At 73.5% G+C, this 56102-nt stretch carries 50 protein-coding genes (1 of these 50 running past the window's edge); 24 read left to right on the top strand and 26 right to left on the bottom strand.

Features of this window, described 5'->3' with window-relative positions; all coding sequences use genetic code 11:
* Window positions 1-860, top strand: the 3' portion of a protein-coding gene (locus ACZ52J_RS37995; RefSeq protein WP_465625467.1) for an alpha/beta fold hydrolase. It extends 16 nt beyond the left edge of the window; the window shows 860 of its 876 coding nt (coding positions 17-876); the start codon falls outside the window, past its left edge; its stop codon occupies window positions 858-860.
* 34 nt (window positions 861-894) lie between these two features.
* Here the strand turns inward: ACZ52J_RS37995 and ACZ52J_RS37990 are convergent, their stop codons facing one another.
* Both ACZ52J_RS37990 and ACZ52J_RS37985 read right to left on the bottom strand, forming a co-directional pair.
* A complete protein-coding gene (locus ACZ52J_RS37990; protein WP_465625465.1) occupies window positions 895-1641 on the bottom strand; it encodes an SAM-dependent methyltransferase in 747 nt (248 codons plus the stop codon).
* An 88-nt stretch (window positions 1642-1729) separates the two neighbouring features.
* Window positions 1730-2878 (bottom strand): glycosyltransferase, encoded by a 1149-nt coding sequence (locus tag ACZ52J_RS37985; protein WP_360504954.1) that lies wholly within the window; start codon window positions 2876-2878, stop codon window positions 1730-1732.
* A 57-nt stretch (window positions 2879-2935) separates the two neighbouring features.
* Here ACZ52J_RS37985 and ACZ52J_RS37980 point away from each other — a divergent pair, with 57 nt between their 5' ends.
* Window positions 2936-3706: a glutamate racemase gene (locus ACZ52J_RS37980; RefSeq protein WP_465625463.1), complete on the top strand. Its 771-nt coding sequence runs from the start codon at window positions 2936-2938 to the stop codon at window positions 3704-3706.
* A 1578-nt stretch (window positions 3707-5284) separates the two neighbouring features.
* On the opposite strand, the gene ACZ52J_RS37975 is transcribed toward ACZ52J_RS37980, so the two are convergent.
* Window positions 5285-6322, bottom strand: coding sequence for a polysaccharide deacetylase family protein (locus ACZ52J_RS37975; protein WP_465625461.1), 1038 nt, complete (start codon window positions 6320-6322; stop codon window positions 5285-5287).
* Window positions 6323-6830: 508 nt separating this feature from the next.
* Here ACZ52J_RS37975 and ACZ52J_RS37970 point away from each other — a divergent pair.
* The 3 genes from ACZ52J_RS37970 (at window position 6831) to ACZ52J_RS37960 (ending at window position 8468) form a co-directional block, all read left to right on the top strand.
* Window positions 6831-7046, top strand: a complete 216-nt coding sequence (locus ACZ52J_RS37970; protein ID WP_360504948.1) for a hypothetical protein — start codon at window positions 6831-6833, stop codon at window positions 7044-7046.
* Between the two features lie 294 nt (window positions 7047-7340).
* Window positions 7341-7859: a sugar transferase gene (locus ACZ52J_RS37965; protein ID WP_465625458.1), complete on the top strand. Its 519-nt coding sequence runs from the start codon at window positions 7341-7343 to the stop codon at window positions 7857-7859.
* A 120-nt stretch (window positions 7860-7979) separates the two neighbouring features.
* Window positions 7980-8468, top strand: coding sequence for an NUDIX hydrolase (locus ACZ52J_RS37960; RefSeq protein ID WP_465625456.1), 489 nt, complete (start codon window positions 7980-7982; stop codon window positions 8466-8468).
* A 23-nt stretch (window positions 8469-8491) separates the two neighbouring features.
* Here ACZ52J_RS37960 and ACZ52J_RS37955 read toward each other — a convergent pair whose 3' ends face one another.
* A complete protein-coding gene (locus ACZ52J_RS37955) occupies window positions 8492-9031 on the bottom strand; it encodes a PTS-dependent dihydroxyacetone kinase phosphotransferase subunit DhaM (protein ID WP_360504943.1) in 540 nt (179 codons plus the stop codon).
* A 376-nt stretch (window positions 9032-9407) separates the two neighbouring features.
* Here ACZ52J_RS37955 and ACZ52J_RS37950 point away from each other — a divergent pair, with 376 nt between their 5' ends.
* The 4 genes from ACZ52J_RS37950 (at window position 9408) to ACZ52J_RS37935 (ending at window position 12626) form a co-directional block, all read left to right on the top strand.
* Window positions 9408-9620 (top strand): DUF397 domain-containing protein, encoded by a 213-nt coding sequence (locus tag ACZ52J_RS37950; protein ID WP_097239819.1) that lies wholly within the window; start codon window positions 9408-9410, stop codon window positions 9618-9620.
* A 762-nt stretch (window positions 9621-10382) separates the two neighbouring features.
* Window positions 10383-10877, top strand: a complete 495-nt coding sequence (locus ACZ52J_RS37945; RefSeq protein ID WP_360504941.1) for a hypothetical protein — start codon at window positions 10383-10385, stop codon at window positions 10875-10877.
* A 113-nt stretch (window positions 10878-10990) separates the two neighbouring features.
* A complete protein-coding gene (locus ACZ52J_RS37940) occupies window positions 10991-11074 on the top strand; it encodes a putative leader peptide (protein ID WP_355211871.1) in 84 nt (27 codons plus the stop codon).
* A 439-nt stretch (window positions 11075-11513) separates the two neighbouring features.
* Entirely contained in the window at window positions 11514-12626 is a 1113-nt protein-coding gene (locus tag ACZ52J_RS37935) for an acyl-CoA dehydrogenase family protein (protein ID WP_465625453.1), read from the top strand.
* An 81-nt stretch (window positions 12627-12707) separates the two neighbouring features.
* Here the strand turns inward: ACZ52J_RS37935 and ACZ52J_RS37930 are convergent, their stop codons facing one another.
* The gene (locus ACZ52J_RS37930) at window positions 12708-13946 is read right to left on the bottom strand and encodes an aminoglycoside phosphotransferase family protein (protein ID WP_360504937.1); all 1239 of its coding nucleotides are present in this window, start codon (window positions 13944-13946) and stop codon (window positions 12708-12710) included.
* 532 nt (window positions 13947-14478) lie between these two features.
* Between ACZ52J_RS37930 and ACZ52J_RS37925 the strand changes: the two genes are divergently transcribed.
* Entirely contained in the window at window positions 14479-15960 is a 1482-nt protein-coding gene (locus tag ACZ52J_RS37925) for a DNA-binding protein NsdB (protein WP_360504935.1), read from the top strand.
* A 73-nt stretch (window positions 15961-16033) separates the two neighbouring features.
* Here ACZ52J_RS37925 and ACZ52J_RS37920 read toward each other — a convergent pair whose 3' ends face one another.
* The gene (locus ACZ52J_RS37920; RefSeq protein ID WP_465625450.1) at window positions 16034-16639 is read right to left on the bottom strand and encodes a hypothetical protein; all 606 of its coding nucleotides are present in this window, start codon (window positions 16637-16639) and stop codon (window positions 16034-16036) included.
* Window positions 16640-16926: 287 nt separating this feature from the next.
* On the opposite strand from ACZ52J_RS37920, the gene ACZ52J_RS37915 reads away from it, so the two are divergent.
* Window positions 16927-18438, top strand: coding sequence for a HEAT repeat domain-containing protein (locus ACZ52J_RS37915; RefSeq protein WP_465625448.1), 1512 nt, complete (start codon window positions 16927-16929; stop codon window positions 18436-18438).
* A 148-nt stretch (window positions 18439-18586) separates the two neighbouring features.
* Here the strand turns inward: ACZ52J_RS37915 and ACZ52J_RS37910 are convergent, their stop codons facing one another.
* Both ACZ52J_RS37910 and ACZ52J_RS37905 read right to left on the bottom strand, forming a co-directional pair.
* Window positions 18587-19429: an undecaprenyl-diphosphate phosphatase gene (locus tag ACZ52J_RS37910; protein WP_360504992.1), complete on the bottom strand. Its 843-nt coding sequence runs from the start codon at window positions 19427-19429 to the stop codon at window positions 18587-18589.
* A 236-nt stretch (window positions 19430-19665) separates the two neighbouring features.
* A complete protein-coding gene (locus ACZ52J_RS37905; RefSeq protein ID WP_465625446.1) occupies window positions 19666-20361 on the bottom strand; it encodes a class I SAM-dependent methyltransferase in 696 nt (231 codons plus the stop codon).
* 144 nt (window positions 20362-20505) lie between these two features.
* On the opposite strand from ACZ52J_RS37905, the gene ACZ52J_RS37900 reads away from it, so the two are divergent.
* Complete coding sequence (locus ACZ52J_RS37900) at window positions 20506-21105, top strand: DUF4396 domain-containing protein (RefSeq protein WP_465625444.1); 600 nt, start codon at window positions 20506-20508, stop codon at window positions 21103-21105.
* A 112-nt stretch (window positions 21106-21217) separates the two neighbouring features.
* On the opposite strand, the gene ACZ52J_RS37895 is transcribed toward ACZ52J_RS37900, so the two are convergent.
* Window positions 21218-21751: a PadR family transcriptional regulator gene (locus ACZ52J_RS37895; protein ID WP_465625442.1), complete on the bottom strand. Its 534-nt coding sequence runs from the start codon at window positions 21749-21751 to the stop codon at window positions 21218-21220.
* Between the two features lie 169 nt (window positions 21752-21920).
* Here ACZ52J_RS37895 and ACZ52J_RS37890 point away from each other — a divergent pair, with 169 nt between their 5' ends.
* Both ACZ52J_RS37890 and ACZ52J_RS37885 read left to right on the top strand, forming a co-directional pair.
* Entirely contained in the window at window positions 21921-22691 is a 771-nt protein-coding gene (locus ACZ52J_RS37890; protein ID WP_465625440.1) for an alpha/beta fold hydrolase, read from the top strand.
* A 90-nt stretch (window positions 22692-22781) separates the two neighbouring features.
* Window positions 22782-23705 (top strand): aminoglycoside phosphotransferase family protein, encoded by a 924-nt coding sequence (locus tag ACZ52J_RS37885; protein ID WP_465625438.1) that lies wholly within the window; start codon window positions 22782-22784, stop codon window positions 23703-23705.
* A gap of 9 nt (window positions 23706-23714) precedes the next feature.
* Here the strand turns inward: ACZ52J_RS37885 and ACZ52J_RS37880 are convergent, their stop codons facing one another.
* The 6 genes from ACZ52J_RS37880 to ACZ52J_RS37855 all read right to left on the bottom strand — a co-directional run bounded on the left by ACZ52J_RS37880 (window position 23715) and on the right by ACZ52J_RS37855 (window position 28783).
* Complete coding sequence (locus ACZ52J_RS37880) at window positions 23715-24593, bottom strand: 5-oxoprolinase subunit C family protein (RefSeq protein ID WP_465625436.1); 879 nt, start codon at window positions 24591-24593, stop codon at window positions 23715-23717.
* A 109-nt stretch (window positions 24594-24702) separates the two neighbouring features.
* On the bottom strand, window positions 24703-25230 hold the full coding sequence (locus ACZ52J_RS37875; RefSeq protein WP_465625434.1) for a hypothetical protein: 528 nt from the start codon (window positions 25228-25230) through the stop codon (window positions 24703-24705).
* A 54-nt stretch (window positions 25231-25284) separates the two neighbouring features.
* Window positions 25285-25932 (bottom strand): 5-oxoprolinase subunit PxpB, encoded by a 648-nt coding sequence (pxpB, locus tag ACZ52J_RS37870; RefSeq protein WP_465625487.1) that lies wholly within the window; start codon window positions 25930-25932, stop codon window positions 25285-25287.
* Window positions 25933-26000: 68 nt separating this feature from the next.
* Window positions 26001-26777 (bottom strand): LamB/YcsF family protein, encoded by a 777-nt coding sequence (locus tag ACZ52J_RS37865; RefSeq protein WP_360504918.1) that lies wholly within the window; start codon window positions 26775-26777, stop codon window positions 26001-26003.
* A 153-nt stretch (window positions 26778-26930) separates the two neighbouring features.
* Window positions 26931-27455 carry a hypothetical protein gene (locus ACZ52J_RS37860; RefSeq protein WP_465625432.1) on the bottom strand — a complete coding sequence of 175 codons (525 nt, stop codon included), beginning with the start codon at window positions 27453-27455 and terminating at the stop codon, window positions 26931-26933.
* Window positions 27456-27730: 275 nt separating this feature from the next.
* Window positions 27731-28783 carry an IPT/TIG domain-containing protein gene (locus tag ACZ52J_RS37855; protein WP_465625430.1) on the bottom strand — a complete coding sequence of 351 codons (1053 nt, stop codon included), beginning with the start codon at window positions 28781-28783 and terminating at the stop codon, window positions 27731-27733.
* 194 nt (window positions 28784-28977) lie between these two features.
* Here ACZ52J_RS37855 and ACZ52J_RS37850 point away from each other — a divergent pair, with 194 nt between their 5' ends.
* The 4 genes from ACZ52J_RS37850 to ACZ52J_RS37835 all read left to right on the top strand — a co-directional run bounded on the left by ACZ52J_RS37850 (window position 28978) and on the right by ACZ52J_RS37835 (window position 36915).
* Entirely contained in the window at window positions 28978-30522 is a 1545-nt protein-coding gene (locus tag ACZ52J_RS37850) for a hypothetical protein (protein WP_360504988.1), read from the top strand.
* 59 nt (window positions 30523-30581) lie between these two features.
* Window positions 30582-31457: a hypothetical protein gene (locus ACZ52J_RS37845; protein ID WP_360504912.1), complete on the top strand. Its 876-nt coding sequence runs from the start codon at window positions 30582-30584 to the stop codon at window positions 31455-31457.
* Between the two features lie 41 nt (window positions 31458-31498).
* On the top strand, window positions 31499-36061 hold the full coding sequence (locus tag ACZ52J_RS37840; RefSeq protein ID WP_465625427.1) for a hypothetical protein: 4563 nt from the start codon (window positions 31499-31501) through the stop codon (window positions 36059-36061).
* Between the two features lie 89 nt (window positions 36062-36150).
* Window positions 36151-36915, top strand: coding sequence for a metallophosphoesterase (locus ACZ52J_RS37835; RefSeq protein ID WP_465625425.1), 765 nt, complete (start codon window positions 36151-36153; stop codon window positions 36913-36915).
* On the opposite strand, the gene ACZ52J_RS37830 is transcribed toward ACZ52J_RS37835, so the two are convergent.
* The 3 genes from ACZ52J_RS37830 to ACZ52J_RS37820 form a co-directional block, all read right to left on the bottom strand.
* On the bottom strand, window positions 36912-37049 hold the full coding sequence (locus ACZ52J_RS37830) for a hypothetical protein (protein WP_465625423.1): 138 nt from the start codon (window positions 37047-37049) through the stop codon (window positions 36912-36914). The genes ACZ52J_RS37835 and ACZ52J_RS37830 overlap by 4 nt on opposite strands.
* Window positions 37046-37513: a hypothetical protein gene (locus ACZ52J_RS37825; RefSeq protein ID WP_465625421.1), complete on the bottom strand. Its 468-nt coding sequence runs from the start codon at window positions 37511-37513 to the stop codon at window positions 37046-37048. Before ACZ52J_RS37825 ends, ACZ52J_RS37830 begins: the two co-directional genes overlap by 4 nt.
* A 186-nt stretch (window positions 37514-37699) precedes the next feature.
* Window positions 37700-38395 carry a FadR/GntR family transcriptional regulator gene (locus tag ACZ52J_RS37820; protein ID WP_465625419.1) on the bottom strand — a complete coding sequence of 232 codons (696 nt, stop codon included), beginning with the start codon at window positions 38393-38395 and terminating at the stop codon, window positions 37700-37702.
* A 150-nt stretch (window positions 38396-38545) separates the two neighbouring features.
* On the opposite strand from ACZ52J_RS37820, the gene ACZ52J_RS37815 reads away from it, so the two are divergent.
* The gene (locus ACZ52J_RS37815) at window positions 38546-39100 is read left to right on the top strand and encodes a gluconokinase (protein ID WP_465625417.1); all 555 of its coding nucleotides are present in this window, start codon (window positions 38546-38548) and stop codon (window positions 39098-39100) included.
* A gap of 73 nt (window positions 39101-39173) precedes the next feature.
* Entirely contained in the window at window positions 39174-40568 is a 1395-nt protein-coding gene (locus tag ACZ52J_RS37810; RefSeq protein WP_465625415.1) for a GntT/GntP/DsdX family permease, read from the top strand.
* A gap of 393 nt (window positions 40569-40961) precedes the next feature.
* Here the strand turns inward: ACZ52J_RS37810 and ACZ52J_RS37805 are convergent, their stop codons facing one another.
* Window positions 40962-41591, bottom strand: coding sequence for a TetR/AcrR family transcriptional regulator (locus tag ACZ52J_RS37805; protein ID WP_465625413.1), 630 nt, complete (start codon window positions 41589-41591; stop codon window positions 40962-40964).
* A gap of 123 nt (window positions 41592-41714) precedes the next feature.
* On the opposite strand from ACZ52J_RS37805, the gene ACZ52J_RS37800 reads away from it, so the two are divergent.
* Window positions 41715-42935 (top strand): metal-dependent hydrolase family protein, encoded by a 1221-nt coding sequence (locus tag ACZ52J_RS37800; protein WP_360504894.1) that lies wholly within the window; start codon window positions 41715-41717, stop codon window positions 42933-42935.
* Window positions 42936-43069: 134 nt separating this feature from the next.
* Here the strand turns inward: ACZ52J_RS37800 and ACZ52J_RS37795 are convergent, their stop codons facing one another.
* The 5 genes from ACZ52J_RS37795 to mmuM form a co-directional block, all read right to left on the bottom strand.
* Complete coding sequence (locus tag ACZ52J_RS37795; RefSeq protein WP_360504892.1) at window positions 43070-44665, bottom strand: glycerol-3-phosphate dehydrogenase/oxidase; 1596 nt, start codon at window positions 44663-44665, stop codon at window positions 43070-43072.
* Window positions 44666-44839: 174 nt separating this feature from the next.
* Window positions 44840-46360 carry a glycerol kinase GlpK gene (glpK, locus tag ACZ52J_RS37790; protein ID WP_360504890.1) on the bottom strand — a complete coding sequence of 507 codons (1521 nt, stop codon included), beginning with the start codon at window positions 46358-46360 and terminating at the stop codon, window positions 44840-44842.
* A 110-nt stretch (window positions 46361-46470) separates the two neighbouring features.
* On the bottom strand, window positions 46471-47208 hold the full coding sequence (locus ACZ52J_RS37785) for an MIP/aquaporin family protein (protein ID WP_465625409.1): 738 nt from the start codon (window positions 47206-47208) through the stop codon (window positions 46471-46473).
* A gap of 284 nt (window positions 47209-47492) precedes the next feature.
* Entirely contained in the window at window positions 47493-48257 is a 765-nt protein-coding gene (locus ACZ52J_RS37780; protein ID WP_360504886.1) for an IclR family transcriptional regulator, read from the bottom strand.
* Window positions 48258-48448: 191 nt separating this feature from the next.
* Window positions 48449-49393: a homocysteine S-methyltransferase gene (mmuM, locus tag ACZ52J_RS37775; protein WP_465625407.1), complete on the bottom strand. Its 945-nt coding sequence runs from the start codon at window positions 49391-49393 to the stop codon at window positions 48449-48451.
* A gap of 196 nt (window positions 49394-49589) precedes the next feature.
* Between mmuM and ACZ52J_RS37770 the strand changes: the two genes are divergently transcribed.
* The 3 genes from ACZ52J_RS37770 to ACZ52J_RS37760 all read left to right on the top strand — a co-directional run bounded on the left by ACZ52J_RS37770 (window position 49590) and on the right by ACZ52J_RS37760 (window position 53297).
* A complete protein-coding gene (locus tag ACZ52J_RS37770; RefSeq protein ID WP_360504882.1) occupies window positions 49590-50492 on the top strand; it encodes an NUDIX hydrolase in 903 nt (300 codons plus the stop codon).
* A 90-nt stretch (window positions 50493-50582) separates the two neighbouring features.
* Window positions 50583-51131, top strand: coding sequence for an NUDIX domain-containing protein (locus tag ACZ52J_RS37765; protein WP_465625404.1), 549 nt, complete (start codon window positions 50583-50585; stop codon window positions 51129-51131).
* 45 nt (window positions 51132-51176) lie between these two features.
* The gene (locus ACZ52J_RS37760) at window positions 51177-53297 is read left to right on the top strand and encodes an acetoacetate--CoA ligase (protein ID WP_465625402.1); all 2121 of its coding nucleotides are present in this window, start codon (window positions 51177-51179) and stop codon (window positions 53295-53297) included.
* 90 nt (window positions 53298-53387) lie between these two features.
* Here the strand turns inward: ACZ52J_RS37760 and ptsP are convergent, their stop codons facing one another.
* Entirely contained in the window at window positions 53388-55058 is a 1671-nt protein-coding gene (gene ptsP, locus ACZ52J_RS37755) for a phosphoenolpyruvate--protein phosphotransferase (protein ID WP_465625400.1), read from the bottom strand.
* A 102-nt stretch (window positions 55059-55160) separates the two neighbouring features.
* The gene (locus ACZ52J_RS37750) at window positions 55161-55610 is read right to left on the bottom strand and encodes a PTS sugar transporter subunit IIA (RefSeq protein WP_360504874.1); all 450 of its coding nucleotides are present in this window, start codon (window positions 55608-55610) and stop codon (window positions 55161-55163) included.
* Between the last annotated feature and the right edge of the window lie 492 nt (window positions 55611-56102).

Genomic DNA, 56102 nt, shown 5'->3' with positions numbered 1-56102 from the left:
TCCCACACATCCACCACCGCCACGTCGACGTCGACGGGCTGCGCATCTTCTACCGCGAAACCGGCCCGGCCGACGCCCCCGTCCTCCTGCTGCTGCACGGTTTCCCGTCCGCCTCTCACCAGTACGCCCGGCTGCTCGACGCGCTCGGTACCCGCTACCGCCTGATAGCCCCCGACTACCCGGGCTTCGGCCACAGCGACAGCCCCGCACCCGACACCTTCACGTACCGCTTCGACACCCTGGCCGACGTGATCGAGGGCTTCTGCCTCGCCCTCGGCCTGGACCGCTTCGCGCTGTACGTATTCGACTTCGGCGCCCCCGTCGGCCTGCGCCTGGCCACCCGCCACCCGGAGTGGGTTACCGGTCTGGTGGTCCAGAACGGCAACGCCTACGAGGAGGGACTCTCCGACCAGGCGCGGGAGTTCATCGCCAACCGGCGAGGCGTCCCGGGCGCCGGGGAGGCCGCCCGCTCGATCCTCACCCTGGAGGTCACCCGCAGCCAGTACGAGGGCGGTACCGGCGACCCGAGCCTGGTCGCCCCCGACGGCTGGACCCTCGACCAGCACTTCCTCGACCTGCCCGGCCGCAAGGACATCCAGGTCGAGCTGGCCCTCGACTACTTCTCCAACGTCGAACTCTACCCCGCCTGGCAGGCCTGGCTGCGGGCCAACCAGCCGCCCACGCTGATCCTTTGGGGACGCAACGACCCCTTCTTCACCGAGCCCGGCGCCCGCGCCTACCTGCGCGACCTGCCCGCGGCCGAGCTGCACGTGTTCGACACCGGGCACTTCGCACTGGAGGAGAAGCTTCCCGAAATCGCCCCGCTGATCGACGACTTCCTCGCGCGCACACAGAAGTAGCCGACGGTCCAGGGTCGTTCAGCCGTGGCAGTGTTCAGTCGCGGCGCAGCAGGTACGTGACGAAGCCGAGCGTCCCCCGGTAGCCGTGCAGCCACTCCGCCCGGTGTCGGTCGGCGGCTTCCCGGGCGGCCGCCGCGTCCGGATGGTCCGGGTGGTCCAGCGCCCACTCGGCCAGCGAGCCCGTCCAGGCGAACTCGTAGTCGTCCCACTCCCGCTCCGTACTGACGTACCCGGACACCGGCGTCCAGCCGTCCGTGAGGACCCGGTCGGTGGTCGTCGCCAGATCCGCGAACTCGTCCCGGGTCGCACCCAGCCCGTCCAGGGCGGCCCGGGACGGATCGCGCTGCCAGAATCCCTCGCCGACCAGCAACCGGCCACCCGGGGCCAGGAGTTCGCGGGCCGCCGCGAGCGTCGGAAGCAGTCCGCCGAAGGCGTGCGTGGAACCGACGCACAGCACCAGGTCGAAGGGCTCCTTCGAGGTGAACTCCCGTGCGTCCAGGTGGTGCAGGCCGATCCGGCGCACGACGCCGAGAGCGGTCGCGGTCTCCCGTGCGCGGGTCAGGGCCCGGGCGTCCAGGTCCACCCCCACGGCCTGCCAGCCCGGGCGCGCGGCCAGCGCCCGGACCAGCCAGGCGCCCTCGCCACAACCGAGGTCCAGCGCCCGGCCGTCCTCCTTCCCGGCCGTCGCGCGGTCCAGCAGACGGGCCACCGACTCGTCCGCCAGCGGGGCAGCGATCGGGTGGTGGGCATGGGCGAGGCGGGAGATCTGCTGACGGTCCATCCGAGCAGTATGGAGCCGATCGGCACACGACGCCGGGGATTCCCCCGGTCCGCGGGGGAGGACGCCTGCTCGCGGGCGTGTACAGGGGTCACGCCCGCGAGTAGGTCCGGCCCTTCCACGCCGCGCCCCGGCCGCGCCAGTGCTGCACCGCCGAGTCGACCGTCATCAGCAGGTACAGCCCCGCCGTGAACGGCAGCAGCACCACGGCCGGGGCCGGCTGCCCGTAGTACCGGACCATCGGCAGGTACGTCCCCGCCATCAGCGCCCACGCCGCCCCACCCGCCACCGCCACCACCGGCGCCCCGGCCACCAGCCCGGCCACCGTCGCCACCGGCGGCACCAGGTACACCAGCGCCAGCCCCAGCACCGTCCCGAGCAGCAGCAGCGGCGAGTGCCTCAGCTGGGCGTACGCGCTGCGCGACACCATCCGCCACAGCTGTTCCAGCCGCGGGTACGGGCGGACGCTGTCCACCTCCCCGGCGAGACCCAGCCAGGTCCGGCCGCCGGTGGACTTCACCGCCCGGGCCAGCGACACGTCGTCGATCACCGCGCCCCGGATCGCCGCCACCCCGCCGGCCCGCTCCAGCGCCTCGCGCCGCACCAGCGAGCAGCCGCCCGCCGCGGCCGCCGTCCGGGCACCCGGACGGTTGCTCCGGCGGAACGGGTACAGCTGGGCGAAGAAGTACACGAAGGCCGGCACGATCAGGCGCTCCCAGCCGGTCTCCACCCGCAGCCGGGCCATCTGCGACACCAGGTCCAGGCCATTGCTCTCGGCCGCCGCCACCAGCTCGGCGAGCGAGTCCGGGCCGTGTGCGATGTCCGCGTCCGTCAGCAGCAGGTACTCCACGTCCGGACCGGCCAGCTCCACCCCGTGCCGCAGCGCCCACAGCTTGCCCGTCCAGCCGGGCGGCAACGGGGGAGGCGTGGTGACGGTCAGCTCCAGCCCGTCGATCGTCCGCAGCTCCGCCGCCAGCGGGCCCGTGCCGTCCGAGCTGTGGTCGTCCACCAGGATCACCCGCGCCCGCCCCGGGTACTTCTGCGCCAACAGCGTCGGCAGACTCACCGGCAGTACCGCCGCCTCGTCCCGGGCCGGCACCACGATCGCCGCCTGCGGCCAGCGGACCGGCGGGCGACGCGGCGGCAGCCGCACGTCGGTGCGCCAGAACAAGCCGTGGCAGCACGCCAGCCAGAGCCAGACCAGCAGGGAGAACGCGGCGATCCACAGCAGGACGGTCACCCCGGCAGTCTGCCGCAGAACAGGGCCGAGCGGGCGGATCGACTAAAGTCTTGACCCGTGAAGATCGCACTGATGGACTCCGGAATCGGCCTGCTGGCCGCCGCCGCCACCCTCCGGAAGCTGCGCCCGGACGCGGACCTGGTGTTGTCCTCCAACCCGGCCTCGATGCCCTGGGGGCCGCGTACGCCCGAAGAGGTCACCGAACTGGCCCTCGGCTGCTGCCGGGCCGCCGCCGCGCTCGAACCCGACGCGCTGGTGATCGCCTGCAACACGGCCTCCGTCCACGCGCTCGCCACCCTGCGCGCCGAACTGGAGCCCGGACTGCCGGTGATCGGCACCGTCCCGGCCATCAAGCCCGCTGCCGCACTGGGCGGCCGGGTCGCCATCTGGGCCACCCCGGCCACCACCGGGAGCGCCTACCAGCGCGGACTGATCCGCGACTTCGGCGGGACGGCGGACGTCACGGAGGTCGCCTGCCCGGGCCTCGCGGACGCCGTCGAGCACGGCGACGACGACGCCATCACGGCCGCCATCGCCGACGCCGCCGCCCGCACGCCGGTCGGCACCGACGTCCTCGTGCTCGGCTGCACCCACTACGAACTCGTCGACGACCGCATCCGCGCCGCCGTCGCCCCGACCGCGTCCCCGGCGCTCACCTTGCTCGGCTCCGCCGACGCCGTCGCCGCCCAGGCCCTCCGCCGCGTCAGCGACCCCACCCGCACGGGGACGGGCACCCTCACCGTGCTTCACGCCGGCCTCCCCGCCGTACTCCCGCCGGCCGCCGCCCTCTACCCGCAGGGCAACACGCTGGCCACCCTCATCGGCTGATCCATCCCGGCAACGGCGGCCACACATCAGTCCCACGTGGCGGCGATTTCGGGACCCAACAGCCGGATTCACACACAAAGCGCCAGACACGGCGCGGCGCCCTGAATACCCGCAAATGGGCTTCGCTGCCGATTTCCGTTGCGCGATGAAGAAAATCCGGGCCGCCCCATTTCCCGCAGGAAATGCCGACAGATCCGCTGCCCGGCACTTCTATCCGCGTAGATGTGCCGCCCCCACCGCCCGACCCGGCAGCCACAGGTAGTCGGCCCGGCCGACTTCTGGTGGGAGCTGCCTGCTGGTGGCCGGTCCGGCAGGCCGGGCCGCAGTGCGCTGCGCAGGACGTCGGCCGATCCGAACTCCTGTGTCCGGCGACGTCGCCCAGACTGGATCTACTCGCGTAGAAGGCTGGGCCCTGCCTGCCTGCCTGCCTGCCTGCCTGCCTGTCTGTCTGCCTGTCGCGCGCGGGAAGTCGATCAGGCCGACGCCCTGTGCAGGCCGGCGCCCGCGGCCAGCCCGGCGGGTGACCTGCGATGCGCCGCATGGAAGGCGGCCCAGTCGACCCCTCGCGCGAGCTGCCTGCTGGTGGCCGGTCCGGCGGGCCAGGCCACAGTGCGTTGCGCAGGAAGTCGGCCGATCCGACTTCTCGCGCGACGGCCATCCGGTACTCGCCTGAGCCCGTGGCCGTGGGCGCGTTCGATGGGCGGGGTGGGGGTGTGCATTGCACTGGGAGTCGACCAGGCCGACTTCTGGTGCGAGCTGCCTGCTGGTGGGCACTCTTGCAGGCCGGGTTGCGGTGCGCCGTACAGGAAGTCGGCCCATCCGACGTCCTGTGCTTGGCGGTGCCGGCCTGTCTGCAGCGGCGCTGTATCTACTCGCGTAGACAGCCTGCTTGTGGTGCGTGAGAAGTCGACTGGGCCGACTTCTCACGCACCGGTCACCCCGTGCTTGTGCGGGGGCAGGTGCGGGCCCGCCTGCCTGGTGGGCGGGGGCGCGGTGCGCCGCACAGGAAGTCGGCTGGCCCGACTTCCTGTGCCCGGCGATGTCCCGGGGCGGCTGCGGCGCGCGCTGTCTACTCGCGTAGCGGGCCGCTCGGCTTGCGGGGTGCGAGAAGTCGGCCTGGCCGACTTCCTGCGCGGGGTGGGTGCCGGATCGCCCGCCGCCGGCGGCTTGGAGTGTTGGCGCGCGGGGAGTCGATCGGTTCGACGACCGGCTGCGCAGAGAGCTTGACCTACCCGCGTAGACCGCCCAGCCGGTGCATGCCGTGCGCGAGAAGTCGGCCTGATCGACTTCTCGCGCATGGGTCACCCCCGGCGGCGGCGCGCTCGAGCGCCGGCGCGATCGCGATGCGGCAACGTGTGGGGAATCGGCCGATTCGACTTCCATGCCCGGTAATGTCCCGAGGCTAATCCGCGGCAGCCTTCTACTCGCGTAGACATGACGCCGTGCACAGGAAGTCGATCCAGTCGACTTCCTGTGCACGCGCTACCCGCCGCACGCGCTACCCGCGTAGATATCCCTCAAGGCACCATTTCCGTGCCCTATTGGCATTTCGAATGACTGTCGGGCACGCGCCGGGGGTCAGGCGACGGCTTGGCGGCGCCAGCGGCGGTAGGCGGGTTCGAGGCCGGAGAGGATGGTGTCGAAGCGGCGGGTGCTGGTGGTGGAGTCGACCTGGAGGCGGCTGATCTGGAGGGGGTGGGAGGGGAGGCGGGGGCCCAGGCGGTGGTCGGAGAGGAAGCCGAGGCGGTAGCCGAGTTCCTGCAGGACGGTTTCGGCACGGGGGTCGTGGCCACCGTCCGGGTAGGCGAAGGCGGTCGGCGGCTCGCCGAGCCAGCGGGTGAGGGCCTCGTGGGCGCCGGTGATCTCGGCGCGGACGGTGTCGTCGTCGCAGCGCCCGAGGCACGGGTGTCCCTGGGTGTGGTTGCCGATCGCGACGCCCCCGTCCCGCAGGGCGAGGAGGTCGGCGGGGGTGAGCTGTTCCTGGCGGGGCGGTCGGCGGTCGGCGCTGACGCGCAGCTCGTGGAGGCTGCGTCGGCGGTCCGGGTCGGGCATGGCCTTGAGTCGGCGGAGCAGCTGGGACGGGTGACCGCAGTCGAGCGAGCGGGCGCGGCCGCCGTGTCGGGCGAGGAAGTCGGCCTCGTGCCACCAGAACGGTCGCTCGGTGCCGATGAGCTCCGAGATGACGAAGGCGGTGGCCGGAATGCCACGGGCGTCGAGGGCGGGCAGGGCGTGGGTGAGGACGCTCCGGTCGGCGTCGTCGAAGGTGACCAGGACGCTCCGGGGCGGCAGTGGCCGCCGCTCGGTCACGGCCTGGAGGACGGCGGTGAGCGACACGGGAGTGGCGAGCCGCTGGAGCCGGTCGAGTTGGGCGCCGAACGACCGGTGGTCGGTCACCCCGTGGTACGCGAGCACGGCGAGGCGCTGGGCGGCCCGGGCCCGGAACAGCGGCTGGACGGGGGCGAACCGCAGCCATTCGCCCCGCGCGTCCTGCTGTTCCGTCTCGACGGTCAGTCGGCGACGGCCCCCGCCGTGCCGGCTCACCTCGTGCCGGTCCGCAGCCCACCTGACAGGGGGCGGCAGTGCGCGCACGCCGGGCATGGGCCTGGCGCGGGCCATGGAGATCGATGTTGTGGACTGGGACTGCGGCACGGTTCCCCCTCGTTCGCCGAGCGGCGTGGCGGTACCGCCGGAGGACGGAGCCCGGCCTCCGACTCCAGGGGTCGGCGGCTCCGCCCCTGGACTTTCCTGTTCTCGGTGGGGGGTTCACACCCGTCCCTCGAACGGCTCCTGGATCACTCAATGCCATTGAGACCGTTGCACCGCGGGGATGGTTGTACCGGGGGGACGAGGATTTTTCGTGGACTGATTGTGGAGTAGGAATGCGCATCCGGGGACATCGGGCGCCGCTTCGGTGGGGCCCGGATCGGCCGCCGTGTCGCCCCGCAACCACCCCCGTAGCCACCCCCGCCCGACCCCGGACGGGTACCGATCCGTCGGTCGCGCAGAGTGTTCGATCCTGCACTCCCTGCGGGCTGCCTCCCGCTTCGGCCCGGGGTACCTTGGGCTCATGGCAGATGCGGACCGTGACCCCTTCCACTTGCACGGCGCTTCTCGGATGGCTCGCGTGTGCAGTGGCGGAGCCCTGGTCACCCACCAGCTTCCGCTGGCCGTGGTGGGTGTGGCCTGCCTGGCGGCGGGGATCGTCGTGGCGGTGCTCGTTCCGGACAGTGGCGGCCCGGCCTGGGCGATGGCGGTGGCCGGCTGCCTGGCGGCGGGTGTCCTGCTGCTCGGTCGGATCGCCTTCGGTCACTTCCGTGACCGGCGCCGCGCCGCGCTCTAGAGGCGGACGAGCCGACCGGACGACACGGGCCGGAGGCGCCGGCCGGAGAACACTGACGGGGCCACCCGCCCGCTCGCCCGTATGTCGATCGCGTTCGGAATTTCGAAACGGCAGATCGAGCGAAATTGGTCAGACCGACCGAATATCGTCCTGTCGGACAATCTCCCGCCCCCTTCTTTCACCATTCTTGGACGGCGGCTTCATCACGCCTCTACTGTGAATGCGTTCTTCCGGCTCGAAGCGCCGTAGAGGGGGAGCGATGAGCGGCAGATCGGATAGTGCCATGTCCACCTCATGAAACGCGGTGGTGATCTCGCCCTCGCCGCCCTGGCCGCGATCGTCGCGCTACCGCTGGCCGTACTGATCGCCGTCCTGCTGCGCTGCACCAGCGGTGGCCCGGTGCTCCAGCGGCAGACCCGAGCCGGGCAGCACGGCCGCGAGTTCCAGATCCTGCGCTTCCGGACGGGTGGGGACAGCGGGTTCGGCACCCTGCTGCGCCGCACCGGCCTGGAGGAGCTGCCGCGGCTCTGGAACGTCGTCCGCGGCGAGATGGGGGTGATCGGCCCCCGACCGGCCCGGCCCGATCAGGTGGGCCGCTACTCCTGCCGCGAGCGCGCCCGGTTCGCCGTGCGCCCCGGGCTGACCGGCTGGGCCCAGCTCCACGGTCATGCCGCCGAACTCGATCTCTGGTACGTCGAGCACCGCTCCCTCCGGCTCGACCTGCACATCCTCGGCCTCACCGTCCTCGCCTTGGTGCGCCCGACCACCGACCGGCTGCGCCCCACCGGAGACCCACCGCGCCGACCTGGTTGAGCAGACCCGGCCGCCCCGACCCGGCCGACTTGGCCGACCCGAGCCGCTCGAGCGGACCCGGACCACCCGACCCCGGCCGACCCCACCCCGGCCGGCAGCCGCCCCGATAGGCTGCGCCACATGGCAATTCCCCCCTTCCTCGCCGACCTCCGCTCCCTCGTGGGCCACCGCCCGCTGTGGCTGAGCGCCGTCGTCGCCGTCGTGCTGGACGATCGCGACCGGGTGCTGCTCGCCCGCCGAGCCGATGACGGCCGCTGGGCGCCGGTCGGCGGGATCCTCGACCCCGGCGAGCAGCCCGGCGACGGCGTGGTGCGCGAGTGCGAGGAGGAGACCGGCGTGGTGGCCGTGCCCGAGCTGCTGGCCTCGGTCACCGTCTCGCCGCAGGTGACGTACCCGAACGGCGACGTGACGCAGTACCTGGTGCTGACCTTCCGCTGCCGTGCGGTCGGCGGCGAGGCGCGGGTGAACGACGACGAGTCGCTCGAGGTCGGCTGGTTCGCGCTGGACGAGCTGCCGCCGATGATCGAGTCCGAGCACGAGCGGCTGCGCCACGCGCTGGAGTGCGAGGGCCCGGCGGTCTTCACCTGGGAGGGCCAGGAGCGCCCCTGACCGGCCGCGGGCGCGGCACCCGGTCAGCCCTTGTGCTGCCGGTAGGCCTCCTCGGCCGCGTCCAGCACCGCCGCCAGGTCGCCGCCCGCCGTCGCGGTCGCGGTCGCGGCCACCGCGCCTTCGACGAACGGGGCGTTGGCGAACCGGACCGGGAACGGCAGGCCGTGCTCGTCGGCGTCGGACAGCAGGGCGCGGACGGTGGTGACGGCCCCGCCCAGGTCGGCGAGCACCACGACGCCGTGGCCCTGGTCCACCCGGCGGGTCGCGGCGGCCACCAGGACGGCGCTGATGCCGGGCCCGTTCGACGGGTCGCCGCCGGTCGCGGAGATCGGGGCGGGGGAGTCGGATCCGGTCAATGCGAGCGCGAGGTTGCGTACGGCGGTGGCCAGTTCCTGGCTGTGCGAGACCAGGACGATGCCGACCCGTCCGTGCGTGGGGGGCCGGGCGGGGGTCGGCCGGGGCAGTGGCGTGGCCGAGGGAGGCGTACGGGGTGCCGGGGGGTGGGCCGAGGGGGCGTCGGAGATGGGGATGACGTCGGCGCGGGTGCCGTCCCGGCGGCTCATCGGCTGCTCCCTTGGGCGGTTCGGTGGGTGTTGGGGTGGGCGGGGTCGTCGGCGGTGCGGTCCGGCCCCTGGGGGCCGCGGAGGGCTCTGTACGGTCGGAGGGGGCGCTCTCCCGCGCTTGCCGGCCCGGGCGGCGCCCTGGCAGCACTCTGGCAGCTGCCCGCCGCCCCCGCCGGTCGGGACACGCCTCGACCTTTCCGCCGCGCCTCGAGCCGCCCTCCGGCGGCGCCCGTCCATAGCCGGAGGAGTCCTCGTCAACCCGCTGACCGGGGCCGGGCGGTGTGGCTAGGCTGGGCCCGGAACATCGTCGGGAGGAGATCGGTCAGTGGCAGTCAACACTGGGACGGACACGGAGGCCGGTGGCGCGCAGCCGGGCCTGGCGCCGAGCGGGAAGCCGAGGGTGGACTTCACCGGCGCGGAGTGGCTGTGCAGCAGCCAGGGGGTCGGAGACGTCCAGATCGCGTTCGTGGACGGGTACATCGGGATGCGGGACGGCCGCCAGGAGGACGGGCCGGTCCTGGTCTTCACGCCGGCGGAGTGGCGGGCGTTCGTGCTCGGCGCCCGGGACGGCGAGTTCGACCTCACCTGAGCCGCTCGCCTGAGCCGCCTCGAGCTGCTTCGAGCCGCTCGCCTGAGCCACTGCGGAGCGGGCTCCCGGAACCGACCGGGGGCCCGCTCCGCAGGCGGTTTTCCGGTCGGAACATCACAACTGATGATCTATTGAGCGTGCCCCGTCAGAATTTCTGTTGACTGTTAGACAAACGCAGCTCAAAGTATGAGCACAGGCAGACGCCGTGCCCACCGCCCCCACGCGGCCAGACACGGCGCCTGCTGTGCGGCCCGGCAGCGTTGCCAGGCCATCCTCCCAGTCATCCCCTGCGCACCGGGGTGCGTCGGCCGGTCCCGGCCCACAAGGGGCCGGCAGTCGCCGGGAGGCTGGCGCCGAACCCGAGAGCGACTCGGATCGCGGCACCGATGCTCGGGACCCGCACGCCCCCACGCGGCGGCGTCCCGAGCAGATCCACGGGAGCGACGGGCCGGGGCCCCGCGGATCTGGCTTGTGATGCATGGAACTGTTGGCTTGTGTTTGTGCTGTGTGCGACGACGAAGCTGGGTGCTCGGCAGTTCGGCACGACAAGTGCACGGTGAGGGATACGCGGGTAGGGCCGCGTTGCGACATGCCGTCCCCCCGGAGGGTGAAAACCAGAACGGCTGTCGTGCTGAACCGAACGTAGCCCGGACGGTTGCTCAGAGTCAACATTGGTCTCTGAGCGTCGATGCTCCCGCCCGCCCCCCGCCGGTGCCCCACCCACCCCACGAGCGCGGTGTGCCGGACACGTACGATGTTCCCATGTCTTTTCTCCGCCGTCGCTCCGGACAGCCCGCCGGCCCGGACTTCGACGTGCTCGCGATGGACCCGGGCGACTGGCCCGGTGACTTCGGTGCGGCCATGATGACCGGCCCGGACGGCTCCTGCCAGGGGATTTTCCTGCGCTACGACCTGTTCGGCGGCAGAGGCCCGGCGATGTTCATCGGCAACCTCCCCGAAGGTTCGCCTGCCCGGGAGACCGGCGACGACGTGCCCTTCGAGGTGCGGCAGCTGCTCGCGGCGCTGGAGAACGACGAGTCGGTCGAGTTCGTCTCGGCCGAGGACTTCCCGGTCATGCTCGGGGACGACCTGCTGATCGTGAAGAAGGTCAAGGTCAGCGAGGAGCGCGTGTTCTGCGCCCAGTTCGGCCGCAGCGACGGCGTCCTGGTCACCATCGCGTCCTGGGACCGACCGATTTCGGACGACCTGTATCAGCTGCTGAAGCCGCTCCCCGCGGACATGTTCCAGCAGGGCTGATCCTCCGGGATCCCCGGGGCTGCCGGCGGCGTTCGTCCGGCGCCCGTCCGGCGCCCGCCCGGGGGCCGGATGCCGCTTGACGGTATCGATCAACGGTTCGTACAGTCGCGAACATGCCGTGCCGTCTTCCGCTGCTGACCCGTCGCAGGCATCTGGATCTGCGGCGCACCGCCAGCGCGGTGTGTCCGGGCCGCTGAGGGGGCTCCGTCCCCCGGCGGCGGGTGGTCGGCCGGGTCCGGTCGACGCCGAAACCCGGGGGCGGGCCGTGAACTGACCTCCGGGGCCGCCAATCGGTACCGCGCGCCCGTGCGGCGTGCCGCCCGCATCCGTCGAGCCCACGCTGCCGCCCGGAGGCACAGCATCATGACGACCCGCGCCGCCAACCGTTCGTCCGTCGACCGTTCGCCCGAGGAGCACCCTTCCGGCGACCGCCCGCTCGACGACCGGCCCTCCGCCGGCCGCTCCCGGACCGGTTCGCCGGCGTCTTCGCCGCCGTCGACTTCCGGCCAGGCCGATTCAGGCCGTCCGACATCCGGCCATCCGACATCCGGCCAATCGGCATCCGACCATCCGACGTCCGACCATCCGACGTCCGACCGCGCGGCGGTCGAGACCGCGCTGGCCGGGTTGCCCCGGGTGGTCGACCTGCTGGCCGCCCGCGCCGAGGAGCACGACCGCGACGCGACCTTCCCGTACCAGGGCATCGAGGCGGTCCACGAGGCCGGACTGCTCACCCTCACCGTCTCCCGCAAGTACGGCGGACCGGGCGGCTCGCTTGCCGACACCGTCCGGGTGCTGTCCCAACTCGGCCGTGGGGACGCCTCGGTGGCCGTGGTCACCGCGTTCACGCTGCTCCGGCATGCCGAGCAGGCCCGCCTCGCCGACTGGCCGGCGGCCGGCTACCGGCGACTGATCACCGAGTCCCGGCGTGGCCCGGCGCTGGTCAACACGCTGCGGGCGGAGCCCGGCGCGGGATCGGGCGAACTGCCCGAGACGGTCGCCCGGCGGGACGGCGACGGCTGGCTGCTGACCGGCCGGAAGACGTACTGCACCGGCGCCGAGGCGCTGGCCTGGATGGCGGTGACCGCGCGGACCGAGGAGGAGGAGCCGAGGATCGGGACCTTCCTGGTCCGCGGTGAGAGCGAGGGTCTCGAGATCGATCCGACGTGGGACCAGCTCGGCCTGCGCGCCAGCGCCAGCCATGACGTCGTGCTGGACGGGGTCCGGGTGCCGGCCGACCTCGCACTCGGCCTCGGCGCCCGTGAGTCGAAGGACGCCGACGCCGACGCCGAACTCTCCCGCGCCTGGCACGATCTGGCCCTCTCCGCGGTGGCGATCGGTGTCGCCCGGGCCGCCGAGTCCTGGCTGGTCCGCTTCCTCAACCAGCGCACCCCGGCCAACCTGACCGAGCCGCTCGGCATCCTGCCCCGCTACCGCTGCGCCCTCGGCGAGATCGAGGCGCAGCTGATCGGCGCCGAGGAACTGGTCGAGGGTCTGGCGCCCCGGGTGGACCGGGGCGAGCCGGACGCCGTCGCCCGGACCGGACCGGCCCACCTGCTGGCCACCCGTGCCGCGACGACGGCGGTCCAGCAGGCCGTCGCCCTGACCGGCAACCCCGGCCTGAGCCGACGTCACCCGCTGGAGCGGTACCTGCGGGACGTGCTCAGCAGCCGGGTGCACCTGGCGTCGGACGAGACCGTCCTGGAGGCCGCCGGCCGGGCCGCCCTGGAGCGCGGCGCCCGGCCGTAGCACGCCTGGTCGTACGACGCGCGGCGGTAAAATGCCCGGCCGGGCAGGCCGGTTCGGACCCGAACCACCGGGGACGGCGGTTCAGCGCGTCCCGACCGCGGCCCGGACGGCCCGGCGGGCGAGCGCGGCGTCGTCGTAGAGCCGGCGGATCATGATCCGCTGCTCCTCGCCGGCGCCCGGCACGTCGTACAGCCGGATTTCCCGCATCAGTACCAGCACCAGGTTCACCAGGAACGCGTCCCGGGCCAGCGTGCCGCCGCTCTGGGCGAGTTGGCTGATCTGACGGCGCGCCGCGGTGTCTCCGGAGAGCACGCTCCACAGCACCGCCAGGTCGTAGCCGGGCAGGTACCAGCCGGCCTGCTCCCAGTCGACCAGCACCGGGCCGGACGGCGCCAGCAGCATGTTGCTGAGCAGGGCGTCGCCGTGGCAGAGCTGCAGCGGGGTGTGGCCGAGGCCGTGCAGCAGGCCGCGCAGGTCGCCGGCGTCCCGGTCGGTGAGCTGGCCCACCGAGTGGTAGCGGGCGATCTCCCACTGGTAGTCCAGGCGCGGCTGGAACACGTCGGTCGGCGGCCGCCACAGGTTCAGCGTCCGGACGGCGGTGAGCAGCGCCCGCACCTCGCCCGGGGTGGGCGCGTTGACCGGGTGGCGCTCCCGGGCGGCCGGGCGGCCGGGGATCCGCTCCATGACCAGTACGCAGCGGTCGTGGTCGGCCGCGACCAGCCGGGGCAGCCGCACCGGCGGGCGGTGCCGGACGAACGCCCGGTAGACCGCGACCTCGTGGTGGAAGTCGGCCACCAGCTGATCGAAGTACTCACTCCGCACCGCCTGCGGCGCCAGGCACTTGGCGACCACCGGGGCCCGCCCGATGGTGCCCGCCACCAGGATGTGGCGGCTGCCCTCGCGCAGGACCTGGCGCGGGGTGAACGCGGGACATATCCGCGCGATGCTCGCCAGCGCCGCCCGTACCGACGGGGTCTGCAGCGCCGACGGGTCGATCCGCTCCGCTCCGCCGGGCTGGCCGGGGCGTCGGGCGCGCAGCACCTGGCCGTCGGCCTGGCGGGCGAGCGGGAGCCGGCTGCCGACCGGCGGGGCGGCCTCGGGGCCGCGCAGCCCCAGTGCGGTACGGCCGGTGGGGCCCAGCGCCGTACGGCCGGCCGGGACGACCCGGGTGTCGGCGGCCCGGCCCTCGACGCCGCGCGGAGCCACCGGCCGGCTCGCCGGGGGCGCCTGCTTGGGGCCGGGCCGGCCGGCGGCTGCGGTGGGGGGGCGCAGCGCGGTGCGGGTCGCGGTCGGCGTGGGGGTCGTCGCTGAGGAGTACATGGGCTGAGGGTGGTCCCTTCCGGTCCGTCGGCGGGTGCGGCCCCGCGGGGGCGGGGAGGGCTGGTGCCGTGTGCTTCCTGGCGTGACGGCGGCCCTGCGGGTGGTGCGGTACGGCGTTGGGTGGTGCGCCCCCGCGGGGCGGGGGAGTACGCCGTCGCGGTACGGCGGGTGGTGCGCGAGCGCCGGGCACGGACGCGGGGTCAGGAACCCCTGTTCGGCTGTGCTCCGGCCGTCCGCACCCTGGGGAATGCGGTCGGCCGGACTTGCCGTGGCCGTGCCCGGCGCTCCCGCGCCACCCGGCCGCGCCACCCCCTCGGGTGAGGACCGGGAGCGTCCCGTGACACCGTCGGGGGACTGCCCCGACGCTGGTGGGACGCCGCCCGACCCGGGGGGCGAGGTGGCGCACCCCTACAACACACCCCTCGGGCACTGGCTTAGTAGTCTGGCGGGCCCTGGCGAACGGTGGCGAATGCTCGCCTGGCACTTGCCGGAGCCTCTAGCCTCGAAGGAGCCGAGGAACCTGGGGGCTTCATTGAGCAGGGGACCCAACACCCGACTCGCCGATCTGTTCGTCCTGACCGGATGGTCCAAGGGCGAGCTCGCGCGGCTGGTCAATCGTCGCGGTGCCGCGATGGGGCAGATGCAACTGTCCACCGACACCTCGAGGGTACGACGTTGGATCGAGCAGGGGGAGATCCCGCGCGATCCGGTGCCGAGGGTGCTGGCTGCCGTGTTCACGGAGCGGCTCGGCCGTGTCGTCACCACTGAGGACCTCGGTCTGGAACGACACCGGCCCACCAGGTCCGGAGCGGAGCCGTCCGCAGCAGTGCCGTGGTCGCCGGATCGAACAGCCGTGGTCCTCACCGAGTTCACGGGAATGGACCTCATGCTGAACCGACGTGGATTGGTGGGCGCCGGAGCCGCGCTCACGGCCGGGGCGGTCATCGCCGACTCGCTGAAGGGATGGCTGGGCGGGGACGCGGTCGCGTACGCGGCCGCCGTCCCCGGGCCGCGCCAGGTGATCACCGGGAGCGCGGCGCGCCCGGTGGTGGACGTGTACGACGCGGGCCCGGTCGGGCTCGATGAGGTGGAGTCGCTGGAACACTCGGTGCAGGTGTTCCGGGCCTGGGACGCGGCCCGCGGGGGCGGGCTGCAGCGCAAGGCGGTGGTCGGTCAACTCAACGAGGTCGGCGGTCTGTTGACGCACCGGCACCCGCCCGCCGTGGAGCAGCGGCTGTGGCTGGTCGCGGCCAACCTCGCGGTGCTGGCGGGTTGGATGTCGCACGACGTGGGCCTGGAGCCCACCGCCCAGCGGTACTTCGTGATCGCGGCCGAGGCGGCCATGGAGTCCGGCGACCGGCCGCGGGCTGGCGAGGCGATCAGCCGCGCCGCGCGGCAGATGGTCCACCTGGGCCGGGCCGACGACGCGCTCGACCTGATGTCGGCGGCGAAGGCGGCCGGTGGCACGGTGGTGCCCAGAACGCGCGCCATGCTGAACACCGTCGAGGCCTGGGCGCACGCCTCGATCGGGCACTCCCAGGACACCTACCGGCTGCTCGGCGAGGCCGAGGACCTGTTCGCCGAGGAGTCGCCGGAGCCGCCGCCGTCCTGGATGCAGGTGTTCGACGAAGCCGAACTGCGCGGCATGCAGGCCCTGGTGCTGCGCACGCTGGCCGAGCACGACCCGGCGGCGGCCCCCAGGGCCCGCAAGCGGGCGGAGCAGGTGATCACCCTGCGGGAGGGCACCGGGCAGCTGCGCTCGGCGTTGTTCGACCGGATCACCCTGGCCTCGGTGCACCTGATCACGGGCGAGCCGGACGCGGCCGAGCTGCAGGCCAAGATGGTGATGAACCTGATCGGCCAGAACTCCTCGCACCGGACCTGGGACCGGCTGCGCGAGATGTACCGGCTGACCGCGGCGTACCGGGGGCTGCCGGCGGTGGACGAGCTGCGGGCCGAGCTGGGCCGGGAGCTGCGGGCGGCGGACGCCAAGAACCGGCCGCGGCTGACCTGAGGGGCGGGCTGACGTGCGGGGCTGACGTCCGGGGCCGGGATGCGCGGTCCCGGGTGCGCCGGGGCGCCGCGGCTCAGTCCGGCGGTGCCGGGCGGAGCAGCATGCGCAGCGCGGTGACGGTGCCGTCCGCGCCGAGGACGGGTTCGCCCGCGCACTCGACGCTGTCGTGCCGTCCGCCGGGCCGGCGGATCCGCAGGGTGCCTGCGGCGACGCGGCCGTGCACCAGGGCGTCGGTCATCATCCGGCGCAGCAGCGGCCGGTCCGCCTCGGGGAGGCGGTCGGGCAGCCGGTCGAGGCTGAGCGGGCCGCGGCCCGGGTCGCAACCGAGGAGGAGGTAGGTCTCCGCGTTCCAGCGGATGCCGTCGGTCTGCAGGTCCCATTCGGCGGAGCCGAGGAGGCTGTCGTCGTTGCTGCCGCCGCCGAGGTAGGGGCCGGACGGCTCCTGTGCCGTGCCGTCCACTCTGCCGTCCGTTCCGCTGCCGGCTTCGCCGCCGGTGCCGTCGTCATGCGTTCCGCCGCCGGCGTGGCCCGGTCGGCCCGCCGTGCCCGTCGCACCCGCGCCTGCCGTGTCCGAGGTGCTTGCACCGGAGGCCTTCGAGCCGGAGCCGTTCGCGCCCGCCGGGGCGCCGTCCACCGTGGCGGTGCCCGGCGGGCGGGCGGCGCCTGAAGGCATGTTCATGGCGGGTCCATCGTTCGGTTCGGCCCGCTTTGTGCGGGTCGTTCGGGTTGTGAGAAGACTGTCGCACAGCGTCCTGACCCCCGTGGGCGATTTGGACAGATCGCAGGCAAAATTCCCCTGGCATATGCCACTGTGGCAGCAGGCTCCGTCGCCCTGTGTGCGGAAGGTGGCCCGAGGCGGTAACCTTCGGTGATTCCGGCGCCCGGGCGCCCACCGCAGTACCGACCAGAGACCCCGGCGACGGAAATCCCGTTGCCACTACGACCGCCGCAACGGATGCTGACCTCATGTTCGAGCCAGTGATAGCACCCAGTGCCAGCCTCCTAGGCCTCCTGCAGCGAGGCCGTGGTGACGGGCAGCTCCATGCGCTGGCCGCCGACCGTGCCGAGGCCATCGCCGCGCTGGAGGAGTGCGTCACCAGGGATCCGCGAGCCGACTGGCAGGTCGAGAGCCGCTCCCTCTACTACGCCCGTCTCTACATGGAGCTGGAGGCTCCCCTCGACGGCATCGAGGACCACCTCCACTCCGCCGAGGACCTCGTCACCGACGACGAGAGCCGTACCGGCCTCGCCCTCTCCGTCCTGGGCCACCTCGCCGCGTACGGCCGGCGCGACGCGCTGCTGATGCTGCGCGAGTACGCCGCCACGGGCGCCAACTGGGCCTGGGCCCTCGACGAACTCGCCCTGCGCGACGACGACCGGGGCCTGCTGCTGCTCGGTACCGCCGTGCTGGACCACTTCCCGCCGGGCCCCGAGGGCGACGCCGAACTGCGTGAGTTCATCCGCAACGCGTACGAGCCCCGGCCCTGGCGGCTGTGGGCGGCCTACCACCCGAGAGTGGCGGCGGCCAGTGAGCAGTCACCCTTCGACCTCTGGCAGCGGCAGATCAACCGCAGCGGCGTCACCCCGGGCTGGTCCACCGCCGACGTGCTGGCCTGGGCCGACCAGGGCGACCTGGGCGGCGTCGGCGTCGGCGCCTTCCTCGACCGGCCCGACGCCCGCCCGGAGCCCGCGCGCGACACCGAATCCCCGGGCAACGGCCCCGACGCGGTGGACCGCCGCGCCGCCGCGGCCGCCCGCTGCCTGACCGCCGTCGTCCGCCCCGAGGACCGTCCGGCGCTGCTGGAGGCCGCCCGCGACGGCCTGCCCGGCGCCCGCCGCGCGGCCCTGCGCTACCTGGTCGACCAACGGGACCCGGCCGCGGTCGAGCTGATCGAGACCGCCGCCGCCGACGTCGACGACCGGATCGTCCGGGCCGCCCTGGAACTGCTCGGCCGGATGCGCGGTCCCGAGGTGCTGGCGCAGGCCCGCCGCTGGGCCGACCCGGCCAGCGGGGGCGCGGACAGCGCGCTCGGCGAGGCCGCCGTCCAGCTGCTCGCCGACGCCGGGGGGCCGCAGGACGGGCCGCTGGTGGTCGCCGGGCTGCGCCGCTGGATCTCCGTGCGCGGGGTCGGCGGTACCGGGCTGGGGTCGTTGGTGGACGGTGCGGGGCGGCTGGCCGCTGCCGACGCCGTCCCGGTCCTGCGCCACATCTACGGTGAGGCCGCCTCCTCCGAGCTGCGCGGACGTGCCGCCCGGGCGCTCGCCGCCACCGACGTGCACTTTCCCGAGGGGCCGGCCGTCGAGTGCCTCTGGGACTGCGAGGAGTCGACGCGTGAGCTCGCCGCGCGCCACGTCGCCACCACGGGCGACGCGCGTGTGCTGGAGCGGTTGCGCAGGCTCGCCGCCGACCCGGCCGAGGAGGCCGAGGTCCACGCCGCCGTCCGCGGCCGACTGACCGCCGCCCGGGAGCCGCGCTAGGTCCTCGCCGTTCAGCGGGCCGGGACACCGACACGGTGTCCCGGCCCACTGCTTTCCGGAGCCGGCGCCTTCGGGGAGCGGTTCTGAAACGTGGTTCTACTTCTCAGCTCTGCTTCCGCGCTCCACTTCGCCGCTCCACTCCGCCGCTCTACTTCACCGCGCCCGCGTCCGGGGTCAGGACGCCGCCGGCCACCAGTCCGATGATCAGGATGCCGAGCAGCACCCGGTAGACGACGAACGGCAGGAAGCTGTGGCTCGAGATGTACTTGAGGAACCAGGCGATCGCCGCGTAGCCGACCGCGAAGGCGATCAGGGTGGCCAGGATGGTCGGCCCCCAGGCGGGTGCCGGGCCCTCGCCGATCTTGAACAGTTCCAGCGCCCCCGAGGCGAGCACCGCCGGGATGGCCAGCAGGAACGAGTAGCGGGCCGCCGCCTCCCGGCTGTAGCCGAGCAGCAGGCCCGCGCTGATCGTGCCGCCGGATCGGGAGACGCCCGGGATCAGCGCGAGCGCCTGGGCGAAGCCGTAGATGCCCGCGTGCGGCAGCGTGAGGTCGGTGATCGGACGGGCGTTGCGGACGGCGCGGGTGCGGTCGGCGAAGGCAAGGACCAGGCCGAAGACGATCAGTGTGGTGCCGATGATCCGCAGGTCGCGCAGATGGGTCTCGATGGTGTCCTGGAACAGCTTGCCGAGGATGCCGATCGGCAGGGTGCCGATGATCACGAACCAGCCCATCCGGGCGTCCGGATCCGAGCGCAGCGCCGGGCGGACCAGTGACCGCGCCCAGGTCTTCACGATCGAGGCGATGTCCCGGCGGAAGTAGATCAGCACCGCCGTCTCGGTGCCGAGCTGGGTCACCGCCGTGAAGGCCGCGCCCGGATCGTCCCAGCCCAGCAGCGCGGAGAAGACCCGCAGGTGGGCGCTGGAGGAGACCGGCAGGAACTCGGTGAGCCCCTGGATCAGACCGAGAACGGCCCCGTGGAACCAGTTGATCACCGGGCACCCGCCGCGGATATCCGTCGGGTGGGGGGCGGGGGCGGCAGGGGTGGCAGGGGCGGCATGGGCGGGTCCTTGCGGGTCGGAACGGGCGTGCGGACGACCGCGACCCGCCCGGCCCGCAGGCCGCGCGCGGGCCCGGCGCGCGGCCGATGGTACGGGGTGAAAGTGACAGTTCTTGGTTCACCCTTTGTTCGGCCTTTGCGAACGGGCCCGTTTCCGGCCGCGGGCGGTCAGTCCACGGGCCGGACCCGGACCCAGGTGCGGTCCTCCGTCAGGTAGCGCTCGACCGTCAGGCCGGCCTCGGCCAGGGCTTGTTCGAACGCCTCGGTGCTGAGTGGCCGGGACAGGAAGGTCTGCGTCCAGGTGCCGTCCGGGAACTCGTACTCGCAGCGGACGGAGTTCACGCCGTCGCCGACCGGGGTGGCGGAGACGAGCCGGGACCACGCGCCGGGGCCGATCGCGGTCTCGCGCGGCACGTTCAGGTGCCAGTCCTCGCCCTCGCGCTGCACCAGCACGCAGCCGTCCTCGGCGACGTGGCGACGGCAGGTCTCCAGCAGCCTCTGACGAACCGTCACATCACCGGCGTGCACCAGGAAGGAGGCGAGCACGACGACGTCGAAGCGCTCGCCGAGGTCCAGCTTCTCGATCGGGCTGCGCACCGTACGGACGTTCTCGCGGACCCGGGCCAGCATCTCGATGGACTCGTCCACGGCCGTCACGGTGAAGCCGCGGTCGGCCAGTGGGTGCGTCATCCGGCCGACGCCGCAGCCCAGTTCGAGGATGCTCGCGCCGGGCGGCACCGCCGCCTCGATCACGTCCGGGGCGTTGCCCGCGGGGAGTCGGCTCCACACCTCGACGGCGCAGCCGTCCGGGGTGATCGCGCCCGCGCCCGTTCCGTCATAGCCCTTGCGTCGGTCGTCGGTCATGTCCTTCATCCGAGCACGGATGGGCGCGGGTGGGAAGGGGGCGCCGTCAAGGGCTTGCAAGGTACCCCAGGGGGGTATAGCTTCGATCATCGACGGAGCGAGGGAAGCGGCGCCGAACGGGCGTCGGAGCAAGCGGAGGACGACATGGCACACCCCGCACAGCACGAGCACCACGGCCACCAGGAGCACCCCGGGCAGCACGGTCATGACCACCAGGTGCACGCCGGGCAGGAAGGCCAGGGGCGCCACGGGCATGACCATCGGGGGCCCGACGAGCACGGCCACCACCACGCCCACGGCGGCGGAACGAGCTGGCGGATGGCCGCGCAGGCGACCCTGCACTGCCTCACCGGCTGCGCCATCGGCGAGATCCTCGGCATGGTGTTCGGCACCGCCTTCGGCCTGCACAACGGTGCGACCGTGGTGCTCTCGATCCTCCTGGCCTTCGTCTTCGGCTACGCGCTGACCATGCGCGGCGTGCTGAAGGCCGGTCTGGACGTCGGTGCCGCCGTGAAGGTCGCGCTGGCCGCCGACACCGTGTCGATCCTGGTGATGGAGCTGATCGACAACACCGTGATGGTCACCGTCCCCGGGGCGATGGACGCCGGCCTCGGTGACCTGCTGTTCTGGGTGGCACTGGCGGGCTCGCTGGCCCTGGCCTTCGGGCTGACCGTTCCGGTCAACAAGTGGATGATCGGCCGGGGGCGCGGCCATGCCGTGGTCCACGCCCACCACCAGCACTGAATCCCGTACCCGCCGGCGCCGATCGTGCTCCGGGATGCCGGAGACCCTTGCCCGTGGCCCGCACCGACCCTTCGACGGTCGGTGCGGGCCACAGTGCGTTCCGGTGCGCCCGCTACTGCACGCCGCCCTCCAGCTCGGCCAACGTGGCGTGCAGCCAGCCGAGTTCGGCCTCGGTGGTGGCGCGGGCGATCAGCAGCTGGCCGCGCCGGAAGGGGTCGGCGAACTCCTCGGCGCCCATCGGGCGGTCGCCGTCGTAGTAGAAGCTCGCCGGCTCGGAGAGGAAGGCCAGCCGGCGGCGGAGCACGGCGGCCTGGGCGGCGGGGTCCTCGAGGTGGCGCAGGAAGGCGAGCAGCGTGAACCAGCGGTTCTCGTCGCTGATGTCCAGTGGCTCGGGCTCGCGCAGCTGGTCGAGCAGTGCGGCGCGGCCGGCCTCGGTGAGGTGCAGGGTGTGCCGGGGCGCGGCGGCGCTGCCGGGTTCGGTCCGGCGGACCAGCAGTCCGGCGGCCTCCAGGCGCTTGATCGCGGGGTAGAGCGTGCCGTCGCTGATCGGCTGGACGTGCCCGGAGAGCGCGGAGAGGTGGCGGCGCAGCTCGTAGCCGTGCAGCGGCCGCCCGTACAGGAACCCGAGGATCGCGAGCTTGAACATGGGGACACCCTCTCACGCCCATCCCTCGATCCATGGGTATATCGACTACGGGATACCTCGATCGCGAGGTATGGTTTCGGCGTTCCCCCGGTGCTCCCGGCTGTTCCCCGCTGTTCCCGGGGTGCTCCCGGCGGTTCCCGGGTGCTTCCCCTGCAGAGGAGTCCTCGCGATGCGCCACGCCCCCGTCACCCCGAACGGCGACCTGATCCGCTGGGTCGAACTGCCCGGCGCCGAGCCGGCCCGGCTCTACCTGCACGGCCTGGGTGCCACCTCGTCGGTCTACTTCGCGGCGGCCGCCGCCCACCCGCTGCTCGCCGGACGCCGCTCGCTCCTGATGGACCTGCTCGGCTTCGGCATCAGCGACCGTCCGGCGGACTTCGGGTACACGTTGGAGGACCACGCCGACGCGGTTGCGGCGGCGGTGCGAGCGGCCGGGCTGAGCCGGGTCGAGGTGGTCGGCCACAGCATGGGCGGCGCGATCGCGATCGTCCTCGCCCACCGGCACCCCGGGCTGGTCTCCCGACTCGTCCTGGTGGACGCCAACCTGGACCCGGTCGCCCCCGACCGGCAGCGGCCCGGCAGCAGTGGCATCGCGGGCTACACCGAGGCGGAGTTCCTGGCCGGCGGCCGGGAGGAAGTCGCCGAGCGGGTCGGGCCGTTCTGGTGGTCCACGATGCGGCTGGCCGGCCCGGAAGCGCTCTACCGCAGCGCCCGCCACCTGGCCCAGGCGACGGTTCCGGCCATGCGCGAGCTGCTGCTCGGCCTCGACCTCCCGCGGACCTTCCTCCACCCGGCGGCGGACGGCGAGTTGGCGGGCTCGGACGGGCTCCGCGCGGCGGGCGTGCGGGTGGTCGCCGTCCCGGACTGCGGGCACAACATCATGCTCGACAACTCGGACGGCTTCGCGGCCGCCGCGGCGGAGGCATTCGGCCTGGGGTGAGCGGGACCGCCCGGGCCGGACCGACCGGGATCGCTTGGGTTGAACGGGACCGCTTAGGTTGAACGGGACCGCCCGAGAGGAGCCCGCCCGATGCCCGTCGATGTCCCGCCCGACCTGGCCGCGTCCCTGGAGGCGTTCCTCGGCGCGGAGGGCCGCGCCTGGGCGGCCCGACTGCCCGCCCTGGCGGGCGAGTTGCTCGACCGCTGGGAGCTGCGCCCGGACGGGCCGCCCGCGCACGGCGTCGTCGGCCTGGTGCTGCCCGTGTTGCGCGCCGACGGGACGCCCGCCGTGCTCAAACTGCAGCCCGTGGACGAGGAAACGGCGGGCGAACCCCTCGCCCTGGACGTCTGGGACGGGTGCGGCGCCGTCCGACTGCTGGACCACGAACCCCTCTCGGGCTCCATGCTGTTGGAGCGCCTGGACCCGGCGCGTTCGCTCCTCGCCCTGCCCGACGACCTCGAGGGAGTGCGGGTGATCGCCGATCTGCTGCGCCAGCTGACACAGCATCAAGCTCCCTGCAGCCTCAGGACTTTGGCGGAAGCGTCGACAGAACTGCTGTCGCGGTCCCCGGCGGCCGTCGCCACTCTCGGCCACCCGGACGAGCGCAGCCTGCTCGCCGACTGCACGGCAGCCCTCCGCGAGGTGCGCGCCGAGCCCGGCGACCGGCTGCTCCACTGGGACCTGCACTACGGCAACGTCCTCGCCCCGCTCCCGGGGAGCGGCCGCGGCCCCTGGCTGGCCATCGACCCCAAGCCGCTCGCCGGACACCCCGGGTTCGAACTGCTCCCGGCGCTGCGCAACCGCTGGGAGGACCTGGTGGCCACCGGGGACCTCACCCGGGCGCTGCTGCGGCGCTTCGACCTCCTGACGGAGACCCTGGAGCTGGACCGCGAGATCGCGACGGCCTGGACGCTCGCCCGGGTGCTGCAGAACGCGGCCTGGGCCGCCGAGGAGGGCGAGACCGTACTGGACCCGGCCCAACGGGCCATCGCCGAACTGCTGTTGGGGCGTTGAAGAGCGCTGTCAACGCTCCTGTGGCGGCGCGAACCGCAGCGGCGCGAATCGCACCGGGGTCCCCGGCCGGGCCTGCGCGGCGGCCGCGAGATCGGCGGTCGGGACGACGCCGATCACCGGGTATCCGCCGGTGGTCGGATGGTCGGCCAGGAAGACCACCGGCTGCCCGTCCGGCGGGATCTGCACCGCACCCAGCACCATGCCCTCGCTGGGCAGTTCGCCGTCCCGGGCCCGGGTGACCGCCGGGCCCTCGGTGCGCAGCCCGACCCGGTTGCTCGTCGAGGAGACCCGGTAGTCGTCGCGGCCCAGCCGGGCCACCGCGTCCGCCGTGAACCAGTCCGCGCGCGGGCCGAGCCGCAGCCGCAGCACCAGTTCGGCCGGGGGAGCGGGCAGCGGCACCTGCTCGGGCCGGGCCCGGTACGGCGGCGGAGTGCCGACCGGCAGCCGGTCGTCGGTGGCCAGTGGGGCCGGCCCGAGGCCGGAGAGCAGGTCCGCCGAGCGGCTGCCGAGCACCGGGGGGACGGCGATCCCGCCGGCCACCGCCAGGTAGCCGCGCACCCTGTCCGTCGCCGGGCCCACCTCGACCACGGACCCGTCCGGCACCACGACCGGCGCGGCCCACGCCGCCGCCCGGCCGTCCACCCGTACCGGCGCGGGCGCACCGGTGACCGCGACCAGCACCGTCCCGACAGCCCGCAGCGCGACCCCGCCGAGCGTGGTTTCCAGCCCGGCGGCCCCCGGCTCGTTGCCCACCCGTCGGTTCGCCGCCCGCAGCGCCGGCTCGTCCAGCGCCCCGGCCCTGGGCACCCCGAGGTGCGCGACCCCGCGCCGCCCCAGGTCCTGAACCGTGGTCAGCGGCCCGGGCCGCACCACCACCAGTTCACTCATCGCCGCTGCCTCCTGACGCCCTGCCGACCGCCTGCCCGTCTGCTTGCCTTGCCGACCGCTTGCCTTGCCGACCGCTTGCCCTGCCGACCGCCTGCCCCGCCGACCGGCCCTATTTGCTGAAGTCGCCCAGGTTGACCAGGCTCACCCGGTTGTCCCAGGCGTCCCACCGCGCGCACTTCCGCGGGGCCGAGTAGTGGTGCCAGTAGGCCATGGGTCCGCCGCCGGGCTCGTCGTCGGTGTCGACCCGGTCGGGTGTGCCGAACGCGGTGCGGAACTCCTCGTACGAGGTCAGCGCGGCGAAGTGCGCCAGGTGCGGGCCGTAGACCGCGAAGCCGACGACCGTCCCGGAGCGGATCCGGTAGGTGAGCGTGTCCGCGGCGTACAGGAAGCCCTGGGAGCGGACGGCGTCGTCGACGACCTCGTCCAGGGTCAGCCGCCGCCCGTTGCCGTCCTCGTACGCGGACTCCATGTCGGTCCCGCTCGTGCGGCGGGCGACGACGGGCGCGGTCGCGTCGACGATCCGCCGGCGCGGGACGTCGGAGGCCGGGGCTCCGAACGCCACACCGCCCAAGGTCAGGGTGGTCGGGTCGAGGTGGCGCCAGGTCAGCAGATCAAGGTTGTCGAGGAGCTCGATCATCCTCGAAGTCTAGTGAGCGCACTGCGCGGAGGGCCGGGTCGGGCCCCGCGCCACTCATGCCCGCTGCGCCGTGAACCGGACCCGGACGCCCGGGGCCAGCAGGGCCGGGGGCTCCCGGTCGGTGTCCCAGAGGGGGAGCGCCGTACGGCCGATGAGCTGCCAGCCGCCGGGGGAGGGGTGCGGGTACACGCCGGTGTACGGGCCGGCCAGGGCGACCGAGCCGGCCGGGACGGAGCTGCGCGGGGTGGCCCGGCGCGGGACCTCGTACCGCGTGGACAGGCCGGTGAGGTAGCCGAAGCCGGGGGCGAAGCCGCAGAAGGCGACCACGTACTCGGGCTCGGTGTGGATCCGGACGGCCGCCTCCTCGGACACCTCCCACAGGGTGGCGACCTCGGCCAGGTCGGCGCCGTCGTACACGGTCGGGACCTCCAGCAGCGGTCCGCGTGCCGTCTCGGCCGCCGTCGGACGGACGGTGCGGAGCAGCCGGGCCACCGCGTCGACGTCCGCGACGCCGTCCAGCAGCACCGTGCGGGCGGCCGGTACCAGCTCCTCGACCTCGCCGAGCGCGCCCGCGTCCCGCTGTTCGCGGAGCCATCCGTACAGCGCCGTGACCTCGGCCGTCCCGGGCAGCTCGACCAGCAGCGCCCGCTCGCCGACCCGCTGTACCGAGCCGGCCCGCTGTACGGAGCCGGCCGGTCGCACCGAGCCGACCCGCTGTGCGGAACCGACCGGCCGCACCGGGCCGCCCGGCGGTGGCTCGGCGCCGGCCGTCACGTGAACGCCTCCACCCGGACCCCGGCCGAGGCCAGGGCGCCGCGCACCCGCCAGGCGAGCTGGGCGGCGCCGGGGGTGTCGCCGTGGACACAGAGCGAGCGGGCCTCGACGGTGATCCGATCGCCGCCGACGGCCTCCACCGCGCCGTCCCGGGCGATGCCGACCGCGCGGGTGATCACCGCTTCGGGGTCGTGCACCACGGCGCCGGGTTCGCGGCGCGGGACGAGGGTGCCGGAGCGGGTGTACGCCCGGTCGGCGAAGGCCTCGGCGACCACCGGCAGTCCGACGCCCTCGGCGACCTCGAGCAGCCGGGAGTCGGGCAGGCCGAGGACGGGCAGCGGCCCGTCGCAGACCGCGCCGGCCCGCAGGACGCCGGCCACGACGGCCTCGGCCTGCTCGGAGTCGGCGACCACCCGGTTGTAGAGGGCGCCGTGCGGTTTGACGTAGGAGACCTTCGAGCCGGCGGCGCGGGCGAAGACCTGGAGGGCTCCGATCTGGTACGCGATCTCGTCGGCGAGTTCCTCCGGGGGGACGTCCATCGCGCGGCGGCCGAAGCCGGCCAGGTCGCGGTAGGAGACCTGGGCGCCGATCCGGACGCCGCGCTCGGCGGCCAGTGCGCAGACCCGGCGCATCGTCGAGGGGTCGCCGGCGTGGAAGCCGCAGGCGACGTTGGCGCTGGTCACCACGGACAGCAGCGCCTCGTCGTCGGTCAGCGTCCAGCGTCCGAACCCCTCGCCGAGGTCCGCATTGAGATCGATCACCGCATCGGCCACGCCCGTCCGCCTCCCAGCAGCTCTTGAGCCAGATGGTAGGGCCTGTGGGTGAAGGCCGTTGTCCGTGACCCCGGCCCCTGCCGGGCCTGCGGCGTGCGACCGGGCCCGCACGCCCCGGGGTGGCGCCATGCGGGGCGTGCGGGCCGTCTCGGCTCAGCGCGCGGGCACCGGTTCCGGGAAGGAACGTTCCAGCGGACGCAGGGCCCGCAGCACGATCAGCAGGGGGATGACACCGAAGACGCCGAACGACATGTCGATGAACCGCCACACCAGCGGGATGCCCCGCAGCGGCCCGCAGATCAGGGCCAGCGGGATGACGGCCCCGCAGGCGAGCGCGGCCCAGCGGATCACCCAGATGTTGCGGACCGGGTCCTTGAGCGGCCCCCAGAAGGCGGCGCCGATCACCAGGTGGGCGAAGGCCAGCCAGTCGGTGCCGTAGGCCAGGAAGGGGTAGCGCTCGTTGGTCTCGGCGATGCCCTTGTGGACCCGCTCGAACCAGGCCGTCACGGCGGGGAAGTGGTCGGTCAGCGGGGCGGCCGGGCCGGTCGCGAACTCGGCCAGCAGGCGGGTCTCGGTCTCCAGCGGGAAGGCGGTCAGGCCGCTGAGCACCAGGCAGACCAGGAAGAACCACAGCCAGCGCCGGACCTTGCGAAGGGTGACCGCGGGGTCGCCGTCCATGTCGTGCACCTCCATGCCGAAGGGCAGGCGGGGCCTTGTCCCGACTGCGCGGAACCGACTCTAGACCTTCCTTTTGAACGCGTTCAACTTGCCCCTTCGGGGTAGCCGAACGCAGGCCCGGAAGCGCGTCGGGTCCGCAAGCGCGTCCGCGCCAGGAAACGCGTCAAGTCCGAAAACGCGTCAAGTCCGAAAACGCGTCAAGTCCGGAAACGCGTCCGCGCCAGGAAACGCGTCGGTGCCCGGGCGCCGAGGCACCCGGGCACCGACAGTGAGCGCTACGCGGTGTAGGTGTACGTGACCGGCGCGCTGGTCCCGCCCGCCGTCGTCACGGTGAGGCCGACCGCGCCGGAGTGCGAGGCCGCCGGCGCGTACGCCGTGCAGAACTTCGGGCCGCAGGAGACGTGGTCGGCGGGCACCCCGCCGAACCGCACCGACCCGTACGTCAGGTCGGTGCCCGCGATGGAGACCTGGGTGCCGCCGGCGACCGGTCCGCTGGTCGGGTACAGGTAGGTGACCACCGGCGCGGGCGGCGCCGGCGGCGCGGCGCCGGTGTAGTCGAAGGTGGCGGGGGCGGCGGCCGTGCCGCCGGGCGTCACCACGCTGACCGGGGCGCTGCCCGAGCCTCCTGGCGTGGTCGCCGTGCACGCGGTGTCGGTGCAGTTCCCGGCCGCGGGGACGCCGCCGACCAGCACCATGCCGTGGGTGAGGTTGCTGCCGCTGACCGTCACCGCGGTGCCGCCCGTACCCGGGCCGGTGGTGGTGTCGAGGCCGGTGACGGCGGGCGCGGGCGGGGTGGCCGGCGTCGGCGTGCTGCCGTTCAGTGCCGCGAGGGCCACGTGGCCGGTCGGGTCGGTGTCGTTCGGGTTGCCGACCGTCGCGACGATCTGGCCGTCCGGCTGCTGGTTGGGGTTGCCGTAGAGCTTCATCTTCATGAACTCGTAGTGGCCGGGCCGCCGGGTGCCGACCAGGACGGCGTCCAGGTGGCGGCCGTCGGGGGAGACGGTCTCGGTGAAGGTGTAGTCGTACGGGGTGGAGTAGAACATCGCGCCGTCGGTGGTGAGGCCCGGGGGCAGGTCGACGGTGATGTGGGTCGGCCCGGTGAGGTCGGCCGTCCCGGCGGACGTCCAGCCGATCGAGAACTGGCCCGGCCCGGGCGGTGTGGTGCTCGGGAGGTAGCCGTTCAGGGATGCGGTCACGTGCTGCGCGGAGGTCGATGCCGTGGCGGCCGGCGCGGCCGCGGCGGCGCCGGTGGTGAGGACGACACCGGTGGTGAGGGTGGTCACGGACAGCGCGGCGGCGAGGCCCGCCTTGGCCAGTCGGCTGATCATAGGTCGATCATCACCGAACCATTGCGCCGCCCTCACGGCTTTCTCGAATATCGGTTCGAGAATGGCGGAATACCGTCGAAACCGCGTTCTGAAAACGTCCCCCGGACGGCTCCCCACCTGCCGCTCCGTCCGTCCGCAAGGTCCGTTTCGGTCGATGTCGGTGCGAACCTCTAATCTTGTCCCCCGTGACCGCCATCGCAGACCCGCCCACCGAGCCCGGCCTCCGACCGTCCGCCGGCCCGGCCGTCGCGCGCCCCGCGCCCGGCCCCGCCGCCGACGAGGGACTGGCCCGCCGGCTCAAGGCGCTGGCCTGCACCGCCCCGCTGCACGACCTGGACAACCGCAAGGTCAACCTGGCCGGCGAGTACGGCGGCTACGCGATGGCCGAGGTCGGCCTCGCCGCGATCGACCTGGTCACCCTGAACATGGACTTCGACACCGGAGCCGACCGCGACATAGTCCTCGCCCGCCTGCTGCCCCGGGTCGCCGCCCAGGCCGCCGGCCGCCCCGCCGCCGAGCACGAGCGGGTCGCCCGCTGGGTGCTGGAGTCGCTGATCAACGTCGGCAGCGTGGACCGCGGCTTCCGCGCCGTCTACGGCACCTTCGGCGCGGACGGCGCGTACGTGCGCCGCGACTACGACTTCAAGCTCATCGAGGAGGTCCCCGGCCCCGACGGCGGCGTCTACCTGCGCACCACCGACGAGGCGGTCAACGTCCTGGTCGGCGCGCTCGACACCGACGTCACCTCGGCCCAGATCGCCGCCGAGGTCAAGCTGGAGGTGCTGATCCGCCGCGGCCGCCTGGCCGACGCCCAGCTCGCCGCCGAGCAGGCCCGCTACCGCACCGTCCAGTACGCCGAGACGCTGCGCCGCGCCCTCGACGCCACCCGCCGCAACGTCCGGGCCGTCGACTGGATGCGCGCCGTCCCGGACCTCATCGAGGAGGCACTGGACCACATCGCCGACCGCTACCGGCACGAGAACGCGATTCTCACCAACATCCGCAAGGCCCGCGACGAAGCCGAGCCGAACACTCCCGAAGGGGCCGAGCACAAGCGCCGCGCCGCCGAGCTGCTCGACATCGTCAAGGACTGCATCCGCCGCCACACGAAGCTGCAGACCCGCCTGCTGGAGGCCGGCCCGCTGTTCCGCGCCGAGCAGGACCGGCAGGCCTTCGCCACCCCCGGCGCCCGCAGCGGCATCGACCTGTACGGGCAACTGCTCGCCCCCGTGCTCCGGCTGCCGATAGAGCAGGCCGTCCGCCCCACCGGCGCCTTCTTCGCCCGCGGCGCCGGCCTGCGCACCCCGGCCTCGGTCCGGGTCACCGACCTGGTCGACCTGCTGCTCACCCCACCGGTCGAGCGCGAGCACCTCGGCGCCGAGCTGCCCGACCCGGACCTGGTCGCCACCCCCGACGACAGCCGGTTCTCCGAGGCCCAGCTGGAGGCCGCGCTGGTCCTGCTCGACCTGCCCCCGGATGCCCCCCGCCGGCTCTCCGGCCTGCTCGCCGACGCCCGCAAGCAGGACCCGGAGCTGCCGTACCTGGTCGCCCTGCTCGCCGTGCACGCCGCCAGCCCGCCGGTCGGCACCGCCTACCGCCAGGGCGAGGAGCGGCTGCTGTTCGCCGTGGACGACGGCACCCCGCTGCGCGACCTCGAGTTCGGCGGCGCCGACCTGATCGTCGGCAGCGCCCTGCTCGACGCGGTCGGCATGGCCGCCGACCGCAAGGACGCCGGCTGACCGGCCGTGCCGCACCACCAGAACACCCGTAACCGCGCCACCCCCGAGGAGCACCGCCCGTGACGACCCACCACGACACGTCCTGGGCGACCGAGACCGAACCGGCCGCCCCCGCGCCGATCACCCCGGCCGACGTCGCCGACGCCGCCCGGCTGGTCTCCTTCGGCCTCCAGGCCAAGCTGCTGCCCGCCCGGGACGTCGAGTACGCCGAGCTCGTGCGCCGCCACCGCGAGGACCCGCCGTTCGCCCGGCTCGCCGACGCCATCGCCACCGGCATGGGCCTGGTCGTCCTGGAGGTCTCGCCACGCGCCGGCATGGCCGTGGCCGCCGCCGAGGACTCGCTGTTCGCCGTCCGGATGGGCGACTACTCGCGCCGCGCCGCCTCCGAGTCCACCGACCGCTTCCTGCACGGCCTGGCCCACCTGGCCGTCGCCGCGATGGCCTTCCCCCGCCCCGAGGACCTCGCCGACGACACCTACCTCGGCCGGATCACCGTCAACGGCGTCGACTCCTTCGTCCGCCAGGCCTGTCGCCGCCTGGAGGAGCAGGCCGACGCCGAGGGCGCCAACACCGACCCGCAGTCCGACGCCCCCGGCCTGGAGGCCGCCTGGCGGGTCTGGGCCCGGCGCACCGCCACCGGCGCCACCAAGGACGCCCGCCGGCTCTCCGGCTCCACCATCGGCATCGTCGCCAAGGCCGTGCTGTTCCTGGTCGACTCCGGCTTCCTGCAGAAGGTCTCCGACGACTCCGGCGGCACCTACCGCACCACCGCCCGCTACCAGCTCCAGGTCCGCGACCTGGCCGGCAGCGCGGCCATGGCCGAACTGATCGACCTGGGCGTCGTCCCGGTCTCCGACGGCACCGCCAGCCTGCTGCCGCCGGACACCTCCGACGAACTGGTCGCCGACGCCGGCCTGCCGTTCCACTCGCTCTGATCGCTCTGACAACCCCATAGACGCACGGAGAACCGCCGCACATGTACGAGCTCAACCGGGTCCGCCTCTACTCGATCGGACCGGCCGGCGCCCGCTACGCCGACACGGTGCTCGACCTGCGCGGCGTCGGCGAGCCCGTCGCCGACCCGGCCCCGCAGCAGATCGGTCTGTTCGGCGAGGAGACCGACGGCCCGGTCCGCCGCCCCGCCCCGGCCGGCGTGCTCTTCCTGGAGAACGGCGGCGGCAAGTCCGTCCTGCTCAAGCTGATCTTCTCGGTCATGCTCCCCGGCCACCGCAACACCCTCGGCGGCGCCAGCTCCGGCGTGCTGCGCAAGTTCCTGCTCGCCGACGACTGCGGCCACGTCGCCCTGGAGTGGCAGCACACCGTCACCGGCGAGCTGATCGTGGTCGGCAAGGTCAGCGAGTGGCGCGGCCGCCAGGTCTCCTCCGACCCGCGCAAGTTCGCCGAGACCTGGTACTCCTTCCGCCCGGGCCCCGGCCTCACCCTCGACTCCCTGCCGGTCGCCGAGCGGCTCAGCCTGGCCGGCGACCAGAAGGCCCGCGGCCGCCGCCGCACCATGAAGGGCTTCCGCGACGCCCTCACCGAGGCCGGCAAGGGACACCCCCACCTCGACCTGGTCTTCGAGGACGGCCACGACCGCTGGACCGAGCACCTCGGCGAACTCGGCCTCGACCCCGAACTCTTCCGCTACCAGCGCGAGATGAACGCCGACGAAGGCGAGGCGGCCGGCCTCTTCGCGGTCAAGCACGACAGCGACTTCACCGACCTCCTGCTGCGCGCCGTCACCGACACCCGGGACACCGACGGCCTCGCCGACCTCGTCCACGGCTTCGCCGCCAAACTCGGCCGCCGTGCCGAACTCACCGCCGAACGCGACTTCACCGCCGGCTCCCTGGACCTGCTCGAGCGCATCGCCGAATCCACCACCGCCCGCGAGACCGTCCGCGAGGCCCACCGCACCGCCGAGCGCCGCACCCGCCGCCTCGCCCACGCCCTCGCCTCCCGGGCCACCGCCGAACGCGACCGTGCCCAGGACCTCGCCATCGAGGTCGCCGCCGCCGCGAGCGCCGTCACCGCCGCCGAGTCCGACCGCACCCGGCACACCCTCATCACCGACGAACTCACCTACCGGCACGCCACCCTGAGCCTCGCCGCGGCCACCGCCGAAGCCGCCGCACTGCGCCGCGAGCTGATCGACGCCCGCACCCTGCACGCCGCCTGGCAGGCCGCCGAGGTGGTGCTGCGCCAGCGCGCCGCCGCCGACCGGGTCACCCGGGTCGCCGCCGCCATCCGCGAGGCCGAGCTGGACGCCGCCCCCGCGCTCGCCGCCCGCGCCCGCGCCGCGACCGCCCTCGCCCGCGCCCTGGAGACCGCCGCCGCGGCCGCCGAGACCCGCGCCGACACCGAGGAACAGCGCGCCGGCGAACTCCAGGCGGACGGCGCCAAGGCACAGTCCGACGCCACCGAGGCCGCCACCGCCGCCCAGAAGGCCCGCAGCGAGGCCGAGCACCTGCGCCAGCGCCTCACCGAGGTCGAGCAGGAGACCGAAGCCGCCGTCGAGGCCGGCTTCATCGACGCCGACGGCGACGTGGACCCGGCCCGCGCCGCCCTGCACGCCGCCGACGTCGAGAAGGCCGCCGCCGCCGCCCTCGCCCAGGCCCGTACGGCCGCCGAGGCCTGCGCTGCCCGGCTGCGCGAGGCCGCCGCCGCCACCTCGCGCGCCGAACTCGCAGCCGAACGCGCCGGCGACGCCCGCAAGGCCGCCGCCCAGGCCCTGGCCGGCGAACAGCGCACCGCGGCCCTGCTCGCCACCGAGCAGCGCCTCGCCGACCTGCTCTCCCTCACCCCGTACCAAGAGGGCGGCGAGGAGGACGCCGGCTTCCTCACCCCCGCCGTCCTCGACCGCAACGCCGAGTACCTGCGCGAACTCCTCGACGAGGGCATCGCCACCGCCGAACGCACCCTGTTCGACCTGCGGACGGCCGCCGCCGACGACTCCCGCATCCTCGCCGCCCTCGGCGACGGCGGCCTGCTGCCGCCCGGCCCGGACGTCCTCGCCACCGTCGAGTACCTCGCCGAGCACGGCATCCCGGCCCTGCCCGGCTGGCGCTACCTCGCCCAGTCGGTCGACCCGGCCGACCACGACGCGATCCTCGCCGCCCGCCCCGAACTGGTCGACGGCGTCGTCGTCACCGACCCCTCCTCGCTGGAGCGCGCCCGCGAGGCCCTCCAGTCCGCCGCCCTGCTCCCGCGCTCCACCGTGGCCGTCGGCGCCGCCGCCTCGCTGATCGCCCCGATCACCGACGAGCCCGCCTTCTTCCTCGTGCCGCCGAACCCGGCCATGCACGACGAGTCCGCCGCCGACGGCGAGCGCCGCGACCTGCGCGCCCGGGCGAGCGCCCGCGAGGAACACATCCGCGAACTCGCCGCCCGCCTCGGCGCCGACCGCGCCCTAGCCGCCCGCCTCGCCTCCTGGCACGCCAGCTGCCCGCCCGGCACCCTCGCCGAGCTCGCCGCCGCCGCCGAGACCGCCCGCGAACACGCCGAGCAGGCCGCCGCCGCCCTGGCCACCCTGCGCGCCGACCACGACGAGGCCGAGACCGACCACGCCACCGCCGTCTCCGCCCACGAGGAACACCGCGAGACCGCCCAGCGCGCCCGCCGCCGCGCCGACGCCCTCTCCGGCCTCGCCTTCCGCCTGCGCGAGCGCGCCAACTGGGCCCGCCGCCAGCGCGAACTCGCCGAGGACGCCGCCGAGTGCGACCGCCGCCAGACGCTGTGCGCCGAACGCGCCCGCACCTGCGACGAGGACCGCCGCGCCGCCCAGCGCGCCGCCGACGACGCCCGCCGTACGACCCGCGCACTGCGCGCCGAACGCGCCGAGATCCCCGCCGCCGAGCAGACCGACGAGCCCGCCGCCACCGCCCCCGCCGCGCTGCCCGCCCTGCGCGAGGCCTACCGCGCCGCCTCCCAGCTCTACGAGAAGGTCGGCGTCGGCGCCGACCTGCGCGCCGAACAGGCCCGCGCCGAAGGCGACGAGGCCGCCGCCGCGACCGAACTCGACCGCCTCACCAACAAGGTGCGCACCCGCGCCGAAGAACTCCTCGGCAGCCCCGACGGAGCCGACGGCCCGGCCCGCCAGGCCGCCGCCGCCCGCGCCGAGGAACTGGTCGCCACCATCGAGGCCCGCTCCGCCGCCGCCAGCGAACACCTCGGCCGCCTGCGCGGCGACGCCGAGCGCTCCGCCCCCACCGACGGCGAAGCGCACACCGAGCTGCCCGAGGACCTCGTCCCCACCGACCCGGAGCACGCCCAGGCCCTGCTGCGCACCGCCACCAGCCGCCTCGCCGAACGCCGCGAGGCCCTCGACGCCGCCCGCACCGCCCACGCCGACCTGCAGCGCACCTTCGACACCGCCCAGTCCGCAGCCGCCGACTTCGACGAACTGGCCGGCCAACTGCGCGACGGCCTGCGCGACCACCAGGAGGACCCGGACGACCCGATCGAGCCGTACCTCGGCTCCCTCGCCGAGGCCCGCACCGGTGCCACCGAGGCCCGCCGGGCCCTGCGCACCGCCGCCGGCGAACTGTCCAGCGCCGAACTCGCCGTCCGCGACACCGCCGACGCCCTCGTCCGGCACGCCAACGCCGCCCGCTACGAGGCCGTCCGCACCCCAGCCCGCCAGCAGATCCGCGAACTGCCCGCCTCCGCGCTGCCCGAGCACGCCGCCGCCTGGGCCGCCGCCTTCGCACCCCGACTGCGCGTGCTCACCGACGAACTCGCCCAGCTGGAGAAGAACCGCGGCTCGATCGTGGACCGCCTGCGCGGCCTGGTCGAGTCCTCGCTCACCACCCTGCGCGCCGCCCAGCGACTCTCCCGGCTGCCCGAAGGCCTGGGGGAGTGGTCCGGCCAGGAGTTCCTCCGGATCCGCTTCGAGGACCCGGACCACGCCACCCTGGTCGAACGCCTCGGCGAGGTCATCGACGAAGCCACCCGCGCCGCCGTCAAGAAGAACAGCGACCTGCGTCGCGACGGCATGTCCCTGCTGCTGCGCGGCGTCGCCGCCGCGATCGGCCCCAAGGGCGTCAGCGTCGAGATCCTCAAGCCCGACGCGGTGCTGCGCGCCGAGCGGGTCGGCGTCGGCCAGATGTCCGACGTCTTCTCCGGCGGCCAGCTGCTCACCGCCGCCATCGCGCTCTACTGCACGATGGCCGCGCTGCGCGCCAACGACCGCGGCCAGTCCCAACTGCGGCACGCCGGCACGCTGTTCCTCGACAACCCGATCGGCCGCGCCAACGCCACCTACCTGCTGGAGCTCCAGCGCGCCGTCGCCGACGCGCTCGGCGTCCAGCTCATCTACACCACCGGCCTGTTCGACACCACCGCGCTCGCCGAGTTCCCGCTGGTGATCCGCCTGCGCAACGACGCCGACCTGCGGGCCGGCCTCAAGTACATCTCGGTCGAGGAGCACCTGCGCCCCGGCCTGCCCGCCGCCCCGGACCCGGACGGCCCGACCATCCACGGCGAGATCACGGCCACCCGGATGTTCAAGCGCCCCGCGGAGGTTCCCGCCCAGCCGTGAGCGGACGTCCCTGCGCGGCCGTGAACGCGGGTCCCACGCGGCTGTGAAGGGAGTTCCCACGCAGCCGTGAACTGACTAGCGTGATCGGCATGCTGACGATCGCGCACCTCAGTGACATCCACCTCGGCCAGGTCCACCGCCGGGACGGCGGCAAGCGCGCCCGGCGGCGGACCGAGCAGGTGATGGCGTACCTCGACGCCCTGCCCGGCCCGCTGGACGGGGTGCTGGTCACCGGCGACCTCGCCGACCACGGCCTGGCCGAGGAGTACCGGCAGGTGGCCAAGGCGCTCACCTCCCGGCACCCGGTGCTCACTTGCCCCGGCAACCACGACTCCCGGGTGCCGTACCGGGAGGTGCTGCTCGGCGAGCCGGCCGGGGAGGGGCCGATCAACCGTCTGCACCAGCTGCCCGGCGCCGACGTGCTGATGCTCGACTCGTCCATACCCGGAAAGGACGACGGCCTGCTCGACGAGGAGACGCTGGACTGGCTGGACACCCGGCTCGCCGCCGGGCGCACCGAGCTGCCCGCCCTGGTGGCCTTCCACCACCCGCCGGTCGAGCTGCACCTGCCGATGGTCGACGGGATCCGCCAGTTCGGCGAGGCGGACCTCGCCGCGGTGCTGCGCCGCCACCCCCGGGTGGCCGCCCTGCTCTGCGGTCACTCCCACACCCCCGCCGCGACCACCTTCGCGGGCCTGCCGCTGCTGGTCGCGCCCGGCGTGGTCTCCACCGTCACCCTGCCCTGCGAGGGCGGGCGCGGCATCTCCTTCGACCACCCGCCGATGCTCGCCTTCCACGTCCTGGACGGGGACGCCCGGATCACCACCCACTACCGGGTCGTCCCGGTCGACTAGCCCGCCCGCCGGCCTTCCTTCAACCGGCGCAGGACCGCCATGAGTTCGGCGGGCGGGGCGATGGCGAAGGAACGCTCCGCCCCGTCGAACGCGGTCGGCTCGGTGATCGCGCTGACGCTCGGCCCCGGTGTCACGGCGGCGTGGTCGACACCCGCGGCTGGTGCGGCGGGTGCTGCGGCCACGGGTAGAGCGGCTGATCCGGCTGCTGATCCGGCTCTTGGTACACCGACTGGTACGACTGTTGGTACGGCTGTTGGTACGCCTGTTGGTGCACTGACGAGCCGGGCCGGGGGAACGGCCGGGCCGCCAGCGGTTCGGAGGGCGCCCGGCCGCCCGCCATCGGGTGGGTGGAGACCGGCGCCCGCATCCGCTGCGCGGCGACCTGGCGGGAGATCAGGATCTCCAGCAGGCACCACATGGTGCCGAACACCCCGAGCCCCATGGCCATCAGTGCGGGCGTCAGCATCGAACTGCCCGCGTACGAGGACAGCGTCGCGACGACCACACCCACCAGGGTGAAGGCCAGGGAGAGCACGGCCCGGACTGCGGCGGCGCGCACTTCGTCGGGAAGGCGGCGACGGCGGCGTGGCACGGACATCGGGCGACCCCCAGGCGCGGATTCGGCGCCGGACACGGAACAACTGGTTACGGAACAACTGGTTACGGAACGGGCGCACACGAAACGCGACCCCAGGCTCACTCTGCCCCGCCGAACCAGGACTATGCGTCCGAATCCACCGAACAGCCACCAAACCGTGTCATCCGGGCAGAGGTCACCGGGAGGTCAGCCCAACTGCTGGTTGAGCTCCTCCAGGGCGCCCGTGACGATCGTCCGCATCGCCTGCTCGGCCTCGTCGGCGTGCCCCGAGCAGATCGCGTCGGCGACCTCGCGGTGCAACCGGATCGCGTACGGCTCTGGCTGATGGGGCATCAGATGGTACTCGGTCCGCCCGGTGAGCACCGCCCCCACGGTGTCCCCGAGGTGGGCGAACATCTCGTTGCCGGAGGCGCGCAGCACCAGGGCGTGGAAGGCGATGTCGTGGCCGAGGAAGGTGGTCAGGTCGGCCTCGCGCGCGGAGACCGTCAACTCGACGGCCAGTGAGCTCAGTTCGCGTCGGTCGTCATCGGTGGCGTGGACCGCGGCGAGCGCCGCCGCGGCCGGCTCGACGGCCATCCGCAGCGAGCCGAGGGAGCGCAGCTGGGCGGGCCGGTCGGCCCCGGCGAGGCGCCAGCGGATCACCATCGGGTCGAAGACGTCCCAGAGCGATTTCGGCAGCACGGTGATCCCGACCCGTCGCCGGGATGCCACCATGCGCATCCCCTCGAGGATCCGCACCGCCTCCCGGACCACCGTCCGGGACACCCCGAACCGTTCTTCCAGGTCCTCCCCGCGCAGGACCGCGCCCTCGGGGATCTCCCCGGACGCGATCGTCGGCCCGAGCTCGTCAAGCAGCCGCCCGGGCAGCCCCTGGATCTCCATCCGCCCAGGGTAGACGTCCGGCCCGTGAGCGTTCGCATCGCCCTGCGATCCAGCCCACACCTCAAAAGTATGACGATTTGGTTTCCACTACTTGAATACGTCATATCTTTGAGGCGATAGTGGCGGCCAGGCAACGAAGGAGCACCACCCATGGCTCTCAGCGTCGAGAACCACGACCTCCCGCAGGCCCCCCTCACCATCGTGGTGATGGGCGTCTCGGGAGTCGGCAAGACCACTCTGGCCCGCCTGCTGGCGGACCGCCTCGACCTCCCCTTCGCCGAGGCGGACGACTTCCATCCGGCGGCCAACATCGCCAAGATGTCGGCCGGCGTCCCGCTGGACGACGAGGACCGCGCCCCCTGGCTGCGCGCCATCGGCGCGTGGCTCAAGGAGCGGACCGAGGACGGCACCGGCGGTGTGGTCACCTGCTCGGCGCTGAAGCACCGCTACCGCGACGCCCTGCGCGCGGCCTGCCCGGGTGCCTTCTTCCTGCACCTCAGCGGTGGCCACGAGCTGGTCGAGGACCGGCTCAGCCACCGCACCGGCCACTTCATGCCGTCGTCGCTGCTCGACTCGCAGTACGCCGCCCTGGAACCCCTGGAGGCGGACGAGCACGGCGCCGTCCTGGACGTGGGCCCGTCCCCCGAAGAACTCGTCGAGATGGCCGCGGCACTGCTGCGGCCCGTCAATGGAGACCTCACGTGAGCGAGCGAAGCGAGCGAGCCGTCAGAAGGCGCGTAAGGGCGAATGCCCCGACCGGGCGAAGCGAGGCGGGCGCATGAGCTTGTCCGCCACTCTCCTCTCTGCCGCCCCACCGGCCCTGCCGCACACCGGCAGCGACTCCCAGCTGCTGATCGCGGTGCTGCTCAGCATCGGTGCGATCGTCGTACTCATCACCAAGCTGAAGCTGCACCCGTTCCTCGCCCTCACGCTCGGCTCCGGCCTGCTGGCCGCCGTCGCGGGCGCTCCCTTCGACAAGCTGCTCAGCAGCTTCTCGACGGGTTTCGGCTCCACCGTGGCCAGTGTCGGCCTGCTGATCGGCCTCGGCGCGATGCTCGGCAAGCTGCTCGCCGACTCCGGCGGCGCGAACATCATCGCGGACACCGTGCTCTCCCGTACGGGCAACAGGGCGCTGCCCTGGGCGATGGCGCTGATCGCCGCCGTGCTCGGCCTGCCGCTGTTCTTCGAGGTCGGCGTCGTCCTGCTGATCCCGATCGTGCTCCTGGTCGCCCGCCGGGGCAACGTTCCACTGATGCGGGTCGGCATCCCGGCCCTGGCCGGCCTGTCGGTGCTGCACGGTCTGGTGCCCCCGCACCCGGGCCCGCTGGTCGCCGTCGACGCGCTGAAGGCCGACCTCGGCATCACCCTGGCGCTCGGCCTGCTGATCGCCGTCCCGACCCTGATCATCGCCGGTCCGCTGTTCGCGCGGGTCGCCGAGCGCTGGGTCGGTCCGCTGGAGCTTCCGGCGGCCACCGCCCCCGCGGAGTCGGCCGAGCGCGACCGCACCCCGTCCTTCGGCGCGGTGCTGGCGACGATCCTGCTGCCGGTCGTGCTGATGCTCGGCAAGGCGCTGGCCGATGTGGTGATCGACGACCCGAAGGCGATCGGCCAGCGGGTGTTCGACTTCGTCGGCTCCCCGCTGATCGCCCTGCTCGCCGCGACCCTGCTCGGCATGCTGACCCTCGGCAGGGCGGCGGGCTTCGACAAGGCCCGGATCTCCGACACCGTCGGCAAGTCGCTCGGCCCGATCGCGGGCATCGTTTTCATCGTCGGCGCGGGCGGCGGTTTCAAGCAGACCCTGATCGACGTGGGCGTCGGCAACGCGGTGAGCGAGTGGTCCGGCAAGTGGCACATCTCGGCGCTGCTGCTGGGCTGGCTGATCGCCGTGCTGATCCGGCTGGCCACCGGCTCGGCGACGGTCGCCACGATCACGGCGGCGGGCATCGTCTCCCCGCTCGCCGCGAACATGTCCTCGACCCACGCGGCCCTGCTGGTGCTCGCGATCGGCGCCGGCTCGCTGTTCTTCTCGCACGTCAACGACGCCGGGTTCTGGCTGGTGAAGGAGTACTTCGGGATGAGCGTCGGGCAGACGCTGAAGTCCTGGTCGGTGATGGAGACGGTGATCTCGGTCGTCGCGATCGCCCTGATCCTGCCGCTGAGCCTGATCATTTAGAAGTTCGGTGAAAAGCCTTCAGGTCCCGGCCCCGGCGCGTGAGCGGTGGGGCCGGACTCGTCAGCTGCCGAGTACCCGATCCCGGACCGGGACGGCGCCCGGACGGCGCTGAGCCGGTCGACACCACGTGGGGTCGCGCTGCGGCACCAGCCAGCCGCAACGGGCCGACCGCAACGGGCCGTTCGTGGCGGCAGGGCCTGAACGGTGCGCCCTTCTCGGACAGCGGGATGCCGAGGAGAGCGATTCTCGCCGCACGGCCCCGGTCACGTCGATTCAGATCGACAGAACGTCAGGAACGTGCCAGCAGGTGCACGGTCGGCACCGTCCGTCGCAGGAAGGGCCCAGGCGGGCTACCGGCCCATCGAGGATCCACGTGGGACGCGAGCCCTCGGTTCAGCCTGATTGCCCCAGCAGCCCCGACAGCACCGCCGCCGTCGCCTCCAGCAGCTGCTCCGCGAGCGCGCCGCCCGCCGCCGTACGGGCCAGCAACCCCTCCCGCGCGGAGAGGATCACCGTCGCGGCCTGCCCGGCGCTCGCGCCCTCGGGTACCAGTTCCGGCAGTGCCCGCTCCAGGACGTCGGCCAGCGCCCGCGCGACCGTCCGGTCGTGCGCGGCGACCTGCTCGGCCAGCGCCTGCGTCCGGGCGGCGACCAGCCGGAACTCCAGGAACAGCAGGATCCACCCGGTCTCCGCGGGCTCGACCCGCAGCAGCGCCTCGACCAGCAGCCGGGCCCGATCCCGCGGCGCGAGCGCCTCGCAGGCGGCGGCGAGCTGCTCCAGCTCGGCCATCCGCTGCGCCGCCTGGTCGTCGAAGAGCGCCAGCAGCAGGTCCTCCTTGCTGCCGAAGTTCGAGTAGAAGGCGCCGCGGGTGTAGCCGGCGGCGGCACAGACGTCCTCGATGCTCGTCCGCGCGAAGCCGACGGTGAGGAACAGTTCGCCCGCCGCGGCCAGTAGCCGGGCCCGGGTGTGGACACGACGGCGAGGCGGTCGGGCAGCGGCGGCATCGGCCGGGGGTGGGTTCACAGGGGAACGATACATGGTGTATTCAGTACGAGTCGTATTCAATACGGGCCGTACTGAACTGCCGGTGCGAGCCGTACCGAACCGCCGGTGCCAGCCGCACCGAACCCGAGGGGGACCACCACCATGAGCCGACTGCTGATCACCAACGCCCACCTGCTCCACCCCGAGCACGGCACCCGCACCGACCGCGGCTGGCTGGAGACCGCCGACGGCCGGATCGCCGCCACCGGCACCGGCCGCCCGCCCGCCGCGAGCGACGGCGTCCGGGTGGTCGACGCCGCCGGCGGCACCGTCCTGCCCGGCCTGATCGACGCCCACGTCCACCTGCTGGTCACCACGCTCGACCTGCACGACGTCGCCGACTGGACCCCCGGTTACGCGACCGTCCGCGCCCTCGCCGAGGCCGGACGCATGCTGCGCCGCGGCTTCACCACCGTCCGCGACGTCGGCGGCGCCGACCACGGCATGGCCCGCGCCCTGGCCGAGGGCCTGGTGCCCGGCCCCCGACTGCTGCACGGCGGCAAGGCGCTGTCCCAGACCGGCGGCCACGGCGACCTGCGCCCGCTCGGCGACGACGCCCTGCCCTGCTGCGAGTCCCGGCCGAACTTCGGCCGGATCGCCGACGGCGTGGACGCGGTACGGGCCGCCGCACGGGACGAGTTCCGCAAGGGCGCGCGCCACCTCAAGGTGCTGCTCTCCGGTGGCGTCGCCTCCCCGCACGACGAGATCGCCGCCGTCCAGTACAGCGAGGAGGAGATCCGCGCGGCGGTCGAGGAGGCGGAGAACCACAACCGCTACGTCACCGTGCACGCCTACCACCCGCGGGCGATCGACCGCGCCCTGCGGGCCGGGGTGCGCTGCGTCGAACACGGCAACCTGCTGGACGACGGCACGATCGCCCTGCTGCTGGAGAAGGACGCCTTCCTGGTCCCGACCCTGGTCGCCTACGAGCAGACCGCCAAGCTCGGCGCCGCCTCCGGCCTGCCGCCCGCCTCCGTCGGCAAGCTCGCCGAGGTCCGCGACCGGGGCCTCGACGCCCTGGAGCGGGCCCACCGGGCGGGCGTCAACCTCGTCTACGGCAGCGACCTGCTCGGCCCGCTGCACCCGGCCCAGCTGGAGGAGTTCACCCTGCGCGCCCAGGTCCAGCCGGTCGCGGACGTGCTCCGCTCGGCGACCACCACGGCGGCCCGACTGCTCGGCATGGCGGGGGAGATCGGCACCCTCGCCCCGGGCGCCCACGCCGACCTGCTCGTCGTCGACGGCGACCCGCTGGCCGACCTCACCGTCCTCACCCGCCCGGAGCGGCACCTCAAGCACGTGGTCAAGGCCGGCGCGGTCGTGTGAACACCCTGATCTGACAAAGCGAAGGACGGGCGCCCGGGAAACCCCGAACGCCCGCCCGCCGTACAGCTGTTGTTACTTGCCGACCCGCTTCGCGAGGCTGTGCTTACTTGGTCCCACGCTTCGCGAGGCTGTGCTTACTTGGTCCCACGCTTCGCGAGGAAGGCCTCGACCTCGGCCTGGATCTCCGGCGTGTCCAGCCCGCGCACCGTCATCGTGGTGCGGCGGCGCAGCACGTCGTCCGCCGTGTACGCCCACTCGTTGTCCGCCGCGTACGCGACCTGCGCCCAGACGTCGGGCCCGTCCTCGTGGATCGGCCGGCCGAGCTCCGGGTTCTCGTCGATCATGCGGGCGATCTCGAAGGAGAGCGTGCCGTAGTGGCTGGCCAGGTGCTTGGCGACCAGCGGCTCCATCCGCGAGCCCGGCTCACGGTCGATCAGCAGGCGGTGCGCCACCGCGTTCGGCGCGCCGACGCCCGGCAGCGGGACGGTCGGGGCGATCGGGGACATGTCCTCGCCGAGGCTGGTGCCGGGCACGTGGGCCAGCTTCTCCAGCACGGCGCGGCCGATGTGCCGGTAGGTGGTCCACTTGCCGCCGGAGACCGACAGCATGCCGCCGCGGCCCTCGGTGACGACGGTCTCGCGCTTGGCGGCGGCGGTGTCGCCGGGGCCGCCGGGCAGCACGCGCAGGCCTGCGAAGGAGTAGGTGACCAGGTCGCGGTCGAGGTGCTCGTCGCGGATCGCGTGCGCGGCCTCGCCCATGATCTGGTCGATGTCCGCGTCGGTGGCCCGGACGTCCTTGGGGTCGCCGGTGTACTCCTCGTCGGTGGTGCCGAGGAGGACGTGGTCCTCCCACGGGATGGCGAAGGAGACGCGGTACTTGTCGATCGGGATGGTCAGCGCGGCGCGCCACGGCGAGCGGCGCTTGACCACGACGTGGGCGCCCTTGGAGAGGCGGATCGACGGCGCGGCGCCGGCGTCCTCCATCGTGCGCAGGTGGTCGACCCACGGGCCGGTGGCGTTGAGCACCAGGCGGGCGTTGATGCCGAACTCGCTGCCGTCCAGGCGGTCGCGGAGCTCGGCACCGGTGACCCGGCGGCCGGTGAAGCGCAGCCCGGTGACCTCGGCGTGGTTGAGCACCACGGCGCCGGCGTCGACCGCGGCGCGCACGGTCATCACGGCGACGCGCGAGTCGTTCATCTGGTGGTCGCCGTAGACGGCCACCGAGCGCAGGCCCTCGGTGCGCAGCGCGGGCACCTGCTGGGCGGCGTGCGCGGCGGTGGAGACCCGGCCCATGCCGTCGCGGAAGGCGGACAGCGCAGAGTAGAGGAAGACGCCGGCGCCGAGCTTGGCGGCGCCGTGCGGGCCGCCCTTGTAGACCGGCACGAAGAAGGTCAGCGGGTTGACCAGGTGCGGGGCGACGTCGGTGGAGAGCGCGCGGCGCTCCTTGTGGTTCTCCGCGACCAGCTTGACCGCGCCGGTCTGCAGGTAGCGCAGACCGCCGTGGACGAGCTTGGAGGAGGCGCTGGAGGTGGCACCGGCGAAGTCGCCGGCATCGACCATGGCGACCTTCAGGCCGGCCTGGGACGCGGTCCAGGCGACGGCCGTGCCGAGGATGCCGCCCCCGATCACCAGCAGGTCGTAGGTGGCCTTGCCGAGCAGTTCGCGGGTCTCGGCGCGGGAGGCGGTGCGGCCGGCGGTGCGCTCGGCGCCCAGGGTCGGGATGGTTGCCATGGTGGTTGTGTACGGCGCGCGGGTCGGGCGGCGCCGTTACTCCTCTCGTGTGCGGTGCGGCCTCTGCGGGAGAGGCCGGTCGGCCCGGTGCGGCGGGCCGGTGAAACACGGTGACGCCCGTTGCCGGAACAGCGGGCGGCCGGCCGGGGCACGGGGCCCCGACCGGCTGGTCGGTCAGTTGTTCTCTTCCTCCTCCACCCAGCCCATGGTGCGCTCCACGGCCTTGAGCCACTTCTTGTACTCACGCTCCCGGGTGGCCTCGTCCATGCGCGGGGTCCACTCGGCGGCGCGGTGCCAGTTGGCCCGCAGGGTGTCGAGGTCGTTCCAGAAGCCGACGGCGAGACCGGCCGCGTAGGCGGCGCCGAGGGCGGTGGTCTCGGCCACGTACGGGCGCTCGACCGGGGCGTCCAGGACGTCGGCGATGTTCTGCATGAGCAGGTTGTTGCTGGTCATGCCGCCGTCGACCTTGAGGGCGGTGAGCTCGACCCCGGAGTCCTTCTGCATGGCGTCGACGACCTCGCGGGTCTGCCAGGCGGTGGCCTCCAGGACGGCCCGGGCCAGGTGGCCCTTGGTGACGTACCGGGTCAGGCCGGCGATCACACCGCGGGCGTCGGAGCGCCAGTACGGGGCGAACAGGCCGGAGAAGGCCGGGACGAAGTAGGCGCCGCCGTTGTCCTCGACCGTGTTGGCGAGGGTCTCGATCTCGGCGGCGGTGGAGATGATGCCGAGCTGGTCGCGCAGCCACTGGACGAGCGAGCCGGTGACGGCGATCGAGCCTTCCAGGGCGTACACCGGGGCCTGGTCGCCGATCCGGTAGCCGACGGTGGTCAGCAGGCCGTGGTACGAGTTGACGATCTTCTCGCCGGTGTTGAGCAGCAGGAAGGTGCCGGTGCCGTAGGTGGACTTGGCCTCGCCCTCGTTGAAGCAGGTCTGGCCGAACAGCGCGGCCTGCTGGTCGCCGAGCGCGGAGGCGACCGGGACGCCGGCCAGGTCGCCGACGGCCTCGCCGTACACCTCGGCGGAGGAGCGGATCTCCGGGAGGACGGCCATCGGCACGCCCATCGACTCGGCGATGCTCTCGTCCCAGGCGAGCGTCTTCAGGTTCATCAGCATGGTGCGGCTGGCGTTGGTCACGTCGGTGACGTGCTTGCCGCCGTCGACACCGCCGGTGAGGTTCCAGATCACCCAGGTGTCCATGGTGCCGAACAGGATGTCGCCGGCCTCGGCGCGCTCGCGCAGGCCCTCGACGTTGTCCAGCAGCCAGCGGATCTTCGGGCCGGCGAAGTAGCTGGCCAGCGGGAGGCCGGTCTCGCGGCGGAAGCGGTCCTGGCCGACGTTGCGGCCCAGCTCGCGGCAGAGCCCCTCGGTGCGGGTGTCCTGCCACACCAGCGCGTTGTGCACCGGCTCACCGGTGTTCTTGTCCCACAGGACGGTGGTCTCGCGCTGGTTGGTGATGCCGATGGCGCGGATGTCGTCCTTGGTCAGTCCGGCCTTCTCCAGGGCACCGCGGACGACCGACTGCACCCGGGTCCAGATCTCGCTGGCGTCGTGCTCGACGTAGCCGGGCTGGGGGAAGATCTGCCGGTGCTCCTGCTGGTCGACGGAGACGATCCGGCCGTCGGCGCCGAAGATGATGCAGCGGCTGGAGGTGGTGCCCTGGTCGATCGCAGCGATGTAGTTACCGGTGGAGGTCATGGGAGGGTCCTCGGCTCGGGTTCGGGGGTACGGGGTGGGTGGGCCTGACGCGCTTCTCGGTCAGTCCCCGTGTTCGGCGGGGTCGACACCGCTCTTGTGAAGAGGGGTCTTTAGAAGAGGGCGTTGTACAGGCCGCCGGCCGCGAGGCCGCCGATGATCGGTCCGACGACCGGGACCCAGGCGTACGACCAGTCCGAGCCGCCCTTCTTGGGGATCGGCAGCAGGGCGTGGGCGATGCGCGGGCCGAGGTCACGGGCCGGGTTGATCGCGTAGCCGGTCGGGCCGCCCAGCGAGAGGCCGATGCCGACGACGGTGAAGGCGACCATCAGGGTGCCGGTGCCGGACTGGGAGAGGCCGGAGTTAGTGCCGATGGTGAGGATCGCGAAGCAGAGCACGAAGGTGCCGATGACCTCGGTGAGCACGTTCTGGATCGGGTTCCGGATCTCGGGCCCGGTCGAGAAGATGCCGAGGGTGGGCTCCTCGTTGGCGTTGAACTGTCCGAGGTAGGTCGCCCAGACCAGCACGGCGCCGATGATCGCGCCGAGCAGCTGCGAGCAGAGGTAGAGCGGCACCTGGCTCCATTCGCCGCTCTTCACCGCGAGCGCGATGGTGACGGCCGGATTGAGGTGCGCGCCGGACTTCGGAGCCGACATGTAGGCGGCGATGAGGACCGCGAATCCCCAGCCGAAGGTGATCGCCAGCCAGCCGGCGTTGACGGCCTTCGACTTCTTGAGGGTCACGGCGGCGCAAACGCCACCGCCGAGGAGTATCAGGGCGGCGGTGCCGAGGGTTTCGCCGACGAATACGTCGCCGTTGGAGAACGCGGACACAAAGACTCCCTTGTCCATATGGCCCGGAGGTGTGGGTGGGGGTGGGCGGCCGGTCGATCGCTGTGTGGGTGAGCGCACTGGGGGAGTGATCTCCCCGGCCATCGTTCGACAATGTCGACCGTCATGCGGAAGCTTCCTCCCCAGGTCGCCCCCACGTCAAGGCGGGGTTGCGCAGCTGTGACCCTTGCCTCGGCCCGCTCCCCGAAGTTACCGAGCGGAGCGCCCCGAAACAGGACAAAACGCCAAGGCGCGGACAGGCCTACCGCCCGTCCGCGCCTCAGCGTGACGATGTGAACGCTTTTTCAGAACCGCCCGGCACCCAGATCGCGCGAGATCGCGCGCGCCGCGCTGCGTACCGAGGCCACCAGCGAGGGCCTCACGAAGCCGTCCTCGCAGACCCGCTCCACCGGCCCGCTGATGCACACCGCGCCCACCGGGTTGCGCCGCCGGTCCTGGATCAGCGCGCCGATCGAGGCCACGCCCTCCCAGGTCTCCTCGACCGCGTCGGCCCAGCCGCGCTCGCGGATCAGCGCGCACTCGGCGTCCACGTCGGCGGCCTCGGTGAGCGTGCGCATGGTGTACGACTCGTACGGACCGTCGCCCAACTCCCCACGTGCGACCGGGTCGTAGGCCAGCAGCATCTTGCCGAGCGCGGTGCTGTGCAGCGGCTGCATCGAGCCGACCTCCAGCACCTGGCGGGTGTCGTCCGGCCGGAACACGTGGTGCACGATCAGCACGCCCTGCTGGTGCAGCACCCCCAGGTAGACCGTTTCCCCGGCCGCCCGGGCCAGGTCGTCCGCCCACACCAGGGCCCGCGCCCGCAGCTCGTGCACGTCCAGATAGCTCTGCCCCAGCCGCAGCAGCTCCGCGCCCAGCTGGTACTTGCCGCTCTCCGGGTCCTGCTCGACGAACCCCTCCTGCTGCAGCGTGCGCAGGATGCCGTGCGCGGTGCCCTTGGCGAGGCCCAGCGCCGTCGAGACCTCGGACAGGCCGAGGCGGCGCTCGCCGCCGGCCAGCAGGCGCATGATCGCGGCGGCCCGGGAAAGCGACTGGATCGGGCCGGGCATGGATACCTCCGCGCTGACAGGCGGTCGACAATGTCGACCGCAGTGGTGACGGGACGAGTCTGCCAGGCCGTACTGGCTCCGTGCACCTTCCCCCTCGGTAACCGGTCCCCGGCCGGGTGCCAGGGGCCGGAATCTCGGGCCCCTGCGGTGCTCCGGCTCCCGCGATTCTCCGGCCTCACTCCGGCCGGGTCTCAGCCTTCCAGGTCGTTCGACGGACCCCGGCGCACCGCCACCTCCGCCGCGAGCGCCGCGATCCCGTCCGGCCCGACCCGGCAGCAGCCGCCCACCAGCCGGGCCCCGTCCGCGAGCCAGCCGCCCACCCGGGCCGAGCGGAAGGTCGCCTCCCCGTGCCAGCCACGGCGCCCGGCGTCCCACTCCTCCCCACTGTTCGGGTAGACCACCACCGGCTTCCCGGTCACCTCGGCGGCCAGCGCCACCGCCCGGTCCGCGTCCTGTGGCGTACAGCAGTTGACGCCCACCGCCAGCACCTCGTCCACCTCCGCCGCGAGCGCGAACGCCTCCGCGAGCGGCTGCCCGGCCCGGGTCCGGTCCCCCTCGACGCTGTACGACAGCCAGGCCGGCACCCCCAGCCCGCGCACCAGCTCCAGCAGCGCCCGGGCCTCGTCCGCGTCCGGCACCGTCTCCAACGCCAGCACGTCCGGCCGGGCCGCCGCCAGCACCTCCAGCCGCGGCCGGTGGAAGGCCACCAGCTCCGCGACGCCCAGCCCGTACCGGCCCCGGTACTCCGAACCGTCCGCCAGCACCGCCCCGTACGGGCCCACCGACGCCGCCACCCAGCGCCGCCGCCTGCCGGGCTCGGCCCGCGCCGCCTCCCGGGCCAGCTCCACGCTGCTCGCCAGCAGCCGCGCGGCCTGCGCCCGGCCGACGCCGCGACGGGCGAAGCCCTCGAAGCTCGCCTGGTAGCTCGCCGTGATGGCGACGTCCGCGCCGGCCTCGAAGTACGCCCGGTGCGCCGCCACCACCGCCCCCGGGTCGTCCGCCAGCAGCCGCGCCGACCACAGCTCGTCCGACAGGTCGTGCCCCGCCGCCGCCAACTGGTTCGACATCCCACCGTCCAGCACCAGCGGACCGGCGGCCAGCGCCGTGGCGAAGTCCGGCGGGGGAGCAGTGGGCATGTCGGCCTCCTCTGACGCGGTCGTTGCTGGTCACAGCCTAGAAGGCCGGCGCCCCGGCCGACCGGGAAAAGCATTTGCCGCCGGGGAACCCGGATCGCTACGTTGTGCTCAGCCCGAGAACGACAGCACCTGAACAGCAGCACCTGACAACACTGAAGACAAGAGCGAGCACCGCGAGCACGGAGAGGAACCGGCGATGGCGGCGGACGACCGGCCCGGCACCGGGCCCGAGGCCGAGCAGGAGTGGCTCGCCGCGTACGACCCGCGCGCCTACGCCCCGATCGCCGTCACGGTCGACGTGGTGGCCCTGACCCTGCGCCACGGCAGCCTGCACGTCCTGCTCGTCGAGCGCGGCGCCCCGCCCTACCAGGGCTGCTGGGCGCTGCCCGGCGGCTTCCTTCGGGCCGGCGAGGAGAGCCTGGACGAGGCCGCCGCCCGCGAACTCGCCGAGGAGACGGGCCTGCAGGGTGCCGCCGACGCCGAGGCCAAGCTCTGCCGCTTCCACCTCGAGCAGCTCGGCACCTACGGCGCCCCCGACCGGGATCCGCGGATGCACGTCGTCTCCGTCGCCTACCTCGCCTTCGCACCGGACCTCCCCGACCCCCAGGCCGGGACGGACGCCGCGGCCGCCGCCTGGCACCCCGTCCGCGACCTGGACCTCCGGCCCAGCGGCCGGTCCCGAGCCGCCGGTGCGCCCGCCGACACCCACGGGGGTGGCGTCGACGGGCGCACCGGCCCCACTGCGCTCACGCTGGCCTTCGACCACGCCCGGATCCTCGCCGACGGGCTCGACCGGGTGCGTGCCAAGCTCGAGTACAGCCCGCTGGCCACCGCCTTCCTGCCCCACGACTTCACCATCCCGGACCTGCGCGCCGTCTACGAGGCGGTCTGGGACGAGAAGCTCCACCCCGGCAACTTCCACCGCAAGGTCCTCTCCGTCCCCGGCTTCGTCGAGAGCACCGGCACCACCACCGAGCGCGGCGGCGCCCGCGGCGGCCCCCGCGCCCGCACCTACCACGCCGGCGGCGCAGGCCTGCTGCACCCCGCCCTGCTCCGTCCCACCCGCGAGGACCCGCCCGGCGACGCCGGGCCGCACTGATCACCCGCTCGCCTGATCACCTGCTGGCCCGCCGGTCTGATCACCGAAGACCCGGGGACCCGGTCACGCCACCGGGGCTACCATCCGGCCATGACGACTGACGAAGCGACCCAGGCCGTCCACCGGCCGTTCTCCCACTGCCACTTCTGCGGTACGCCCTACCCGGCCGGCACCCGGGCCTGGCCCCGCACCTGCCCGGGCTGCACCGAGATCAGCTACCGCAACCCGCTGCCCGTCGCGGTCACCGTCCTCCCCGTCACCCGGCCCGACGCCGACCCCGCCCTGGTCGTCATCCGCCGCACCATCGAACCCGGCTACGGCGAACTCGCCTTCCCCGGCGGCTACATGGACTACGGCGAGAGCTGGCAGCAGGCCTGCGTCCGCGAACTGCAGGAGGAGACCGGCATCGCGGCCGACCCCACCGAGGTCACCCTGATCCACACCGCCTCCGACCCCTACGGCCGCTTCGTGATGCTCTGCGGCCTGCTCCCCGCCCGCCCGCTCGCCGAGCTCCCGCCCTCGCGCCCCACCGACGAGACCGACGGCTGGCTGCTCGCCACCGCCGACACCGCGCTCGTCTGGGACTTCCACAACGGGGTCCTGAGCCGCTGGTTCAGCGGCGAGTTCGCCCCCCGCTGACCTCCCCGCCGCTCGGCGGCCGACCCTGGCGCGACGGCCGCGCACATGGCATGGTCTGCACCGACAGCCCAACCGGACGGGTCTGCCACAAGCTCTCCCGTCCCCACCACCGGCCGGGAGACCACCACCGTGAGCACCCCACCCCAGGACCAGCCGCTCTGGCGCCCCAACCCCGCTCGCGCCGCCGCCACCAGCCTGGTGGCCTTCCAGGCCTGGGCCGCCGAACACCACGGCGCCCCGGCCGCCGCGCTCGCCCCGGCCGCCGACGACCAGCAGGCCGCCCAGCGCTACGCCGACCTGCACACCTGGTCCACCGAGGACCTCGACCGGTTCTGGACCGCGGTCACCCAGTGGTTCGACGTCCGCTTCACCCAGGCCCCCGAGGCCGTCCTCGCCGACCCGGCCATGCCGGGCGCCCGCTGGTTCCCCGGCGCCCGCCTCAACTACGCCGAGCACGCCCTGCGCGCGGCCGAGCCCGGCCCCGACGGTGAGAAGAGCGCCAACGCCGACCGCCCCGCGATCCTCCACCTCGACGAGACCACCGAGCAGCCCGTCGCCCTCACCTGGTCCGAACTCCGCCGCCAGGTCGGCTCCCTCGCCGCCGCCCTGCGCGCCCAGGGCATCGGCCCCGGCGACCGCGTCAGCGCCTACCTGCCCAACATCCCGCAGGCCGCCGTCGCCCTCCTCGCCACCGCCGCCGTCGGCGCGATCTGGACCAGCTGCGCCCCCGACTTCGGCGCCCGCAGCGTCCTCGACCGCCTCCAGCAGATCGAACCCGCCGTCCTCTTCGCCATCGACGGCTACCACTACGGCGGCAAGGACCACGACCGCACCGAGGTCGTCGCCGAGCTGCGCCGCGAGCTCCCCAGCCTGCGCACTGTCGTCCACATCCCGCTGCTCGGCGCCCCCGCCCCCGAGGGTGCCCTGACCTGGGACGACCTGGTCTCCGACGACGTCGAGCCGGTCTTCGAGCCGGTCCCCTTCGACCACCCGCTCTGGGTCCTCTACTCCTCCGGCACCACCGGCCTGCCCAAGGCCATCATCCAGAGCCAGGGCGGCATCCTGCTCGAACACCTCAAGCAGGCCGGCCTCCACCTCGACCTCGGCCCCCAGGACCGCTTCCTCTGGTACACCTCCACCGGCTGGATGATGTGGAACTTCCTGCTGGCCGGCCTCCTCGTCGGGTCCACGATCGTCACCTACGACGGCAGCCCCGGCCACCCCGACACCGGCGCCCTCTGGTCCGTCGCCGCCCGCACCGGCGCCACCGTCCTCGGAACCTCCGCCGCCTACGTGATCGCCAGCCGCAAGGCCGAGCTCCACCCCGGCCGCGACCTCGACGTCTCCGCCGTGCGCTGCATCGGCACCACCGGCTCCCCGCTGCCCCCCGACGGCTTCCGCTGGATCTACGACGAGGTCAAGGAGGACGTCTGGCTCGCCTCCGTCAGCGGCGGCACCGACGTCTGCTCCTGCTTCGTCGGCGGCGTCCCCACCCTCCCGGTGTACCTCGGCGAGATCCAGGCCCCCTGCCTCGGCGCCGCCGTCGAGTCCTGGGACGTCCAGGGCAAGCCGCTCACCGACGCGGTCGGCGAACTCGTCGTCACCAAGCCCATCCCGTCCATGCCCACCGGCTTCTGGAACGACCCCGAGGGCACCCGGTACCACGACAGCTACTTCGACATGTACCCCGGCATCTGGCGCCACGGCGACTGGATCACCGTCACCTCCCGGGGCACCGTCGTCATCCACGGCCGCTCCGACTCCACCCTCAACCGTCAGGGCGTCCGGATGGGCTCCTCGGACATCTACGAGGTGGTCGAGCGCCTCCCCGAGATCGCCGAGTCCCTGGTCATCGGCCTGGAGGAACCCGACGGCGGCTACTGGATGCCGCTGTTCGTCGTCCTCGCCCCCGGCGCCGAACTGAACGACGACCTCATCGGCCGCATCCGCACCTCGCTGCGCACCGAACTCTCCCCGCGCCACGTCCCCGACGAGGTCATCGCCGTCCGCGGCCTCCCGCACACCCTCACCGGCAAGCGGATCGAGGTCCCGGTCAAGCGCATCCTCTCCGGCACCCCGCTGGAGCAGGCCGTCAACCCCGGCTCCGTCGACAACATCGAGCACCTGCGCTTCTTCGAGCGGCTCCGCATCGACCGCCGGGCCTGACCTCCCCGACGCACACGAAAGGGGCGCCCCCACCGCGATGGTGAGGGCGCCCCTTCTCGTGTTCTCGCCTTCAGCGCTGTTACTCGGCCCTTACTCGCCGGACAGCACCTGCTGCGCCGCGACCCGCGCCTCCTCGGCGCTGTCCGCGGCCCGGGCCGCCTCGGCCGCCCGGCGACACTGCGCCAGCGTGTACTTGGCCAGCGCGGTCCGCACGTACGGGATCGACGCGGAGCCCATCGAGAGGCTGGTGACGCCCAGACCGGTCAGCACCACGGCCAGCAGCGGGTCGGAGGCCGCCTCGCCGCAGACGCCGCAGCTCTTGCCGCTCGCCCGCGCGGCGTCGGCCGCCGCGGCGATCAGGTCCAGCAGCGCCGGCTGCCACGGGTCCTGCAGCCGCGCCAGCGCACCGACCTGGCGATCGGCCGCGAAGGTGTACTGCGCCAGGTCGTTGGTCCCCAGCGACAGGAACTCGACCTCCTGAAGGATCGACCTGGCCCGCAGCGCGGCCGAGGGGATCTCCACCATCGCACCGAACTTGGCGTCCAGCCCGGCCTCGCGGCACGCGGTCGCGAAGTCCTTGGCGTCCTGGCGGTCGGCCACCATCGGCGCCATCACCTCCAGGTGCACCGGCAGACCCGCGGCCGCCGTGGCCAGCGCCCGCAGCTGGGTGCGCAGCACCTCGGGGTGCTCCAGCAGGGTACGGAGACCGCGTACGCCGAGCGCCGGGTTCGGCTCGTCGGCCGGAGTCAGGAAGTCCAGCGGCTTGTCCGCGCCCGCGTCGAGCACCCGGACCACGACCCGGCCCTCGGGGAAGGCCTCCAGCACCTTGCGGTACGCCTCGACCTGCTTCTCCTCGCCGGGAGCCTTCGCCGAGTCGTCCAGGAACAGGAACTCGGTACGGAACAGGCCGACGCCCTCGGCGCCGTTCTCCAGCGCGGCCGGCACGTCCGCCGGGCCACCCACGTTGGCGAGCAGCGGGACGCGGTGCCCGTCCGAGGTCTGCCCCGGACCGGAGGAAGCGGCCAGCGCGGCCTTGCGCTCGGCGGCGATCGCCCGCAGCTCGTCCTGCCTCTCCTGCGACGGCTCCAGCAGCACATCGCCCGAGCTGCCGTCCACCGCGACGACGGTGCCCTCGGCGACATCGGTCGCACCGGGCAGCGCCACGACGGCCGGCACGCCCATCGCCCGCGCCAGGATGGCGCTGTGGCTGGTCGGCCCGCCCTCCTCGGTCACGAAGCCGAGCACCAGCGTCGGGTCCAGCAGCGCGGTGTCGGCCGGCGCCAGGTCCCGCGCGAACAGCACGTACGGCTCGTCGCTGTCCGGCACACCCGGCATCGGCACCCCGAGCAGCCGGGCCACGATCCGGTTCCGCACGTCGTCCAGGTCGGCGACCCGCCCGGCCAGGTACTCCCCGGCGGAGGCGAGCAGCGCGCGGTAGGCGGCGAAGGCGTCGTACACACCGCGCTCGGCACTGCTGCCGACGGCGATCCGGCGGGACACGTCGGCCATCAGCTCGGGGTCCTGCGCCATCAGCGCCTGGGCCTCGAGGACGGCCTGCGCCTCGCCGCCCGCCAGGTTGCCGCGCGCGATCAGGTCGGCGGCGACCGCCTCCACGGCGGCCTGGGCGCGTGCCTGCTCCCGCGGGGCGTCCTCGGTCGGGATCTGGGTGGCCGGGGGCTCCAGAACCGCCGTCCCCATGTGCCGCACCTGGCCGATCGCGACCCCGTGGCTGACACCCACGCCGCGCAGTGTCTTCTCCATCTACCTGTCTCCGCTGAGAGGAGCGGCCCCGCCGGGAACCGCTGAGTGCCGGGCCGCCCCGTCACTTCCTGCGGGGCGGGTGTGTATCGGTGGCCGAGAGGGTCAGCTCCAGCTGAACAGCGGCTCGCCGGAGACGGCCTCGCCGTCCTCCCGCAGGTCGCCGAGCGAGTCCGGGGTGGCCTCCAGCGCGACGATCGGCGAGATCGGCGACTTGCCGGCGGCCTCGACGGCGGACGGGTCCCACTTGATGACGGCCTGGCCGCGGGTCACCGTGTCGCCCTTGGTGACGAGCAGCTCGAAGCCCTCGCCGTTGAGCTGGACGGTGTCGATCCCGAGGTGGGTCAGCACACCGTGGCCCTCGGCGTCCACGACGACGAAGGCGTGCGGGTGCATGGAGACGACGACGCCGTCCACCGGAGAGAGCGCCTCGGTGGGCCGACGAACCGGGTCGATCGCGGTACCGGGGCCGACCATCGCGCCCGAGAACACCGGGTCCGGCACGCCGGCGAGCCCGACGACCTTGCCGGTCAGCGGCGACGTCACAGTGGTCATGGTGGTGCCTCCCAAGGGCGCAGTACAGCGAGCGGCCGCGAGGAGCGGCACGACGATCAGCTGAAGCCTAAATCATGTCAACTTCGGACATCTGTCAACATTCCCGGGCGAAAACCCCGCCCCCGCCCGCCTGTCGGCGGGCGTCTCGCCAGCCCGCGAGTGGTCTAGTCCTCTCGGCCGATGTGCCGAACTCTACAGGCATCTTGGCGAATCGGGACCACTGCTGTATATGCTCGCGAGAGCAACAAATCATGCCGCCGACCGGGTGACACCAAGCGCGCCTCGATTCGCACTCCGGTCACCGACCCGCTATGGTTGGTCGAGTCGCCACAACTTGGCGGTTAACACCAGATTTCAGATGCGAAAAGCCCCGGTAAACGGAGCGGAAAACATCTGGTAAGCTGGGAACACGAAAGAACGAAGCCCGGAGGGTCCGCTGGAAGGCGGTCCGAAGGAAGCGTCCGTTCCTTGAGAACTCAACAGCGTGCCAAA

It is taken from the genome of Kitasatospora sp. NPDC034035, assembly GCF_055575755.1.
This window is presented reverse-complemented; position numbering and strand designations above follow the sequence as displayed.

What these genes read in the sequence shown, in the direction of transcription:
- ACZ52J_RS37990 (WP_465625465.1), bottom strand. Translation starts at nt 1,641, where the DNA reads ATGGACCGTCAGCAGATCTCCCGCCTCGCCCATGCCCACCACCCGATC.
- ACZ52J_RS37975 (WP_465625461.1), bottom strand. Translation starts at nt 6,322, where the DNA reads ATGGCCCGCGCCAGGCCCATGCCCGGCGTGCGCGCACTGCCGCCCCCT.
- ACZ52J_RS37965 (WP_465625458.1), top strand. Translation starts at nt 7,341, where the DNA reads ATGAAACGCGGTGGTGATCTCGCCCTCGCCGCCCTGGCCGCGATCGTC.
- ACZ52J_RS37960 (WP_465625456.1), top strand. Translation starts at nt 7,980, where the DNA reads ATGGCAATTCCCCCCTTCCTCGCCGACCTCCGCTCCCTCGTGGGCCAC.
- ACZ52J_RS37955 (WP_360504943.1), bottom strand. Translation starts at nt 9,031, where the DNA reads ATGAGCCGCCGGGACGGCACCCGCGCCGACGTCATCCCCATCTCCGAC.
- ACZ52J_RS37945 (WP_360504941.1), top strand. Translation starts at nt 10,383, where the DNA reads ATGTCTTTTCTCCGCCGTCGCTCCGGACAGCCCGCCGGCCCGGACTTC.
- ACZ52J_RS37940 (WP_355211871.1), top strand. Translation starts at nt 10,991, where the DNA reads ATGCCGTGCCGTCTTCCGCTGCTGACCCGTCGCAGGCATCTGGATCTG.
- ACZ52J_RS37930 (WP_360504937.1), bottom strand. Translation starts at nt 13,946, where the DNA reads ATGTACTCCTCAGCGACGACCCCCACGCCGACCGCGACCCGCACCGCG.
- ACZ52J_RS37920 (WP_465625450.1), bottom strand. Translation starts at nt 16,639, where the DNA reads ATGAACATGCCTTCAGGCGCCGCCCGCCCGCCGGGCACCGCCACGGTG.
- ACZ52J_RS37915 (WP_465625448.1), top strand. Translation starts at nt 16,927, where the DNA reads ATGTTCGAGCCAGTGATAGCACCCAGTGCCAGCCTCCTAGGCCTCCTG.
- ACZ52J_RS37905 (WP_465625446.1), bottom strand. Translation starts at nt 20,361, where the DNA reads ATGACCGACGACCGACGCAAGGGCTATGACGGAACGGGCGCGGGCGCG.
- ACZ52J_RS37900 (WP_465625444.1), top strand. Translation starts at nt 20,506, where the DNA reads ATGGCACACCCCGCACAGCACGAGCACCACGGCCACCAGGAGCACCCC.
- ACZ52J_RS37895 (WP_465625442.1), bottom strand. Translation starts at nt 21,751, where the DNA reads ATGTTCAAGCTCGCGATCCTCGGGTTCCTGTACGGGCGGCCGCTGCAC.
- ACZ52J_RS37890 (WP_465625440.1), top strand. Translation starts at nt 21,921, where the DNA reads ATGCGCCACGCCCCCGTCACCCCGAACGGCGACCTGATCCGCTGGGTC.
- ACZ52J_RS37885 (WP_465625438.1), top strand. Translation starts at nt 22,782, where the DNA reads ATGCCCGTCGATGTCCCGCCCGACCTGGCCGCGTCCCTGGAGGCGTTC.
- ACZ52J_RS37880 (WP_465625436.1), bottom strand. Translation starts at nt 24,593, where the DNA reads ATGAGTGAACTGGTGGTGGTGCGGCCCGGGCCGCTGACCACGGTTCAG.
- ACZ52J_RS37875 (WP_465625434.1), bottom strand. Translation starts at nt 25,230, where the DNA reads ATGATCGAGCTCCTCGACAACCTTGATCTGCTGACCTGGCGCCACCTC.
- ACZ52J_RS37860 (WP_465625432.1), bottom strand. Translation starts at nt 27,455, where the DNA reads ATGGACGGCGACCCCGCGGTCACCCTTCGCAAGGTCCGGCGCTGGCTG.
- ACZ52J_RS37855 (WP_465625430.1), bottom strand. Translation starts at nt 28,783, where the DNA reads ATGATCAGCCGACTGGCCAAGGCGGGCCTCGCCGCCGCGCTGTCCGTG.
- ACZ52J_RS37840 (WP_465625427.1), top strand. Translation starts at nt 31,499, where the DNA reads ATGTACGAGCTCAACCGGGTCCGCCTCTACTCGATCGGACCGGCCGGC.
- ACZ52J_RS37835 (WP_465625425.1), top strand. Translation starts at nt 36,151, where the DNA reads ATGCTGACGATCGCGCACCTCAGTGACATCCACCTCGGCCAGGTCCAC.
- ACZ52J_RS37825 (WP_465625421.1), bottom strand. Translation starts at nt 37,513, where the DNA reads ATGTCCGTGCCACGCCGCCGTCGCCGCCTTCCCGACGAAGTGCGCGCC.
- ACZ52J_RS37820 (WP_465625419.1), bottom strand. Translation starts at nt 38,395, where the DNA reads ATGGAGATCCAGGGGCTGCCCGGGCGGCTGCTTGACGAGCTCGGGCCG.
- ACZ52J_RS37815 (WP_465625417.1), top strand. Translation starts at nt 38,546, where the DNA reads ATGGCTCTCAGCGTCGAGAACCACGACCTCCCGCAGGCCCCCCTCACC.
- ACZ52J_RS37810 (WP_465625415.1), top strand. Translation starts at nt 39,174, where the DNA reads ATGAGCTTGTCCGCCACTCTCCTCTCTGCCGCCCCACCGGCCCTGCCG.
- ACZ52J_RS37800 (WP_360504894.1), top strand. Translation starts at nt 41,715, where the DNA reads ATGAGCCGACTGCTGATCACCAACGCCCACCTGCTCCACCCCGAGCAC.
- ACZ52J_RS37795 (WP_360504892.1), bottom strand. Translation starts at nt 44,665, where the DNA reads ATGGCAACCATCCCGACCCTGGGCGCCGAGCGCACCGCCGGCCGCACC.
- glpK (WP_360504890.1), bottom strand. Translation starts at nt 46,360, where the DNA reads ATGACCTCCACCGGTAACTACATCGCTGCGATCGACCAGGGCACCACC.
- ACZ52J_RS37785 (WP_465625409.1), bottom strand. Translation starts at nt 47,208, where the DNA reads ATGGACAAGGGAGTCTTTGTGTCCGCGTTCTCCAACGGCGACGTATTC.
- ACZ52J_RS37780 (WP_360504886.1), bottom strand. Translation starts at nt 48,257, where the DNA reads ATGCCCGGCCCGATCCAGTCGCTTTCCCGGGCCGCCGCGATCATGCGC.
- mmuM (WP_465625407.1), bottom strand. Translation starts at nt 49,393, where the DNA reads ATGCCCACTGCTCCCCCGCCGGACTTCGCCACGGCGCTGGCCGCCGGT.
- ACZ52J_RS37770 (WP_360504882.1), top strand. Translation starts at nt 49,590, where the DNA reads ATGGCGGCGGACGACCGGCCCGGCACCGGGCCCGAGGCCGAGCAGGAG.
- ACZ52J_RS37765 (WP_465625404.1), top strand. Translation starts at nt 50,583, where the DNA reads ATGACGACTGACGAAGCGACCCAGGCCGTCCACCGGCCGTTCTCCCAC.
- ACZ52J_RS37760 (WP_465625402.1), top strand. Translation starts at nt 51,177, where the DNA reads ATGGCATGGTCTGCACCGACAGCCCAACCGGACGGGTCTGCCACAAGC.
- ptsP (WP_465625400.1), bottom strand. Translation starts at nt 55,058, where the DNA reads ATGGAGAAGACACTGCGCGGCGTGGGTGTCAGCCACGGGGTCGCGATC.
- ACZ52J_RS37750 (WP_360504874.1), bottom strand. Translation starts at nt 55,610, where the DNA reads ATGACCACTGTGACGTCGCCGCTGACCGGCAAGGTCGTCGGGCTCGCC.